This window comes from Nocardia aobensis NBRC 100429 (genome assembly GCF_000308375.1).
GTDB classification, from domain to species: Bacteria; Actinomycetota; Actinomycetes; order Mycobacteriales; family Mycobacteriaceae; genus Nocardia; species Nocardia aobensis.
In genome coordinates, this window is sequence record NZ_BAFQ01000162.1 from 1 (window position 1) to 57,671 (window position 57,671).

The window sequence follows — 57,671 nt, forward strand, 5'->3', positions numbered from 1 at the left end:
GGCGAAGGCGGCAAGGGCCAGGGTGGCTGATCCGGCGGTACGCGCGACCGCCTTGGCTCTACTGCTTGTCGTGGTCTTCGACATTCGATGTTCTTCCCTACTGTGCGTCGGCCTCGGTGGCCTGCGGCAGGCAGCACTGAACCAGGGCGGGCCCTGTGGACTCACCTCGCGTACTGCATGCTTTTTTCGGATGGCGATCCGGCTACTGACTCAGACTCGACGTCTGACAACCAACGAGGTCACAGGATGGTTGCGGTAGGTGAACGTAAACTTAACTCAAAATGAACAAGCGGTGCCGCTTCTCGCATTTCGCATCGATTGCCACTCGCTATATAGCGCTGACCTGGGGATCTCACAGTCTCGAGACAGTGCTGCGCATCACAGAAAAATAACGAGTGTCGTTGCAAGTCAGGGCGATTTGTCCGCTTTTTCGCCTGTTCGGCAACTGTTCGGTAACGATCGATAACGCTCGGTAACCGCTACCGAGACGCGCTCGATAGACAGGGTTTGCGGACTGATCGGATTCGCCCGCGAACACATGTCGCCGCGGCGACACGGTGAACGGCCGCAGATCGGCCACGGAAACGCCCGAAACGCGATCACCCGGCCGCGTGTACGCGGCCGGGTGATCGAGGGCGAGATGTGCTGTTGTGCGCCGAACGGGATCAGTGCGTGGGCAAACCCGATCCGCTGAGGAATCCGAGCAGATCGTGGCGGGTGATGACGCCGATCGGCTTACCGTCCTCGACGACCATCAGCGCGTCGGTGGATTCCAGCTCCTTCGTCGCCGCCGACACCGGCTCGCCGGATCCGATCAGCGGGAACGACGGGCTCATATGTTTCGACACCGGATCGGTCAGATGCGCCCGGCCCTCGAACACCGCCGACAGCAGATCGCGCTCGGTGACGCTGCCGGCCACCTCGCCGGCCATCACCGGCGGCTCGGCGCCGACCACCGGCATCTGGGACACGCCGTACTCGCGCAGGATCTCGATGGCGTCGCGGAGCGTCTCCTGCGGATGGGTGTGCACCAGATCCGGCAGCGCACCGGACTTGCCGCGCAGGACGTCACCGACCGTCGGCTCGGCGGTGCTGCCGTCGAGGCGACTCTGCAGGAAGCCGTAGGAGCTCATCCAGTTGTCGTTGAAGATCTTCGACAGATAACCGCGGCCGCCGTCGGGCAGGAGCACCACCACGACCGCCTCCGGATCGCGCTCGGCCACGCGCAGCGCGGCGACCACCGCCATACCGCAGGAGCCACCCACCAGCAGCCCCTCCTCGCGGGCGAGGCGGCGGGTCATCTCGAAGCTGTCGGCGTCGGAGACGGCGATGATCTCGTCCGGGACCGCGGGGTCGTAGGCCGAGGGCCAGAAGTCCTCGCCGACCCCCTCGACCAGGTACGGCCGGCCGGTGCCACCGGAATAGACCGACCCCTCCGGATCGGCGCCGACGACCTTGACCTTGCCGCCGGACACCTCCTTCAGATACCGGCCCGCACCCGTGATGGTGCCGCCGGTGCCCACACCGGCCACGAAATGGGTGACCTTGCCCTCGGTGTCGCGCCAGATCTCGGGACCGGTGGTCTCGTAGTGGCTGGCCGGACCGCCCGGGTTGGAGTACTGGTCGGGCTTCCACGCGCCCGGGATCTCACGGGTCAGCCGGTCCGAGACGCTGTAGTAGCTGTCCGGATGCTCCGGCGGGACCGCGGTCGGGCAGACGACCACCTCGGCACCGTAGGCACGCAACACGTTGCGCTTGTCCTCGCTGACCTTGTCCGGGCAGACGAAGACGCATTTGTAACCGCGCTGCTGGGCGACCAGGGCCAGACCCACTCCGGTGTTTCCGGAGGTCGGTTCCACGATGGTCCCGCCCGGCTTCAGCAATCCCTGCTCCTCGGCGGCGTCGATCATCCTGACCGCGATGCGGTCCTTCGAGCTGCCGCCGGGGTTGAGATATTCGATCTTCGCGGCCACCACCCCGGAGTTCGGGCCCACCACAGAGTTCAACCGAACGAGCGGGGTATTTCCGATCAGGTCGACGACGTGGTTCGCGATACGCATAGCTACATCGTCGCAGAGCCGCGCGGGCGGCTTGCGTTTGGTACGTCGAGCGCTGCGTTTGATCCGGCGAGGACATGGCCGTGCGGTTACTATGCGGATCGTGAGGATGCCGAAGACCGCTCGCGCCGCCGCAGTGGTGGGCGCGACCGTCGGGGCCGTGACCGCCATCGCGTCCGCCTCGGCCAGCGCACAGACCGTCGAGTTCCCGCAAACGCCGAGTGTGTTCTACGGCGGATTGTGCGGGGGCAATATCCGGACCTGGGTGGATACCAGTCCCGATTGGCCGGGCCGGGCGGTGTTCAACGTCCAAGCCCTGGCGATCCAGGGGGTGGGCCCGGGACAGTATCCGCTGGCCCCGCTGTGCAACGTCGACACCACCGTCGCGTGGCGCAACACCAATACCGGTGCCGCCGGCGAGTACCGCCTGAACGTCGTCTCCGGGATCTACGGCAGCATCCTGTACGCGGAGTTCCAGAACACCGGGCCGGGTCATATCGAGGTCACGGTCACCACGAACAACCTCAGCATTCCCGCGCACGGCGCATTCGACGTTTCCTGACGCGCGCCGCCTCGTCCCTGGTCGGCGCGTCGCACGCACCGCATAATCGGTAGGACCGGACCGGGCGCGCCCCTCGTGGCCGCACCGGATTCGCGCCGCCGCGGGCACCGGGCCCGCCGCGGAAGGTCCGGTCGGTGGCAGCGTCGGAGTGAGACGGGAGGTTGGCGCGTGGCTTCCAGGACGTGGCGGACGGTCGCGGCGAGCGCGGCCGCCGCGGTGGCGGTCGGCTCCGGGGCGGGCACCGCGGGCTGGGCGACCTATCGCCTGCTGATGTCGCAGGCGCGCGCGGCGCGCACCGTGATCGGCCGCGACACCTCCAAGCCGCCGGAGGCCGACGGCGTGTACACCCGTGACTGTGTGGCTCCGGAACCGTGGCGCGCGGGCGTGCCGTTCGACCTGCATCTGATGATCTTCGGCGATTCGACGGCCGCCGGAGTGGGCTGCGCCGATGCCGAGCAGGTGCCCGGCGTCCTGGTGGCCCGGGGTCTGGCCGATGCCACCGGATGGCGAATTCGGCTGAGCACCAAGGCGATTTCGGGCGCCACCTCGAAGGGCCTGGCCGGTCAGGTCGACGCCATGTTCATCGCCGGCCCGCCGCCGGACGCCGCGGTGATCCTGGTCGGCGCCAATGATGTCACCAAGAAACATTCGATCTGGCGTTCGGCGCAGCGGCTGCGGCACGCGGTCGGACGCCTGCGCGAGGCGGGCGCCGTCGTGGTGGTCGGCACCTGCCCGGATCTCGGCACCGTGGCCGCGATCCCGCAACCGTTGAGCACGGTCGTGCACCGCTGGAGCGCGCGGCTGGCCCGGGCCCAGGTCGGCGCGGTCCGTTCGGCCGGCGGCACGCCCGTGGCGATGGGCGATCTGCTCGGCCACGACTTCCGCAGCACCCCGGAGGTGCTCTTCTCCGCCGACGGGTTCCATCCCTCGCCCGCCGGATACGCGCTGGCGGCCCGGCACCTGCTCCCGGCACTGCTGCGTGAGCTCGATGAACGGGATCCATCCCGACCGGGTGTTCCGAGCCACACCGCGGCGACGTAGATTCGGGGTTGAATTGTCGTACCCCTGTACCGAAACGGTCGGCTGACCGATTCGGCGACCCCGATATAAGGAGTCCTCATGCCAGAGGCCGTCATCGTTTCGTTCGCCCGCTCCCCCATCGGCCGCGCAGGCAAGGGTTCGCTGGTGACCATGCGTCCCGACGACCTCGCCACCCAGATGGTCCGCGCCGCCCTGGACAAGGTTCCGGCGCTGAACCCCGCCGACATCGACGATCTGATGCTCGGCTGCGGACAGCCCGGCGGCGAGGCCGGATTCAATATGGCCAAGGTGGTCGCCACCCAGCTCGGCTACGACTTCCTGCCCGGCGTGACCCTGAACCGGTACTGCTCGTCGTCGCTGCAGACCACCCGGATGGCGCTGCACGCCATCAAGGCCGGTGAGGGCGATGTGTTCATCTCCGCCGGTGTCGAGACCGTGTCGCGGTTCCCGAAGGGCACCTCCGACGGCTGGCCGGACACCCACAACGAGAAGTTCGGCGAGGCCGAGGCCCGCACCGCCAAGCGCGCCGAAGGCGGCTCCGACGGCTGGGCCGACCCGCGCGAGGGCGGCGACCTGCCCGACATCTACATCGCGATGGGCCAGACCGCCGAGAACGTGGCGCAGTTCACCGGTATTTCGCGCGAGGACCAGGACCACTGGGGCGTGCGGTCGCAGAACCGCGCCGAGGAGGCCATCAAGGCCGGCTTCTTCGAGCGTGAGATCACCCCGGTGACGCTGCCCGACGGCACCGTCGTCTCCACCGACGACGGCCCACGCCCCGGCACCACCTACGAGAAGATCTCGCAGCTCAAGCCGGTCTTCCGCCCGGACGGCACCATCACCGCCGGTAACGCGTGCCCGCTCAACGACGGCGCCGCCGCGCTGGTCATCATGAGCGACACCAAGGCCAAGGAGCTGGGCCTGACCCCGCTGGCGCGCATCGTGTCCACCGGCGTGTCCGGTCTGTCGCCGGAGATCATGGGCCTGGGCCCGATCGAGGCCGTGCGCAAGGCGTTGAAGATCGCCGGCAAGACCATCGACGACATCGACCTCTACGAGATCAACGAGGCCTTCGCCGTGCAGGTGCTGGGCTCGGCTCGTGAGCTGAAGATGGATCTGGACAAGCTGAACGTCTCCGGCGGCGCCATCGCCCTCGGCCACCCGTTCGGCATGACCGGCGCCCGCATCACCGCCACCCTGATCAACAACCTGCAGACCCACGACAAGCAGTTCGGTCTGGAGACCATGTGTGTCGGCGGTGGCCAGGGCATGGCCATGGTCATCGAGCGCCTGAGTTAGTAGTACCGCAGTCGGCCGGTTCCGCACCGAAAGGTGGGGAGCCGGCCGATTCGCGTTGCGGGTTCGCACGCGTGTGCTCGTTACCCATCAGGTAATCGACTCCGCTACCCGGACGCGGAAATATCAATGGCGTCAACACCACTCGGTTCGAGGAGTTCGAGATGCCTGCCTACGCTGTGGCCCACTTGTACGACGTCGACGTCAATGCGGAAATCGTCGAGTATCTGCGGCGCATCGACGGGACACTCGCGCCGTTCGGGGGGAAGTTCATCGTCCACGGTGGGCGGCAACTGGTGGCCGAGGGGCCCGCGGACGCGATCGCGATCGTCATCGAATTCCCGGATTACGCTGCGGCGCAAGCCTGGTACGCCTCGCCGGAGTATCTGGAGATCCTGCCGCTGCGACTGGACAATGCCGCCGGCGTCGCGATTCTGGCCGACCACTGCGGTGACGACCACGTCGCCACCGACGTGCTCCCGGCCGAACTGCTCGCGTGAATCCCGACCTCTCGTGACCCCGGCAACCCCGATCGGCCGGCCCGAAACACGAACGGGTGGCTGCCCGCGAGCAGCCACCCGTTCATCGTCGGTCCGGGAGCGGATCCCGGCAAGGATCAGTCGTTCTGCAGATAACTCAGCAGGCGCAGGATCTCCAGGTACAGCCAGACCAGGGTGACGGTCAGGCCCAAGGCGACGCCCCACGCGGCCTTCTCCGGCGCGCCGGCGCGGATCAGCTGGTCGGCGGCATCGAAGTCGAGCAGGAAGCTGAAGGCCGCGATCGCGATGCAGATCAGGCTGAAGATGATCGCCACGGTGCCGCCGTCGCGCAGGCCGAAGCCGCCGGGGGTGAAGAAGGCGGCGACCAGGTTGCCCAGCATCAGCACGATCACGCCGATCATGGCGCCGACGAGCATGCGGGTGAAGCGCGGGGTGACCCGGATGGCTCCGGTCTTGTAGACCACGAGCATGCCGAAGAACACACCGAAGGTGCCCAGGACGGCCTGGGCGATCAGACCGCCACCGCCGACGCCACCGAATTCCACATTGGTGAACATGAACGACAGCGCGCCGAGGAAGAAGCCTTCGGCGGCCGCGTAGCTCAGCACGATGGCCTTGTTGTCCTGCTTGCGGCCGAAGGTGGCGACCATGACCAGCACGAAGCCGACCAGACCACCGACGATCACGAACAGCGGGGCCAGCGCGTGGTTGGCCGCGGTGGCACCGTAGGCGACGATCGCGGCGAGGGTGACCACGCCGAGGGTGATGCCGGTCTTGGTGACGACATCGTCGATCGTCATCGGCCGGGTGGCCGGCGCCTGCTGATACGGCTGCTGGACACCGTACGGGCTCTGCTGTCCGTACTGCGCGAACTGCCCGGCGCCCGCTGCCGCCGAACCGAATCCCGCGTATCCACCGCCCTGTTGTTGCGGCAAATTTTTGAAGATCGGGTTACTTGTGGTGCGCAAGGTCCCGTGCCTTTCCGAAGTAGCGGTCCACGTCCGTCGTGTCCGTTCTGAGTATCCAACGATCCGCTCCGGGAGCAAGTTCCCGAACCGGACATCAAATCGGACATATCAGACTGTACTGCCCGTAATCTACTCCCGCCGGGCAGTGTGCAGGCCACACACGGACCGAGTCACGGTGAATTTGCGATTACGGCCGACCACGTCGGTCGTGCCGACCAAGCGGTCCATGACGCCGCGATAGTTGAGATGGCTGTTGTATACGGTCCACAGCTCGCCGCCCGGGCGCAGAACCCGCCCGGTTTCGGCGAACATCTTGATCGCCGAGCCGGTGTGCACGGCGGCGCCGACATGGAAAGGGGGGTTGCACAGCACCAGATCGGTGCTGTGGTCGCCCACCGCAGCCATCGCGTCGTCGCGGACCACGGTGACCCGGTCGCCGACCCCGTTCGCGGCAGCGGTGGCGCGGGCCGAGGCGACCGCGGCCGCGGACTGGTCGGTCCCGACCACGGTGATGTGCGGGCGCGCCTTGGCCAGGGCGGTGGCGAGTATGCCGGTGCCGCAACCGAGATCGATCGCCTCGCGCGCGTCGGGCTTCATCCGATCCAGGTGTTCGAGCAGGAAGCGGGTGCCGATGTCGAGCCGCGCCCCGGAGAACGCCGCTCCGTGCGCGACCACCCGCAGAGCGATGTCGTCGAGTTGCTCCCGCAGCGGAAACTGCGGTGGCCCCGGCATTTTCGGCCCGGTCGCCGTGATCGTCCGCGACTTCTGCCGGCCCCGGCTGGCCTGGACACCGGAAAAGTATTCCGCCAATACGTCGTTCATCGCCGGTGTCAGATACTTGTCGCGGCCGCCGGCGATCACGGTGACCTGTGGATCGGCGTACCGGGCGACGGTCTCGGCGATTTCGGCGAGACCGGACAGCATGCGAGGTAATCGCAACAGGACGACGGTGACCCCGTCGAGCAGATCCGGCCCCAGATCGTGCGCGGTGTAGCGATCGGCCAGATCGATGGCGCGGGCATTGTTGGCCAGCGCCTGCTCACCGGTCAGCAGATCCTGGTGCACCCGGATATCGAGCAGGTCGTGGGCGGCGGCCGCGCCGAGAGTCAGTGCGCCGTAACAGTCGTCGATCACCGCGACCCGGCCCGGGCCGGCCGCCGCGAGCAGTTCCGCGGCGGTATCGAGGATCAGGCGATCGGCGGCATCGACGGCGTAGAGGTTCACTGCTTCCACATCCGGATAGCGCCGCAATCGGCTCAGTATGTCGTCGACCTCCAGCATTCCTACAGTGTGCTAGACCGTTGCCGTGTCGTCACCACGACCCCTGGCGCCCGACGGCATACCATCGGCCCCATGCGTAACAGGCTGGCATTGACGGTGGTTGCCGGACTCCTACTGCTGGCGGGTTGCTCGGACGGCGGCTCGAATCAGACCGGCCGAACGCCGATGCCGCCCGCGACCGGCGCCGTCACGGCGACGCCCGAGCCGAGCCAGGCGCCGCCCTCGGGCACCTCACCGCAGCAGGCCACCCCGGCCACCGACACCCGGCTCACCGTGACCGATGTGCGTATCGGCCACCACGACGGTTTCGACCGGGTGGTGTACGAGTTCGGCGGCACCGGCGGGGCGCCCGGGTGGACTGTGCGCTACACCGACCGCGCGGTGCAGAACGGCAGCGGCCGGGAACTGCAGATCGCCGGCGCCTCCATTCTCGAGGTCCAGATCCTGGGCACCGCGTACCCGTGGGACAGCGGGGTGACGCCCTACAGCGGTCCGGACCCGGTCACCGATCCGAGCGCGCCGAATATCGCCGGCGTCTACGGCGCCCAGGATTACGAGGGCACGACGCAATCGTTCATCGGCGTGAACGCGGACCGGCCGCCGTTCTCGGTGACCGCGCTGGACCGGCCCGTACGGCTGGTGATCGACATCGCCACCGGGTGATCGTCGCCACCCATACCGCCCGGGGGTAAGTGAACGGTGCGTAGACTGGGGCCGTGCTCGCAGTGGGTCGCCTCCGTCGCGTGCCCGGACTCGTCCGGGTGCTCGGTGTGCTGACCCTGCTGATCGGCGTCGCAGTCATGCACGCGGTGGTCTTCTCCACCGGGCACGCGATGGCCGCCGAACCGGCCGTATCGCCTGCCGCCGTCGCACCGGCGATGACGGGCCCAGCACCGATTGCGCTTGCCACACAAAGTATTTCGCCAAACCGTCACGGCAACCATTCCGTACCGGCCACCGTGCCCGCCGGGGCGATCACGGACCGATCGATGGCCGCGCCCATGCGGCCCACCCCCGCGGTAGCCGACGGCTCCGACTGCGACGGCTGCACCACCCACGCCGGTATGCACGCCTGTGTCTTCGTGCTGGTGACCCTGGCGCTGGCCCTCGGTCTGGCGGTGATCGCCTGGCTCGGCGCCGATCGGATTCTCGGCGCCGGGCACCTCGCGCGCGCCGGCCTGCGCCGGCGCACCCGGCCACCTCCGTGGACCGTGCTCTCCCTGGCCGACTTGGCGATTCTGCGGATCTGACCGGCCCGCCCCGACCGGTCATCGCCCATCGCAATTCCCCAGGAGCACATTCATGTTCACTTCTCGTATCCGCATGCTGTCGACCGCCGCCCTCGCCGCTGCCGCCCTGATCGTCGCCGGTTGCGGCAGCGACGACTCCGGCAGTTCGAACACCTCCGCACCGGCCTCGTCGTCACATCCGCCGATGGCCGATATGCCCGGGATGAATCACACCGGCGCACCGTCCACCGCGACCCGCACCGATTACAACGACGCCGACGTCAGCTTCCTGACCATGATGTACCCGCATCACGCGCAGGCGGTGGAGATGGCGAAGCTGGTACCCGGCCGGTCGCAGAATCAGGAATTGATCACCCTCGCCGCGAACGTGGAGAAGGCACAGGCCCCGGAGATGGAGCAGTTCGCCGCGCTGCTGCACAGTTTCGGCAAGCCCGCGCCGCAGGCGACGATGAACCATCCGATGGACGGCGTGATGACGCCGGAGCAGATGACACAGCTGCGCGACGCGTCCGGCGCCGACTTCGACCGGATGTGGCTGCAGATGATGATCGCGCACCATCAGGGCGCGGTCGATATGGCGAATACCGAGATCGCCGACGGCACGAACGCCGACGCGAAGGCGCTGGCGCACAACATTCTCACCGCGCAGCAGGCCGAGATTCAGCAGATGCGCGGGATGCTCGGGCAGAACTGATCGCCCGCGGTCGCACCGTTGCGTTCGCGCTCGCACGGTGTCGACCGCGGCTCGCGGACGAGCCCGGAAACCACACGCAGGCGGGTGTGCCGGATATCCGGCACCCCCGCGCGGGTGGGTCGGTCAGCTCCCGAGGACGGCGTTCATGATGGTGCCCGCACTGGTCGCGACACCACCGCCGATCATCGCGCCGGCCACCATCTTCGGCGACTCCAGCGCGCCGCCGCTCCACTTCTCCCAGGCGAAGCGGCCGCCGCCGTAGGTGATGGCGGTGACGCCGGACAGCAGGACGAACCAGGTGAAGTAGCGGACCAGCTTCAGCAGTTTGTCCGCGGCCGGCGGAGTTTCCGGCGTGGGGTTGCCGACCTGAGCCAGCACGGTGGTGTACATATCGTGTACGGCGAGAACCATGCTCACGTTCGTTGTCCTCTCGGATGCTGAGGTGATGCCGGTACGGCGGTGATGCCGGTTGGAGCGCAGAGCATGCAGTGACAACTCGTCAAACAGAACCAATTGAACCGCACCGGCGCCTCGCCCGCAGCCGGACACACCGCATTCGCGAAAGCCGCCACTACCTGCGGTTCCAGGTCAACTGACCGGTCCGCCGACGATCATGCGCGCGAGCGGCCGCTCTCGGCGATCGAAGCGCGGCGGGAGCGCACCGCCACCGCATCGACACTTTCGCCGATGTCTCTCGGCGGCGCACCCCGGATTCGGCGTCCGGTCAGCAGCCGAACGCTCAGCGCGGCCAGCCGGCGGTGCCCCGCGAGCGCGCGCCGGGTCCCCGCCACCGACCACACCGTGCGTGTCCCGGGAGTCGTCGGCCGTCCGGCGAACCGGTCGGCGAGCCAGTCGACCATCACCGGGATGGCCAGGAATTCCAGCGGCAGATGTGCGCTGAGCCGATCGCGCAGATAGCCGATATCCGCTCCGGCCGCTTCGTAGCGCCGTACGAGAGCGTCCACGTCGTCGACGGCGATCACCTCGTCGTGGACGCCCTGCACGATCAGCATCGGCATGCGTGGCGCCCGGCGACCGGGCAGGATGTCGGCGAGTACCGCACGCAATTCGGCGGTGTCCAGCAGGCCGGGCAGTCCCCCGCGGCGTAGCGCCCGACATCGCGGCGGGCGAGCCGGGCGAGCAGCGGAAAGGTCGCCGACACTTCGGCTTCGGCGAGCATCGCCAGGTAGCGGGGCTGCAGGGTCGCCCGCAGTGCGGTATCCAGATCCGGATAGCCGCGACGCAGCCCCGCGGTGAAGACCATGGCGAATCCGGCGAACACCGTGCCGTTCAGGCGCTCGAACGCCGCACCGGGATCGCCCACCGGCGAGCCCGCCACGGCGCCGACGATATTCAGTTCGGGCGCATGGGTTTCCGCGAGTTCGGCAGCCCAGGCGGTGGCCAGGCCACCGCCGGAGTACCCCCACAGGGCGATCGAGGTGCGCGAATTCAAGCCCAGCGGAACGAAATTCAGCGCCGCCCGGATGCCGTCGAGCGCGCGGTGGCCCGGCTCTCGCGCCACCCCGAATCTGCCTTCACTACCACCATGGTCGGGCACCGACACCACCCAGCCCCGATCCAGCGCCGCCGCGATCAACGGCAGTTCGAGTTGCGGGATCGCGCCGATCGCCCGGGCGCCGCGCCGCAGCGCGTAGGACGGAAAGCACTGCGGTGCAACGGCATCGATCGCGCAGTGAAAGGAGACCAGCGGCCGCCCGGGCGCGCAGTCCCGAGGCAGCAACACCGTGGTGACCGCCGCCTCGGCCCTACCGTTCAGATCGCTGGTGCGATAGAGCAGCTGCCAGGCCGAAATCCGCAGCGGGACAACACCGAAGGCCGCCAGCTCCACGACCCGGCTGCGCAGGATGGCGCCCGCCGGCTTCGCTTCGAAGCCTTCCGGCGCTCGATGGAAGGGATCGACGTCCGGCCGCGGCGGCAGCGGCCGACGGCCGCTCACAGTCCGCCTCCGCCGCCGACGAGCCACGGGTTGAAGCTGCAGCTCAGCGTCGGCTTCCGCTGCGGATCGAGCGCGTGCAGCGCGATCGAGAGCGCCCGCGGGGAATACATCATCGTCAGGTGATCGGACAGGTCCTGCTCGCAGCCGTCCTGCAGGGTGATGTCGTTCACCGTGGCATCCGGCCCGGCCCGCAGATACGCCAGCTCCACCGGATTCATCACCTCGTCGTAGCGGGAGGCCACCACGGTGTACGCCACGCCGGGCACCGTGTCGCCGGCGACGTTGAGCTGGTTCAGAAACGGGGAGCCGACGGCCTGCTGAATATTCGCCGGGCCGATCAGCGGACGGTAGAAACCGAGGATATCGATACCCAGATTCGTGATGATCCGGCCCAGCGTCGCCATGCCCAGCAATGTCGTTCCGTGGTGGGTGCCGCCGAAACTGACCAGCTGTCCGACCTTTTCGGCGCCGCCGCCGAATTTCAGATATTGATCGGCTACCGGCGCTCCCTGGGAATGCGCGACGATGTCGACGCGATCGGAATGTGTGGTAGCCCGTACCCGGTCGACGAAGGCCGCCAGTTGCCGCGCCGAATCCTCGATCGGCCCGACCGCATAACGGCCGGGAAGTACCGCGCCGAGACCACCGCCGTCGAGCAGACCGGACCGTCCGTAATTGAAAGCGAAAACACAAAAGCCCGCCCGCGCGAGTTTCGGCGCCATATAGGCGAAACTGTCGTAGGCGTTGAGCCAGGTTCCGTGCACCAGCACGATCGGCTTCGGATGGTCGGCGCTCGGCAGACAATCCCAGCGGTTCGTGCCCGGCGGGGCGGCATCCGGATGGGTCAGGCCGTAACCGAATGCGCCCAGGTAGGAGGTCATTTCTGGTCCTTCGCCCACCGCGTCGCTGGCGTGGCTGGCGGCCCGGCCGCCGGAACCGGAACTGCTGCCGGTGTCCAGAACCGGCTGCGGCACAGCGCCGTCCGCGGAATGCAGTCCCGCGGCGATCAGTTCGGCCAGCTGTGTTTCCGGGGTGTCGGGCGGCGATGCGGTCGCTGTTCCGGAGCCGATGACGGCCGCGCAGATCAGGACGGCGAGCGCCGGGATTCGATGACGAAGCTTCATTGCAACCTTCCCTACCGGCACGCCGACAAACGTTTTCGGCGGCCGCATTCAGCGTCATCGGCAGGGGCGGGAAAGTCACTGCACTCGCATACACAGATCCGGTGGCGGGATTTGTCGCCGGAAACGAATTCCGGTCGCGGCGCCGCGACCTCTTGCCGATGCTCATGTGGCCCGCGACAATCGGCGCATGCCGGTTGCCGTGAATTCCGCACCCTCGAGTCTCGCCGCGCGCATTCTCGACCGCCTGCCGCAGTTCGCCGAACGTGTCCTGGCCTCCGGTCTGGGTACCTCCGCATCGGCCGTCGATCTGCCCGCGGACCATTTCGTCGAGGTGCTTCCGGCCATCTACGGATGTGCGCACGCCTTCCTGCACGCCATGGCGCAGCGGCGGGAATTCACCCGCGCCGAGATCGCGGCCTTCGTGCAGCCGGTGATCGAGCGGCATGCGGAGGACCGGCTGCCGCTGCCGCTGCTGATGGAGGCGGTCCACCACTCCGCCCAGCAGGTTCTGCAGGAGGCGGTGGCGGTGAGCGGGCCCGCGGATGTCGACCAGCTGATCGAGTTCGGTTCGCGCACACTCGAATTGCTCATGCACATCAATCTGATCACGGTCGAGGGGTACGCGGCGGTCGAGCACTCGATCTACCATCCGGAACGGGAGGCCAGGCGCGCCCTGTGCGCGGCGCTGGTGGGCGGGCAGGCCGCCGAGGAGCAGGCCGCACGCGCCGATACCGCTCTGGCCGAACGGTATTCGGTTCTCGCCGTCCAGGTACGCACCGATCCGCAACCGGCCGCGGCCGCGAATCTGGTGGTCCGTCGCCGCATTCGCATCCTGCAGCGCGTTCTGGACCGGGTAGCGGGGCCGACCGCGCTGCACACCTTCGACGGCGAGACCGCGGTCGTGCTGCTCCCCGGCGTCCTGGGATGGCCGGAGAGCGCCGGCGCGGAGTTGGCCACCGAACTCGCCGAACAGTTCGGCGCCGATGTGGTCGTCGCCGAAACCCCTGGCACCAGGCGCGAAGCCGTGCCGGAGGCAGCGCACCAGGCCGCGGAGGTGGCGCAACTGGCACACCTGTCCGGGCGGCCGACCGGTGTGTACCGGCTCGACGACCTGCTGCTGGAGTATCAGCTCACGCGGCCCGGCGTGGCCCGTGACCGGCTGGCCGAGCGGATCGAACCGCTGCGCCAGGCACCGCATCTCATGGAGACGCTCGACGCCCATCTGCGCCACGGCTCCGATCGCAAGGCGGCCGCCGCCGAAATTCACGTCCACCCCAACACGTTCAGTTATCGACTGCGCCGCATCGGCGAACTGACCGGCGCCGACCCGAGCGATCCGAACGGATCACGATTGCTGTCCGCGGCGCTGGTCGCCCATCGATTGCGTCCGGCGCCCGGCCGGCCGATCACATCCTGAGCAGTGAGAAGGTAGTACGACGATGAACGCCCGCCCCCGCCACGACGTCCGGGTGCTCTCCCGCCAACTGGTCGGGCATTTCGCCGAACACGTGGCGCCGTGCTCGACGTTGCCCGGTGACGCCCTGCACGGCGACATCACCGCGGTGACCAGGGTCTGCCTGGAACTGACCGTGGACATCCTCGAGGGCCGCGAACCGGACGAGAAGGTCGGGCGCCTGCAGCGCGCGGCCGCGAACTGGGCACGCGAGGGTATCCCGATCGACACCGTGCACCACGCGGTGCACGAGGGCTTCCGGCTGGCCTTCGATCTGCTGCTCACCCAGACCGATCCGAAGCAGCGGCCCGAGAATCCGGCGCAGCTGCTGTTGCGGATTCTCGACACCATCACTCCGGCGGTAGCGCTCGCCTATGTGCGCGAACATCAGGCCGCGGTCACCGAACACCACACCGCGGTGCATACGCTGGTCTCGGCACTGCTGGCCGGGCACCCCACCTCGACCATGGCCCGCGCGAGCGGGATCGAGATCGAACCGGCGTATGTCGTGGTGGCGATGAGCATTCCGCCGCATCCCGACGAATCCCATCCGAACGTGGACGGGAAAGTGGTGGCGCGCCGCAAACTGCGCCGGTTGCAGACCGCCCTGGCCAATCGCAGTGGTGGACGGGTGCTGTCGTTGCTGAGCGTGGACGGCGGCACGATCCTCGTCCCGGAGGCGATGTTCGGCGAGCACGAACTCGACGAGCTGATCGCCGAACTGTCCGAGGCGGCCCAGGTCGGGCTCACCGCCACCGCGCTCGCGACGCCCACCGAGCAGATCTCCGCGGCCGCCGACCGCGTGCACGAACTGCTCGACACGGTGCTGCGGCTGGCGGGCCCGCCCGGGCTGTACCGGTTCGCCGACCTGGCGATGGAATACCAATTGACCCGTCCCGGACCGGGTTTGGAACGCCTGGGCACGCTGCTGGATCCGCTCGACGACCATCCGGATCTGCTCGAGACGCTGCGGCGGCATATGGCCACCGGACTCTCCCGCCGCCGCACCGCCCGGCAGCTGCAGGTGCACACCAACACCGTCGACTATCGGCTCAAACGGATCGGACAGCTCACCGGGCTGGACCCTTCGCAACCGAGCGGCCTCTGGTATCTGCGGGCCGCGCTGGTGGCGCGCACCTATCGGGACGCCGAGGGACCGCCGGTGACCGAGGTCGCGGATCATTCGCCGCGACGGTATGGGCAAAACGTTTGCTAGGAGGTAGCCTCTGACGCGATGGCTACCACTGCGCAACTGCGGGCCGCGCTGGCGGTACTGCACGCCGATACCGACGAAGCCGCCGAGCAGGCCCGCATTTCGGAAATGTCCGGAACCGATTCGGCCGCGGTCGAACACGCCCTGCTCGCCGGTTTGCTGTACCGCATGATGGGCGATGATCTGCGGCACTCCCTGACCGGGGCCCCCGACCTCACCGCACTCGAGGAACGGGCCCGCGCCGCCGGGCCGGGTACCGTCACCGACGCCACCGACGATCCCGAACACCGCGAAGAGCACTGTGCGCAAGCGCATTTCGAGGCGTATTGGCTCGCTCATCGGATCGCCGGCCTGCATTTCACCACCGTGCCCTCGGCCCCGGCGCTGCAGGCGGCCGCACACACCGCGGAGGCCACCCGCACGCTGCTGCGCATCCATCGCGATCTGCTGCGCACGCCGGACGCCGGTCACCCGGCCTGGGAGGTGGTGATCGATCAGCTCGATCGAGCCCGCGAGCTGGCCCTGGCGGCGTTCACCGGTGGCCGGCCCTCCGATCCTCAGCCCCCGGGCACTCAGCCTTCCGACGCGTGGCCCCCGGACGCCGGCGCGGGAGTGTCGGAGACCGGTCGCGACCGCAGCACCGAATGCCGCACACCGTAGGTGAAGTAGACGACCAACCCGATCGCCATCCAGATCACGAATCGCAACCAGGTCTCCACCGACAGGTTCAGCATCAGCCACAGGCACGCCAGCACGGCGAGGATCGGAATCAGCGGCACCAGCGGCACCCGGAATCCGCGCGGCAGTTCGGGACGGGTGCGGCGCAGGATGATCACACCGACCGACACCAGTACGAAGGCGAACAGCGTGCCGATGTTCACCATTTCCTCGAGCGTGCCGAACTGCACGAATCCGGCCAGTACGGCACAGACCGTGCCGACGCCGATGGTGAGCGTAGCCGGAGTGCCGAAGCGACCGGTCCGGGCCAGGCGACGCGGGAGCAGGCCATCGCGCGACATCGCGAACAACACGCGGGTCTGGCCCAGGTACAGCACCATCACCACGGTGGTCAGACCGGCCAGCGCGCCGACGGAGATGACGTTCTTGGCCCAGGTGACCCCGTGCAGTTTGAACGCGGTGGCGAGGGTGGCGTCGTTGCCGGCGAGCTCGGTGTAGGGCACCATGCCGGTCAGCACCAGCGTCACGGCCACATACAGGATGGTGCAGATCAACAGCGAGCCCAGGATTCCGCGCGGCACATTGCGCTGTGGATTCTTCGTCTCCTCCGCGGTGGTGGCCACGACATCGAATCCGATGAACGCGAAGAACACCAGGCTGGCCGCGGCCAGGAGTCCGTACCAGCCGAAGTTGCTGTCACCGGCGCCGGTCAGCCATTGGAACAGCGTCTGGTGCAGGCCCTCCCCGGTACTGCTGGGCTGCGACGGCGGAATGTAGGGCTTCAGATTGGACGGCTTGAAATAGGTCAGCCCCACCACGATCACCACGGCGATCACCGACAGTTTGATCGCGACCGCGATCGCCGACACCCGCGAGGACACCTTGGTGCCGATCACGAGCAGCACCATCAGGATGACGATCAACAGGGCCGCGCCCCAATCGAATGCGACCGACCCGAAATGCACGATCGGCGAACGCGATCCCATCACCTCGCCCAGGTATTGCGACCAGCCCTTGGCGACAACCGATGCGGCGAGGGCGAATTCGAGGATCAGGTCCCAGCCGATGATCCACGCCACCAACTCGCCGAAGGTGGCGTAGGAGAAGGTATAGGCGCTGCCGGCGACCGGAACGGTGGAGGCGAATTCGGCGTAGCACAGCGCGGTGAGACCGCAGGCGATGGCGGCGAAGACGAAGGCCAGTGAGACCGACGGCCCCGCCACATTGCCGGCCGTGCGAGCGGTCAGCGTGAAGATGCCCGCACCGACCACGACGGCGACGCCGAAGACGGTGAGATCCCAGGCGGTCAGATCCTTGCGGAGTTTGGAATCGGGTTCATCGGTATCCCGGATCGATTGTTCGACCGATTTGGTTCGTAGCAGTCCACCCCACCGGGGGTTCGGCACCGATCCGGCCGTGTCCTGCGTTGGCGTCGGCTCAGCCACACCCGTCTCCTCCGTTGTCACCGTTCCCCCGTGACCCGCAGACAGCAACCTAACAGCACTCGGCAGTCAGTCGTCGCAACATGGTCGTGAAGGCCTTGCCCTCGGCCGATGCGGCCCAAACCGAGCGACCGAGAAAGTAGTTACGGTAAGCGATCCGGGCATTGCGCACCTGCCGACGAGGCGGAATCGTAAGAAAGTAATCGATTTCGGACAATTCGTAGACGATGTGCACGAGTGGGAAGAGGTCCGGCAAGACATCGCGCTCGACCCGATGCAGCGGCCGGATCTCGCCGTAACCCCGCAGGAACGCGGCGAGCTGCGCGGCCTGCACGCGGGCCGGGCCGCCCGCCGCGACCGAGAGCCAGTCGATCGCGAAGCGTTCGATCGCGGTGGCGATATCGAAGACGGCCACGGTCCGGTTCGCGAGACCGAAATCCAGGACGGTGGCGATCCCGCCGTCCGACCAGAGCAGGTTCGTGCCGTGCCAATCGTTGTGGGTCCACAGCGCGGGCAGGGTCGCGACCGCGGCGGACAGGTCGTCGACTGCCGGGCCGTCGGGGGCCGTATCCGCCGACGTATGGCCATCGGCGTACTGCGCGACGATCGGTTCCCAGTCCGCTCGCCAGTGTCGCGCTGCCAGGAATCGGGCGACGGGCGGGCGGTGCGCGGCGTATCGCTCGATGCCGGCGATGGGATCGGTGCACAGCGCGGCCGACAGCGGATGCGGCGGGCGCTCCGGTGCCTCGAATCCGGTGGCCGCCAGATGCAGGCGGGCCAGCATCGCGCCGGCCGCGGTCGCATCGGCGAGCGAGTGATACGGACTCCACGAGAAGTCGTCGCGATAGCGGTCCGCACCGATCCCGAGTTCCTGGATCTCGTAGGTGAACTCACCGTGCTGCTGTACGGATCGCACCCGCGGAATCGGGATGCCTTGTCCGCGAAGGTGATTCATGAACGCATATTCGGGAGCGAGGGTGCCGGGATCGCGCAGGGCCGAGGGCATCCGCTTCACCACCACGCGCGTGCCGTCGCCGAGGCGCACCCGCGCCGTGGCGGACAGCGGACGGCGGCTGTGCCATTCGATCACGAGAGCGCCGCCGGACTCGGCCCCGGTGGCGATATCGCCGCGGGCGGTGCCCATCCGGCCACGCGGAACCTCGGCCGTTTCCGCCAGCAGCGTTGTCAGCTCCCCGGTCGTCAGCGGCGGGAAATCGGGTGCGGCCGAACCGCTTTCTCCCATCGCGAAGACCGAATCAGCGGCGTTCGCGAAGTCACCGGATGGGGAGTTCATGCCCTGCAACTCACGACGTGCGCGCGCGCTCGCGGACGCCCCGCACACATTCGAGACGGGCCAGCACACCGGTACACGCGGCCGCGGCCAGGAACGAATACAGCGACGCGGAGGACCACCAGCCCGGGTGCACACCGGCGATGTCCTGTACCCGCAGCCAGATCCGCGCCCACCAATCCACCGAGCCCGGATTGAGCACCTGGTACACCACGAAGCCCAGCAACCACGGCAGCAGCAGCAGCGGTCGGGCCGGAGCGGTTTCGGACAGATCCCACCCGCGCCGGCCGCGACCGAAGAAGTAGTCGACCACCAGCACCGCGCACAGCGGAACGAACACCGAGCCGATCAGCAGCAGGAAATTCGAGAATCCGGTGAAGTCGTGCACGCCCATCGCCAGCACGGTCGCGAGCGCACCCACCGCCGCGGCCAGGACGCGCCGATCCACGCGCGGCAACAGATTCTGCAGCGACATCGCGGTGGAGTACACATTGGCGAACGACTGATCCGATTCCCGCAGCACGAGCACCGCGAAGAACAGCCATCCGGCCGCGACGCCGAGGAAGGTGTCGAAGATCCGGTCCGGATCGCCGCCGGCCTGCAGCAGCGCGACGATGCCGAGCAGATAACACCAGGTCTGCGCGATCGAATAGCCGACCATCGCGGCCCCGGTGGCGGCGCGGGCGCCGCGGGCGTGCCGGGTGTAGTCGGCGGCCAGCGGCACGAACGACACCGCCACCGCCAGGGCGGTGTCCACGCCGGGGAAGAATCCGCTCCACGACGTGCCCGTCACCGGCGGCAGCGGTTGACGCAGGAACTGAATCGTGAACCAGCCCATGGCCACGGCCACCGCGATCGTCACGTACTTGCGCAGAATGTGCAGCACGTTCAACGGCCAGATCGCCATCGCGGTACACAGCACGCCGGCGCCGATGATCACCGCGCCGTGCGGCAGCTTCCCGTGCGTGAGAGCCGCGACCCCGCCCGCGATCACGGTCAGCTCGAACACGCCCCATCCGATGCACTGCACGATGTTGGCGACGGTCGGCACATACGAGAGCCGGGTGCCGAACAGTCCGCGGAAGTTCGCCATCGCGGGCGCGCCGGTGCGCGCGCCGACCGCACCGGCGGCCGCCACCATCGCGGTGCCCAGCACGGTGCCCACCGCGGTGGCGAGTACGGCCGCCGCCACCGGCAACTGCGGATGGCCGGCCGGCTGCAGCACGTAGAAGGCCCCGGTGAAGCCGATCAGGCTCACCCCGAGGTTGGCCCAGAACGCGGCCTGGTCCCCGAAGGACAGGGTGCGTGGCGGCGCGGTGGTCAGCAGCAGCGGGGCCTCGGCCGAGCGGTCTCCCGGCTGCTCGGGCAGAGTCGTCATAGCGGCATTCATGCTATCGGGATGTCCGGTGGAAATTCGCCCCCAGCTTCGCTCCGGCGCCCGGAGTCGGTAACCTCGTCCCGGATGGTTAGCGTCTCCACATCCGCCCGGCCGCTGCCGGAGCCTCGCGTGCCGGGAGCCCACCGCATCGGTCGGCTCGTCTGGCTGGTTCCGGTACTGCTGGTCGCCCTGAGCGTTTTCTGGCTGTTGCGGCCCAGCTGGCCGCTGCTGCCGATCAAGCGCGAATTCATCGACCTCCAGGTGTATCGCCTGGGCGTGCAGGCGATGTGGGACGGCGCCGATATGTACGGCAGCCTGCCGAAGACCACGCTCGGGATCAGCCTGCCGTTCATCTATCCGCCCTTCGCCGCGGTGGCGCTGGGACCGTTCGCGCTGCTGCCGTGGAATGCCGCGGCGATCAGTTTCTTCGTGGTTTCCACGCTGGCGCTGGCGATCACTCTCTATCTGGTGGCACGCCGGGTCTGGGGCAGCGGCGGCACCGAGGTGGTGCTGTGGGCGAGCGCCTGCGCGATTCCGCTGGGCATGCTGCTGGAACCGGTGCATTCGACGCTGGATTTCGGACAGGTCAATCTGCTGCTGATGGTGCTGGTCGCCGCGGACTGCCTGCCCAAACGCACTCGCTGGCCGCGCGGCATGCTGGTCGGGATCGCCGCGGCGATCAAACTGACACCGGCCGCGTTCGTCCTCTATTTCCTGGTGCGGCGTGACTATCGCTCGGCGATCACCGCGGCGATCACCGGTGCCGTCGCGAGCGCTATCGCCTTCGCCGTGATGCCGCACGAATCGGTGAAGTACTGGTTCGGCGGGATGGGCAATGTCTCCGGGCTCAGCGGTTCGGCCTTCCGGACCAATCAGTCGATCCAGGGCGTGCTCTCGCGCTTCCAGGTCCCCGAACCGGCCTTCACCGCCCTGTGGGCGCTGCTGAGTCTGGCGCTGCTGGTCCTGGTGGTGGCGGCGATGCGGCGCGCGGTGGCCGATCCGGCGCTCGCCCTGGCCTTCAATGCCGTCTTCACCCTGCTGGTTTCGCCGATTTCGTGGTCGCATCACTGGGTCTGGATCGCGCCGGGCCTGCTGGCCGCCGTCGGTGTGGCGACTCGGCTGCCGCGGCGGCCGGCGATGATCTGGTACGCGATCATCATCGCGACCGCGGTCGTGTTCACCATCGGCCCGCAGAACTGGGAACCCGGCGACAACAACCGCGAACTGGCCTGGACACCGTGGCAGCATCTGGTCGGCGACACCTATGTGTGGCTGAGCGTGCTGCTGGTCGCCCTGTACGTCGTGACCGGACCGCGGCCCACGACGCAGGAACCGCTGTTGCCCGCGTCGCTGCGTTCGCTGCGGACCAAGGTGCCCACCGAGTCCTGAGCCCGACACGCCAGGCGCAATCGATCGGTAAATCTCCCGGCCACCGTCCGCCAACTGCGACCCGGTGACGGCGACACACCACCGGTGATTCCACAACACCCCGGTCACGCTGCATTTCCGTCGTACCGTAGATAAATATGGACGACAACACGCCGACCGCGGAAGGTGACGCCACCCGCCCGGATCGGCAGCTGATCCGGCGGCGAGAGCAAGCTTGGAGCAACTACCAGCGGGCGTGCGCCGAACTCGCCGGGACCCGGATCCGCGCCAATCTCGACGGATGGAAACGCTGGCTGCGCATCCTGCCGGGCGCGGCGGTCGATCAGGCCGAACGCCGCCGCGACGAGATCCGGGCCGAACTGGCCCGCCATTGCGTCGGGGCCGACGACCAGGTGTGGGGCGTGCTGTCGGGCGGCGACACCGGAACCTTCGGCGGCTGTTTCGGACTCGAGCACACCATCGGTCAGCTGGCCGAGCTCTACGGCAAGACCGACTCGCACTGGGTGCGCGCACTACGCGAGACGGCCCGCCGGACCACCGATATCCGGCCGCTCGCCGCCGACGGGGACCGTTCGGCCGTCAGCGATCTCACCGAGCGCGTGGTGCAAGCCGTCCGCATGGCGCCCGACGACGAGGCCCGGCGCCGGCTCACCGTCCACTTACCCGGCGAGGTGCGGCCGGTGCCCGCGGATCCGGCGGCGCTGGCCGAGAAACAGGGACCGGCAACGGTCCAGTTCGAGATCTATGCCAGCACGATCAAACTCGACCACATCGATGTGATTCCGCCGCTGCGCCGGATGGGCCTGGGCACCGCGACGCTGCGCCATCTGTGCCGGACCGCCGACGCGCACGGCATGCATATCGTCGCGCAGCTGGTGCCCACCTTCCGCGACGACGATTCGGCGGTCCCGATTCTGGCGCGCTGGTTCCGCGAACAGGGTTTCGAGGTGACCGAACGGCTGGGCGGGCGGGTCGTGCGGGCCCCCGCCAGCATCCGCTAGCCGGCCGTCGCGAACCTGGTGCCGCGTCCGATCACCTTGTGCGCGTGAGGAATTCACCGATCGCCGGGGCGAGTTCGGCGGCGACCGGATCGTTGCTCACGCCGGGCAGCTCCCGCAATTCGGCATTGGGGAGCACCTCGGCCATCTTCTTGGCTCCCTTGGTCAGCGCCGGAGCGGAGCGATCACCGATCAGCAGCAGCGTCGGCTGGGTGAGCGTGGCCCAATCCTCGGGCTGGATGGTCTGTCCGCGCGAAAACGGTTTCAGCACAGCGAAATCGTGGGCCGTCGAATCGGCGGTGGCGACCAGCTTCTTCCACACCGACGACATCCGCATCACCGCGACGACCAGTTCCGGCACGCCCATCACCTTGGTCATGTAATACCGGACCGCACCGCCGCGTTTGCCCGCCGCGATGCGCTCGCGCAGCTTCTCCTCCGCATCCTTGGGCGGCACGTGATCCTTCGGGTCGACCACGAACGGCGGTTCGAAGGCGACGACGTCGGTGACCCCCGTGATCGCGCCCGAGCGCGCGGCCAGCAGCGCCAGTATCGCGCCCGAACCCCAGCCGAACAGGGCGGCCGATCCGCCCTCGGCCTCGACCAGCGCGCGAATGTCGGCGATTTCGTTGGCGCTGTCGTAGACACCCGGGGAGTCCGCGCTGTCGCCGCGGCCGCGGCGGTCGTAGTTGAGCACGCGCAGGCCGTAGTTCTCCGCCAGCGCCTGCGCCAGCTCGACGGTGTTGGGGACCTCCCGATAACCGAACGCGCCGCTGATCAGCACGACGGTTCCCGCACTACCGGAACCGATCCGGTCGAAGGCGATGGTGGTGCCGTCCTGCGACGTCACGGTCTGCATGTCCTACTCCTTCGCGGGCCGGGGTTCGGTTCGAAAGTACGCGATGGGTTCGCGAGCACCGGCAGGGCCGGTCGGTAGGCTCGCACGGACAGTATTCACGGGCGAGGGGGTGCAGTGGTGACGATCATCGCCGGACCGCACGGACTGCCGCGCATCAGCGGATTTCCGAGTTCGGATTTCGATCCCGGCTCGGACAAGTGGTCGGGTGTCGCCATCGGCGAGGACCGCATCCGGGCACTGGCCATCGGCGCGTACTACGGCCGCAGCTGGAGCTCCTACAACGACACCGTCGCCTTTCAGCCCGAACACCCCGGAAGTTCGGAGACCCGGCGCGAATCCACCATCGAGGGCCTGCACGAATCGTGGGGTGTCGACAACGCCGAGGATGCGCGCGACACCATCGGCCGGCTGCTGAGCGGGATGCACGCACCGTTGTTCGCGATGGTGCATCCGCTGGCGACCGCGGCCGCTCAGGACACCACCCGCGTCGACCGCACCGGCCTCGCCGACAGCCACCGCGAATTCCTGCACACCGTGTCCGAGGTGCGCGGCTATCGCGGTGTCAACGGGATCGACCGCGACTACGACGCCTGGTTGCAGGCCATCAAATTCGGCATCGTCGATCGGCTGCCGCAGCCGCTGAACACCGACGCGACCGCCTGGGACCTCTCGCGCATCGTGTTCATCGCCCGGGCCGCGCACACCGCCGGATATCTGGACGAGGACGAGGCGTGGACGCTGCTGGGCCGCGCGCTCGCCAAAGCCCAGCAGCACTACCGCAATTGGCGGCAATTCGCGGCCGGCTTCCTCACCGGCGCCATCTTCTGGGCGGCCACCCAGGACCTCGCCGCGGCCAAGGAGCAGGTCGACGAGCGCCGCTGGATGATCCGCGGACTGCTGATGCGCCCGTCGAGTCCGTGGCGGCGGGTGGCGCTGCATCCGGGCGCGCCGGTGTTCGGGCTCTCCCCGTTCCACTGAGAGGTTCCACTGAGAGGCGGCTACTGCGGGGCGGTTACTGCGGCATCGCGCGCAGAATGCCGACGCCCTCCCATTTGAACTGCTCGGTGTCGACCATGCCGAGTTTGCGCCGCTCCACCAGCAACTGCCATTCGCCGAACAGGTCCAGCGAGGACGGGCGCGCCATCACGATCGAGCCGTCGACATGTTCGATCTCGCAGGCCAGCCGCACGGCGCCGTCGACGCGCAGCAGATCCTCGGCCTCGGTGGAGACGAATTCCAGATCCGTATTGCCGTCCGAAATGCGCAGCGTCGCCACCGATCCGGGCGGCCCCGCCACATCGGTGCGATCCAGCGCGGCCACCGGGAACTCGTAGGTCGCCCCGGCCGAGACGAACAACAGCCGCAGGGTGGTGATCACGACCAGCCCCGGCGCCCCGCGATGACCGCACGGCGCGCATTCGAGGACGTATTCGTCCGGGCGGGCGTAGGCGTGCAGGGCCGCCAGCTCGCGCGCGCACAGTTCCGGTGTGCGCATCCGCTCGGCCGCACGCGACACATCGGGGCGGATCGGACCGTACTGCCCCGGAACCGGCCGGGGCGGAGCCAGATTCGGCCGCTGCCGCACGATCCGTCGCATCTCGAGCAGATCGTCGCCGATCGCGCGGACGAGTGTGGCCGCCTGCGTGAATACCTCGGATTCGAGGAAGATCGTCGCCGGATTACGCCGGGTGGCAACGTTTTTGATCACATAGTCCGGCGCCCGGAAATACAGCAGGATCAGCAGGTCACCGCTGTCGGCTTCGGCGAGGCAGGCGTCGCGCAGATCGCAGACCCGCACATCCATGGCGACATCGTCGTCGACGCCCAGCGGTGTGGTGGTGATCCGCCCGTCGGCATATCTGACCGCGGTCCGACGCCCCCACACCTCCAGCACTGCCGCATCCTCCCCACTCCGACCCGGTGAGACCTCATCGGGGACGGATTCTACCGAGAGACCCCCCTCGTTCCGGGTATCCGGGGAACGCCGATCAGAGGTTACCGGCGAACATGCTCGCGAGGCCGGTGGCGGTCGCCACGGCGGCGCTGCCCGTACTGAGTGCGGCGATGAGAAGTGCGATGATCACGGTCCCGACCTTTCGATATGGTGCATACGCTCGAAACGTACTGCGGCCCAAGGCTCTTCACCAGCGCCCGGGCGCGATTCACGGCAACCTCCCCGCCCATCGACAGCACATTGCCAGCAAGGCCGGCGCCGCGGTGTGTCGCCCGGGATCGCCGGTCCGGCGCGACACGCGAACCGGATGAGCGTGTCCGGCCCGTGAACTGGAATGGCACACTGGCCGAATGCTCGGTGTACAACCGGAGACCACCGAAATCGCGGAGCCGACCGTCCCACGGCGGGTGATCCGTTATGCCGTGCGGTTCGCCTACCTGGCGGCCCTGGCCGTGGCCCTGATCACCGGAGCACTTCCCGGTGGCCGCGTCCAGGAGGCGGCATGGATGATCGGCGGGGTCCTCGCCTTCACCATCGATCGGCCCTGGCGCCAGCACATCCGGGTACTGACCGACTGGCTGCCGCTGATCGCGGCGCTCATGGTCTACGACTACACCCGCGACCTCGCCGACAAACTCGGCATGCCGCTGCGCATGCACGAACTCGTCGACATCGACCGCTGGATGTTCGGCGGCACCGTGCCGACGATCTGGTTGCAGGACCATCTGGCCGGCGACGGTCAGCCCTGGTGGACACCGATCATCGGCGTCGTCTACACGACCCACTTCATCCTGCCCTGGGCCGTCGCGGCGATCTTCTACGTCTACTCCCGGCCGCTGTGGGTCCGGTACATGCGCCGGATTCTGCTGCTGTCGTATCTGGCGCTGGTCACCTACGTGCTGGTGCCCGCGGCGCCGCCCTGGTACGCCGGGCGCGAAGGAGCCATCCCGGAACACGTCCGCCGCATATCCGGTTTCGGGCTCGGCGTGGTCGATCCCGATGTGAGCGCGCAATGGCTCGAGGATCACGGCAACTACTTCGCGGCCGTGCCGTCACTCCATACGGCGTTCTCGGTGCTGGTGGCCGCCACGCTGTGGCCGCTGACGCGACAGTGGTGGCTGCGCGCGATCCTGGTGGTCTATCCGTGCGCGATGGGCTTCACTCTCGTCTACGGCGGCGAGCACTGGGTCTTCGATGTGCTGCTCGGCGGCGTGTACACCGCGGTCACGATCCTGATCACCCGCATGTGGGAGAACTGGCGGGCCGGCCGGGCCCTGCTCGGTCCGCTCCCCGAGGTCGGCCGCGGTGACGGGCCGCGGACGACCCCGGCGGCGGCATCGCGGGCGAACGGCGCCGAACTCGATCCGGTGTGACGAGCGTCTCTCCGCTTCGCGCTCTGCGGAACAGCCGCAGGTCGTTCCCTGTTTCTCGCGGCTATCGCCGCACTTCGGAGCGGAAAATCGGGTGCTCGCGTGCGCGATGCGCCGGAATACTTGCGCGACACCGATGAGTTGAGTGGGTCACGGTCGTCAGGTCTGGTGTGGCGTTCGAGGCACAGACGGTGACTCGACGTCGGTCAGACATTCCGCGTTCGCGACACCCGGAGGTACAGATGCCCGCCGAACCAGTCCATCGCCCGGCTGGACGAAGAACCCCCGCGGTGATCCGGCTGCTGGTCCTCGCGACGTTCGTGGTGATCCTCAACGAGACCATCATGATCAACGCGATCCCCCGCCTGATGACCGATCTGCACGTCACCGAGCGGTCCGCGCAGTGGGTGTCGACCGCGTTCATGCTCACGATGGCGGCCGTCATCCCCGTCACCGGATGGTTCCTGCAACGCGTCACCACCCGCCGCGCCTATGCGCTCGCGATGGGCGTCTTCCTCGCCGGCACTCTCTTGTCGGCCGCGGCGCCGTCGTTCGCGATCCTGCTGGTCGGGCGCGTCGTACAGGCCGGCGGCACCGCCGTGATGATGCCGCTGCTCATGACGACCCTGATGACCGTGGTGCCCGAACACGACCGCGGCCGCGTCATGGGTAACGTCACCCTCGCCATCTCGGTCGCTCCCGCCATGGGTCCGGTCATCTCCGGTCTGGTGCTCCAGATCGGTTCCTGGCGTTGGCTTTTCCTGCTGGTACTGCCCATCGCCGGCACGGTGACCTTCTTCGGCCTGCGCAAACTGGAGAACGTCGGCGAACCGGAGAGCGGCGCGATCGATTGGGCTAGTGTCGTTTTCGCGGCCCTGGGCTTCGGCAGCCTGGTCTACGGCCTCAGCAGGTTCGAGGTCGGCAACATCGTGATCCCGGCGCTGATCGTCGCGGCCGGTGTGGCCTTCATCGCGGTGTTCGCGGCCCGGCAGATCCGCCTGCAACGCACCGGCTCTCCCCTGATGGATCTGCGAATCCTGTTGTCCGGCACCTACACCAAGGCGCTGGTGCTGATGGCGGTCGCCTTCCTGGCGATGATGGGCTCGATGATCCTGCTGCCGCTGTACCTGCAGAACCTGCGTTCGCTCTCGCCGCTGGAAACCGGTCTGCTGGTGATGCCGGGCGGGCTGGCGATGGGTCTGCTGGGGCCGACGATCGGTCGGCTGTTCGACCGTTTCGGCGGGCGCATGCTGGTGATTCCCGGCGCGATCGGCATCACCGCGGCCCTGGCCGGTTTCACTCGCATCTCGCTGACCATGCCGTACTGGCAGCTGCTGGCGCTGCACATTCTGCTGATGGTGTCGCTGGCCGCGGCCTTCACCCCGGTCTTCACCCTGGGCCTGGGCGCGCTGCCGCAGCATCTGTACTCGCACGGCAGCTCGATGCTCGGCACCCTGCAGCAGGTGGCCGCGGCCTTCGGCACCGCCCTGGTGGTCACGGTGATGACCGCCCGCGCCACCACGCTCACCGACCGCGGGATCGAACCGCTCGTCGCCCATCTGTCGGGTATGCGGCTGGCCTTCGCGATATCCGCCGGCCTGGCGGTGATCGTGATCGTGATGGCGGTGCTGCTGCCCAACCGCTCGGCCTCGTCGGAGGCGGTCGTCCTCGATTCCGAGGACGTCGAGGACCCCGAGATGGTCCGCGGCTGACCACGGACCCAAACGCCCGCGAGACCGGCTGCCGGTCTCGCGGGCGTTGCCGTGTTCAGCCGCGATCAGGACCGGGGCTGACCGGCACCGACAGCGGTCCCACCGTGAAGAACGAAGGGGTGTAAGGGATTTCGACCGGATCGACGGCCAGTGTCAGATCGGGGAACCGGCGATACAGGCTCGACAACCCGAGCCGGCCTTCCAGCCGGGCCAGTGGTGCGCCGATGCAGTAGCGCGGTCCGTGGCCGAATCCGAGATGCGGCCGCGGCGGGCGGGTGATGTCGAATTCGCCGGCGGTGTCACCGTGGTACGCGGTGTCCACTCCGGTCGCCTGGTAGACCACACCGACCGCATTGCCCTTCGGAATCGGCACCCCGTCGATGGTCACGTCCGCCAGCGTGAATCGGAAACTCGTCATCATCACCGAGTGCCGATAGCGCAGCGTCTCCTCCACCACGTCGGCCCACCGATCTTCCGCCTTCACCAAGGCCAGCTGGTCGGGGTGCCGGCCCAGCGCGACCACCGCGTTCCCGAGCAGGTAGACGGTGGTTTCGTGGCCGGCGATCAGCATCAGCCACAGCACGGCGACCAGTTCGTCGGTGGTGAGCCGGTCGCCCTCGTCGCGTGCCCGGACCAGATCGGAGGTCAGATCGTCGCCGGGCTCGCGTTGTTTGCGTTCGACCAGCTCGTAGAGGTAGCCGCGCAGCGCCACCTGCGTCGAGAACGCCTCCTCGGCCGAAATCTCCTGCGACAGTGAGGTCAACGTCCACTGCCGCAGCTGCGCCCGCTCCGATTCGGGTACACCGAACAACTCGCTGATCACCGCCATCGGCAGCGCGTCGCAGAACGCGGGCACCAGATCGACCCGATCACCCGCGGCCGCCACACCGTCGAGCAGGCCGTCGATGATCGCCTGGATCCGCGGTTCCAGAGCCCGGACCCGGGCCGGCGTGAAGCCCTTGCCGACCAAGCCGCGCAACCGCCGATGATCGGCGCCGTCCTTGGTCGAGAGATGGTCGCCCTGCACGATCGCCCGGAACGGCCAGTCCTCGGGGATCGACCCGTCGTAGAGCGCGGGCCAGTGTTTCGGATCCCGGGCGAAGGTCTTGTTGTCGCCCGCGAGGATCTCCTCGACCGCCCGATGGGAGAGCGCGAGATAGGCCGGAACGCCGCCCGGGAAGTCGACTTCGACCACCGGAGCGGTCTTGCGTAGGCGGAGGCAGGTATCGAGGGGACGTTCGTTCGCATCGGGAAAAGCAGGTCGGTTCGTCATCACGGAACCCTTCGACTGTCGACGTGACTGCGCACGCGCGGGATGAGACCTGTTGCCCGCGAAATCATCTCAGAGTGCCGCCGCGGCCGGGCCGAGTCGGGCACCAGCCGTGGGGAGAGTGCGCACCACGGCGCGAAGGCGACGCGGCGGCGGTCTTGAATTAGAACGTGTTCTATATTCGAGGGACCGTTCCGGCCATCCTCGGGAGTTGACGACATGTACAAGTGGTCCGACGAAGATCTGATGCTTCGCGACGCCGTGCGCGGCTTCATCAAGAAGGAAATCGAACCGCATGTCGACCGGCTCGAGAGCGGCGCGCTGCCGCCGTTCGACATCATCCGCAAGCTGTATGCCACCTTCGGCCTCGACGAGATGGCGCGCGAGGGGCTGGCGAAATCCCTGGCTCGCGAGGAAGCCGGAACGCCGGGCAAGTCCGGCGGGTTCAGCGGGTCCGGCAGTATGGGCGTCATCCTCAACAGCGAGCTGGCCGGAGTGAGCCTGGGCCTGGTCGCGTCGATGGGCGTGAGCCTGGGCCTGGCCGTCGGCACCATTCGCAGCCGCGGCACCCTCGCGCAGAAGAAGCGCTGGCTGCCGGAGCTGGTGACGTTCGAGAAGGTCGGGGCCTGGGCGATCACCGAACCCGATTCCGGCTCCGACGCATTCGGCGGTATGAAGTCCTACGTCCGCCGCGACGGGGAGGACTACATCCTCAACGGCCGCAAAACCTTCATCACCAACGGGCCGTACGCCGACGTGACCGTCGTCTACGCCAAACTCGACGAGGAGGACGGCACCGACCGGCGCGACCGCAAGGTGCTGACCTTCGTCCTCGACAAGGGCATGCCCGGGTTCGTGCAGAGCGCGCCGTTCAAGAAGATGGGCATGAATTCGTCTCCCACCGGCGAGCTGGTCTTCGACAACGTCCGCCTGACGCCCGACCGCCTGCTCGGCGAGACCGAGACTCCCGCCAAGGGCGATGGCAAGGACAGCGCGAAGGAATCCTTCGCCGCCGAACGCATCGGCATCGCCTCGCTGGCACTGGGCATCATCAACGAATGTCACCGGCTCTGTGTCGATTACGCGAAATCGCGCACGCTGTGGGGTAAGGAGATCGGCCAGTTCCAGCTCATCCAGCTCAAGCTCGCCGAGATGGAGATCGCCCGGATCAATGTGCAGAACATGGTCTTCAACGCCATCGAACGCACTGCCGCCGGCGAATCCGTCTCCCTCGCCGAAGCATCCGCGATGAAGCTCTACTCCTCCCGCGCCGCCACCGAGGTCGCCATGGAAGCCGTCCAGCTGTTCGGCGGCAACGGATACATGGCCGAGTACAAGGTGGAACAGCTTGCCCGCGACGCGAAGTCGCTGATGATCTACGCGGGCAGCAACGAGATCCAGGTGACGCATATCGCCAAGGGCTTGTTGAACGGCTGAACTTTTCGTGCAAACCTGCGACGGAATGTGAGAAAGCTGCACAATCAGGCGAGGTTTGCACGATCAGTTCACCTCCCGGCTCCGGTTCGAGTCCGGCCCCGGCCGATCTGTCCGGTTCAGATGCGCTGGTCCGCGAGCTGCAACACCAGGCAGGCGACGGCCAGGGGCAGGAACAGTCCCACAGCCAGATAGAAGGTCTGCGCATAGTCGGCGACACGGATGTGGGTATAGGCCGCGCAGACGAAGTAGAGCACCAGGCCGATCGCGGCGGCCGTACCTACGTACGGCACCCCGAGCACACCCAGCAGCAGCCCGGCCGCACCCGCGAGTTTCAGGGTGCCGATCGGGAAGGTGAGCCACGACTGCGGAATTCCGGCGGTCTCCATCGCGGGCGCCAATGTGGCCATGACCGGGGTGAATCGGGTGACGGCGGCGACCCCGGAGAAGGTGTTGGCGGCGATGGTGACGAGCATGACGGTCAGATAGGCGACGTACATCAGGGCCTCGCTCGATCGATAACTAATACGGTTTCCCAATTATATCGTTCTCGTACGATATGAGATAGAGTGGATCCGTACCCGAGCAGATATCGGCCGCGCCCAACCGCTCCCCATCGCCCTGGAACGCGCCGGCCGGATTACCGGCGAGGTGCTCGACATCGGGTGCGGCCCGGGAGACACCGCCGTCCACCCGGCCGAACGCGGCTACCGAGTGACCGGTGTCGACATCGCCCCCACCGCGATCGACCAGGCCCGCACCCGCGCCGCGGGCCACGACCTCCCGGTCACCTTCACCGTCGCCGACGCCGCCACCCTCGCGGGCTACGACAACCGCTTCGACACGGTGGTGAGCAGCGCCCTCTTCCACTGCCTCTCCCCCACCAGCGCCGCTCCCACATCTCCGCCGTCGCCCGAGTAACGAAGCCAGGCGGCCACCTCATCCAATTCAGCTTCGCCGCAACAGAACACGCGCACCTGTACGCGCCCTACCCGCTCTCCGAATCCGAGCTACGCAGCGAATTCACCACACCGGACTGGAACATCACGACCCTGAGGCCGGAGTACATCGAGGCAGTGAATCCACAGAAGAGGATCCGAGAATTGTTTGCTTCCAAGGGTTTTCATCCGGCGACAGACGAGGCGGCCAGGCTGCGACTGCCCGTCCACCTCCTGGAGGCTCAGCGGGTATAGCCGATCCGCTCGCCGCCACCACGGCAGAAGGCGTGGTCGAGGATCCGGCAGCCGCAGGATCAGATCGCCTGCAGGGCAGTACTGGACGGCCGGCCACCGCCCCACGGCACACCGGAAGCCGAGTTGCCGGCCGACCTCCCGAACGCCGGCCACCGCCCCCACCATGGCACGCTCGATCGAGTTGCCGGCGGGCGTCGCCGATGCACGCCCACCACCACGGCGCGCTCGGCCGGCTTCCCGGCGGGCATCGCCGAAGGCCCGAAGTGGTCGAAGGACCATCAGCGAGCTCCCGAGTCGGCGACTTATCTCGTCTCGAGCGACTCTCGCGAGCAGCGGAATCCAGTCGCGGCAGCCGAGACGACTCCCGGCCGCCATGTCGCCCCTCGCTCAGTGGGAGTCCCGGGCCGCCTGTTCGATCACCCCGGCCACCACCTCGGGATGGGAGACCGCGACGGAATGCGATGCGGCTACCTCGGTTACATGGGCGTGCGCGCGTTCGGCCATGAAGCGCTGGGCCGCGACCGGGATGTTCTCGTCCTCGGTCGCGATCACATCCCAGCTCGGCCTCTCGGTCCACGCGGCGACCGTGGCCTGCTCCTCGAGCGCGGACTGCGCGATCGGCCGCTGGGTCGCCGCCATCAGGGCGGTGCGGTCCGAGGCGACGTCGGCGGCGAACTGGTCGCGGAACTTGTCCTGCTGAATGTAGAGGTCGGTGCCGCTGCTGCCGTCGATGTTCGTGACCGGCACCGGATTCAAGGTGCCGGGCAACGTGGAGCCCGGGAACCGATTGGTCAGCCCGAGTGCCGTCTCCCCCGGCGCCGGCAGGAACGCCGCCACATAGACCAGCCCCTTGACCTGATCATTCCCAGCACTCGCCGCGCTGATCACAGAACCACCGTAGGAGTGCCCGACCAGAATCACCGGCCCGTTGATATGGCTGATCAAGCCGCGCAAACCGGTGGCGTCGGCGGCAGGACCGCGCAGCGGATTCGCCGCGGCGACAACCGAATAGTGTTCACCGCGCAGCTTCTCGATGACACCGTCCCAACTGGAGGCGTCCGCGAACGCGCCGTGCTCCAGCACGATCGTCGGCTTCGGCGCATCCTCGCCGGGCCCCGCCTGGGATGTCGTTTCGGCGGCGCAGGCAACGGCCACACTCCCCGCGACGACAACCGCCGCGACCGCCGAAACCGTCCGGACAACGCGCCGCCGCGTGCGGCCACGTCCGACTACGACCATGTGATTACGCCCTTCGAACAAGTGGTGCGGATACGGGTTCCACTGTGCGAGGCGGGCCCGTCGCCAGGCATCCGTCAGATGACGCTGTCGGCGACGTAATCGGAGCCGACGCGAGTGATTACGTCGTCATCAGCGTCATGCGACGGATGTCGCGACCGGATCCCCGGACGACAGTGAAGTTCTGTTCGTTCCCAACCGAGGAGAATCCGATGAGCACCCTTGCCGTCACGAAACCCGAACGCGCCGCCCTGATTCGGCTGTACCTCGGCCGCGGCGTCCTCGCCGTCGCATGGGCGGCCGTCTTCGCCGCAGCGCACGAAACCCTCGACGCCCTCGCCGTCGGCCTGCTGGTCGCCTACCCGTTGATCGACGCCGTCTCCTCGCTGATCGACTACAAGGCGACCGACGCCGGCCCCGAACGTCGCGTCACCGCCTTCAACGCCACCCTGAGCACGCTGGCCGCCGTCGCGGCCGGGACCGCCGCAGTCACCGGCGGCGTAGCCGCAACCCTCGCCACCTTCGGCGCGTGGGCGGTCCTCTCCGGTGCGGCCCAGGTCGCCGTCGGCCTGTACCGTCGTGGTCCCGAACTCGGCAAACAGTGGCCGATGCTCATCGCCGGTGGCCTGTCGTTCCTGGTCGGCATGTTCTACATCGGCCAATCCCTGGGTGACGCACCGAGTTTGGACGTGCTGTCGGTGTACGCGACGGGCGGTGGCGTGTTCTTCATCGTCCAGGCCGGACTGCTGGCCTGGAAGGGACGCTCGACTTCGCTCGCCGGATGATCGTCCACGACAGCGGCCACACCCTCGCCCACGTATCCGCAGCCGACGCCCCGGATACGTGGGCAGTCGTGCGCACGGGTGCGGGCGGAGAGATCTTGCACCGCCCCGCGGATCATGAGCGCGTTCCGGCGGACCAACGAGCCGCAGTCGTGATGGGATGGACGCTCCTATCTGCGGCTTCTGCGCCGACGCCGAATCACCCGCACGGCCTCCTCGACGCACGCGTCGAGGTACGAGTACACATCGGCGGCGGCATATCGCAACACGAACCAGCCGGCGCCCAACAGCGCGTTCTGCCGCCGCCGATCACGACGGAAGGTCAGCGAATCACTGTGGAATTCACGACCGTCGATCTCGATGATCGTTCGCGACCGTTCATCGACGAGGTCGCCGACGTACTGTCCGATCGGCTGATTCGGCAGCAGATGAAGACCGCGCCGCGCCAGCGCGCGAGCGAACAACCGTTCCGGCTCCGAGGCCGCATCGAATGCGGCGCAACGCAATTGCTCACGCAAATGCGGCGAGCCGTACTGTCCGGTGGTCAGGCCCGACAACGCGGATGCCACCGCGCGGGCATGATTGTCGACCATGCGGCCCGCCTCGGCGTCCGGCAGGATCGGCACACAATCGAGCAACGTGCGAGCCCGGGTGGTCACGGGAAGCCCCCAGACCTCATCGATCGAATCGAGTCGTAATTCGCGGCGGCTCAACCGAAGCCACTCCGGTGTGGCTCGATACCGGCCCCGGGGCACAGTCGCTTCGACCGATTCGGGTTCCGGCAACATATCCCACAGCCACGCCGCGGTGCGATGACTCAACACCGCCTCGGGCAACCAGGCGAGCACGGCCTCACACCTGGTGCGCTGGGTAACCGTCCCGACCGCATAGATCCCCGGCAACACACGCGCATATTGCCCGCGGCGACAGCGAGCGGCAATCGCGGCCGCCGAAACTTCGCGCATCAGTTCCGCCCTGGTTCGAATCACGGATACCGATGATTCCGGGCGGTCGACAGTGCACCCCGAAGCTCACCTGGGCGAACGACAAACCTGTGGATCAGTGCGGGCCTGTGGATGGGTGAACAGATCGTGCAAACCTCCGCACGAATGCGAGAAAACCGCAGAATCAAGGCCGGTTTGCACGAAAAATTCACCACTCCACGCGATACCGGTGGGACCGGACAGTGCCGAGGTGCAGCGGCGCGGGGCTTCGAACCACCGCCTCACGATCACCGCGCATACCAGTGGACTCGCTGCACGAACGAGCCGCTGGTCGTAGCGTGGTAGCCATGGGTGTGGGGACGAAATACGACGACAGCGGCATCCCGCCGAACGACCTCGGCCGCCGCCTCCGCGAAATCCGCGCCTGGCGCGGACTGAGCCTCGAAGCCGCCGCCGGACTAGCCGGAATCTCCTACGGATACCTCGGAAAACTCGAGCGAGGCGAGAAGTCGCTGGAGAACCGTCGCACCCTCGAGGCGATCGCGGCCGCACTACGCGTGGCACCGAGCGAATTCTCACCGGTGCCATGGCAAGCCGAGCACCCGAGCGCCAACGATGCGGCCTATGCCGGACTGGTCGCGATCGAGAACGTGCTCGACATCTACGAACTCGGTGAAGACCCGGACCTGCCGGTGCGGGAGTGGCCAGCTATCAGCGCGGACATCCAGCGGTTGATCGAACTGTCCCAAAGCACAGCCGATTACGCCGCACAGGCTGAGTTGATGCCGCAACTGCTCGGTGAGCTACATGCCGTTTACGTCCGTTCTCCCGCACATCGACACGAAACTCTGATCGGGATGGTCTGGTGCTACGCGGCGGCGATGTGGACGAGCAAGCGTCTCGGCGGTCGCGGCCTGCCTCTCTTGGCGGCCAAAGAAGCACAGTATTGTGCCGAGGCTCTGGAATCGCCTGCGTGGCAGGGATTCACGGCATGGTTGCGCGGAGACGCAACAGGCGGACTGTCGCGGCCGGAACAGTATCGGCGCGCGGTGCGCGTAGCCGACGAATTGCGTCCTCATCTGAACGACGATGATGTGGTGCAGGCGTACGGGATGCTTCACCTGTCCGCGGCCCTGGCAGCAGCGGTGCAGGGCGACCGCGACACCTCCGAAACCCACCTCGGCGAGGCCGATGATGTCGCTCGACGCCTCGATACCGAGGTGGGCTCGTTCGGCCACATGTTCTTCGGCCGCGTGAACGTCGGTATCTGGCATGCCACCATCGGGAACGAATTCGGCGACGGCGCGAAGGTGGTCGAGCAAGCGCACCGAGTGAACGTGGCTGCGGTGCCGAGCGCTTCGAGGCAAGCCGAATTCCACATGGAGATAGGCCGAGCACTACTGACCGATCGACGTCGACGCGACGAGGGAATCGCCACCCTCATCCGAGCGGAACACCTCGCACCCCAACGCGTCCACGCAGACGTCTTCGTGCGGGAGGCGGTAGCCGACCAACTCCGCGCCGCCCGCCGCGATGCCGGCGGCCGCGAACTACGCGGCCTGGCATGGCGGATCGGCATCGCCCCGGACTCCGGCGAGCCCCGCCGCTGACCGAACACGCCGAACCCGCGCGCTAACCCCACACGGCGAGCCCGAGCGCCGAGTCCGCATGCCGACCCCACACGCCAAATCCGAGGCCCAGCCCACACATCAAGTTCGAACGCCGAGCCCGCACGCCGAGAATCACTCACCTGCAAGCACAACACTCTGCGCCACAACGCATCCACGCCCACGTGGTCGTGCGGGTTGGTAGCCGACAACTTCGCACCGCCCGCCGCGATGGCAACGGTCCGGCTTAGGGGCCCGACATGACGGATCGGCATCGCCCTGACTCCGGCGGATCCGCCGCCGGCTTCGCGCGACTTACCCGAGCACCGAATCCGAGCACCCGAGGCCGAACGCTGCCCGTGAGCGCGGGCCTGCGCGCATTCCGCTGTCGCACTTGTCCTTTCAGGACAGAAGGCGCGTGACTCGTCTCATACCTTGAGCTACGGCCCCATCGCCGGGTCCGTAGCCGGCCGAACCCCGGCTCCTCGGCGGTGGGCGCTCTTGCCGACCGAGGGGATGAAGGGGTGCGTTATGAAAGGCTGTGACTGGATCCTGTTGCTGCTCATCGCAGCACTGCTCGGACTGACCTTCGCCCTAGCGCGCCTACCCCTGCGAGGTGAACGCCGCCGCAAGGACTCCCAGCGGTGACGCCCGCCCACCCGATCGCGCTCGGCTGGGTCCATCCCGAATCCACCTCCCCGGACTGGGACACCGCCCAAGTCCGCCGCCTGGCCACCCGCCTCGGCTACCGCCTGGTCTGGCCTCCGGAATCCAGCCGCATCCCCCTGCCCGACCAGGTCCGCGCCACCGGCGCCGAAGCCGTAATCGCCCCGTCCACCCGACATTTCGACTTCCTCACCCTGAACGCGCTGATGACGATCGCCGACGTGGAAACCGTCCACCCCAGGCTCTCCTTCGCCCGCTGGGCCACTCGCCGATAGCCGAAAACCGCTGCTGGACAACCAATTCGACAGCACCTTGGGCGCCCTCACGTGCCTGTCTGAAGGGCCCGCGCCGACGCGCGTCCGTCACGATCTCAGTATCTTCCGGCGCCTCCCTCGGATTCCCAGCGCTGCTCGCGGACATCGGTTTCCGCGTCACCGCTTCGTACGGTCATCGCCATGAGGTCGGCGACGGTCGCGGTGCAGGTCGGGTCGGCGGCCGCGCTCATGGCGGCGCGGGCGAGTTCGGCGTTCGTGCGGGGCGGGACGATCAGCAACGCGATGGCCCGGCCCCCGCTTCCCAGCAAGCCGATCGTATGCGCCGGGCGGTGCCGATAGCCGTCGAGCCGTACTCGATGCTCCGCGGTGTTGAACGCCTTCGGGGCATCGGACCATTCGTCGAGGCAGTAGACCATGCGATGGATCGCGCCGTATCCGGGTTCGAACGTCGCCAGCAGAGCCGGAAGTTCGGCTACGAGATCATCCCCGTACGGCCACCATGCCCCGTCGAGGCCGCGGGATTCGTCGGCGTCGATCGTGTATCGCAGGCGCAGCGGTGGGCGCCGCGGCTGGGTCGAGGTGGATTGCAGCATCATTGTCGATTCTCCGATCTCGGTCGCGGCGCGACCGGTGCGATGGCCGCGAGGCCGGTGAGCAGAATGTCGAGGCCCCGTTCGAGCTCGGTGCCACCGTCGTAGGAGGCCAGGTCCGAGGCGACGCCGCGAAGCCGCGGAAACTCGGCCGGCGGTAGGCGTTGCAACCCGATCCGCAGCAGGTCGGTGGCTTCGCCGGGCTGCTCGATGAGCTCCTGGAACTCATCCAGCAGGTGACCGTAGAGAAATCCGAACAGGGCGCGAGAGATACGCAAGGCGTCCGCACCACTGATTCGGCTCGGGCGAGCAGCTCCAGAATATGTTCCAGCGGCCGGAGACTGCCCAGGGGGCGTAGCCCGAAGGGGGTCACCAGCGGCCTGGTGACCAACACCGGTACCACGTTGGGGTGCGCCACGGCCAAGCGCCGGAAATCACGTGCGACAGCGCGGATTTGGCGCCGCCAGTCGGGATCGTCGGTGTCGACGACCAGTTGGTCGAGCACGACCTCGGTGACGCCGTCGAGGAGTGCCGCTTTGGAGGCGGTGTGGCGGTACAGCACCATCGGATCGCGGTCGAGAGCCTGACCGAGGCGGCGCATCGACAGCCGGCCGGCGCTGTCGCGGTCGACGATCTCGAGGGCGGCGGCCAGGATCGTGGCGCGGGTCATCGGGCGCTCGGAGGGGCCTGCTCGCGGGTCGTTCATCGTTTTCGCCGGCTTTCATCGCCCCATACTTACGCTGTAAGTCTACGCCGTAGACATACGTTGTAGAAGGGCCTAGGCTGGAGTCGACCGACCGCCTTCGGCCGTTCGATGGGGACGCCATCGTCGGCGAAGACGGTCGATGACCCCCTGGACGACGACACGGACTGCGCACCGCGCCCCGGACATATCCGCCAGTGGAACGAAGAGTCAGCGATACAACGCATGTGACCGCGCCGAGGACACATCGTCGACTGATTCGCAGCATCGGCCCACTGCGGCCGAGACAGGAGCGTCGAATGACGCGGCACGACAACAGCATCCGCAGCGCGAAGCGATGATCATCATCCTGCCCCTGCTCGCCGGTGTAGCGATCGGAGCGGTCGTGACGGCCGTCGTCGATCGACGACGCTGCAACGCACATCATTCGGATCGCCGACCGAACCCCACCCGGCGCGAGGATACGGCGATCAGCCGGGATCTGAACGAAAACGCCGGTGGCTCGAGACATATCCGTACCCACCCCAGTTGGCGTGACCGGCTCGAACAACCGCACACCATCGGGCAAACCAACCGATTCGAGGAATCGTCATGATCGTCATCTTCGGACTCGTCATCCTGGTCGCCGCCGTAATCATCGGTGTCGTAGGAGTATTCGCCAACAGCGGCAACGACCACCTCCTGACCGACAACTTCGCGGTATTCGGCTATCACGTCACCGGATCCACCGGCGTGCTGTTCCTCTATGGCATGGTCGTCGGCGCCGTCGCGCTCGCCGGGCTGGGCCTGCTACTCGCCGGCGCCCGCCGCACCGCCCGTCGCGGACGCGCCGCCCGCGACGAACTCCGGTCTACTCGGCCGGGAACACCCGTCTACTACAGCCACACCGGCACAACCAGCGCGACAACCGAACCTGCCGAGGTCCCCGAGGAACGCACCCCCGGCCGCCGGACCTTGGCCCCCCGGCGCGGTATGGGAAGGATGTTCGGACGCCGCCCGGCGGTTCACTGACCACGGCCCGATTCGCAGGCCACGAACCCTATCCACCTGCACCTTCTCGGTGCCCCCGGTCGGACTCGAACCGACACTGTGCGGATTTTAAGTCCGCTGCCTCTGCCAATTGGGCTACGGGGGCGGCTGGGATAGCGTACCTAAGTCGTACGTCCGTCTCGGAATTGTCCGGGGATTTGCTCAGTGCACGCCTTCCATCAGGCGGCTGACCTGCGGGGCTAGGAAGTAAACGATGATTCCCACTGCGATCGCGACCAGGCCGGTGATGCCGAAGTAGGCGACTTCGTGGCTGGTGTCGTAGAACTCGGACAGGACGCCGGACATCGAGGTGCCGATGCCGACGGAGAAGAAGTAAAGCGCCATCATCTGGGCTCGGAAGGCCTCGGGGGCGAGCTGAGTGGTAACCGCGAGGCCGATCGGGGACAGCAGGAGTTCGGAGATGGCGAAGCCGGCCAGGATGACGAAGACGAGCAGCGCGGGAACGGTTGCGTCGTCGAAGCCGGCCAGGGGGACGAACAGGAGGAACGATGCGCCCATCCCCATCACGCCGTAGGCGAACTTTCGGGGGGTGGTCGGGGCTCGGGTGCCCAGGCGGGTCCACATGAGCGCGAACAAGGGCGACAGCACGATGACCCAGATCGGTTCCTCCGAGCCGATCCAGCTCGCCGGCGCGGTCCAGCCGAACAGCGTCCAGTTCATCCGTTCGTCGGAGTAGACGGCCAGCACCGTGAAGATCTGCTGGAACAGCGACCAGAACACGGCGTTGGCGATGAACAACGGTATGAAGGCCCGCACTCGGACTCGTTCCACCGCAACCACTTTCGGACTGGTCAACATCAATCCGAAATAGAGTATCGATACCGCCGCGATCACGCCGGTGGTTACCCACGACAGATTCGACAACCGGACCAGCCCGGTCCACATCGCGAGGGCGACCACCACCGCGACGACCAGCAAGAAGGCGATCACCTTCCCGATCTGGCTGCGCGGCAACGGGTTCGGCACTTCCCGCCCGTGGGTACCCAGATTGCGCCGGAAGATCACGTACTGCGTGAGTCCGAGCGCCATGCCGACCGCCGCCGCCCCGAATCCGTAGTGGAATCCGAGGTGGGTCTGCAGCAGCCCGGTGATCAGCGGACCGACGAACGCGCCCAGATTCACACCGAGATAGAACAGCGTGAAACCGCCGTCGGCCCGCGGGTCGCCCTTCTCGTAGAGCGTGCCCAGCAGTGAGGACGCATTGGCCTTCAACGCGCCGGAGCCGAGCGCGACGAGCACCAGACCCACGCCGACACCGGTCAGTCCGGGCAGCACCGCCAGCGCGATATGTCCGGCCATCACCACGACGCCGCCGTAGAAGACGGTCCGCTCCATCCCGAGCACCCGGTCGGCCAGCCAGCCGCCGAGCACGGTCGACAGATACACCAGCCCGCCGTAGGCGCCGACGATGCCCGTCGCGGTGGATTTCTCCAGCCCCAGCCCACCGTGGTTCACCGAGTAGTACAGGTAGTACCCGAGGATGGTGAGCATGCCGTAGAACGAAAACCGTTCCCACAGCTCCACTCCGAACAAGTTGACCAGCCCGATGGGATGGCCGAATATCGTGCGCGTCTCCGGCGACGCCTGCTCTCCCGGGACGGGTTCCACCCTGCTCATGAGACGCAATTGTCCAGCAACGAGGTACGCCGCTCGGGGGAATCGCCGATCACGCGGGGTGTCGGGGCCGCACCGTCAGACGGTTCCGAGCGCGCCTGAGGACCGGACCAGTGTGGTAGCGCTGCGCGGCCGCCCCTCAGGCGATCGACAGCGCGATACCGTCGAGAATGTCGTGCTCGCTCACGATCAACTCCGCGATCCCCGCCCGGCGTGCCAGTTCGTCGGCCAGCACCTCGGTGATCACCGCACCGCCGCCGATCACGTCGACCCGGCCCGGATGCATGGGACCGAGGGCGGCGCGTTCGTCGTGGTTCATCCCGATCAGGCGGTGGCAGACCTCGCGGAGCTGATCGAATGTGAGCCGGGTCAGATGCACCCGATCCGAATCGTATTCGGGCAGGTCCAGCGCGACGGCGGCGATCGTGGTCATGGTGCCGGCCACGCCGACCCAGGTGCGGGCGCGCTCGACCGGAACCACGCCGAAGGCCTGGGCCAGCTGCTGCGAGGCGAAGAACCGCGCGGACGCGACCTCCTCGCCGGTCGGCGGATTGCCGTGCAGGCAGCGTTCGGTGATCCGCACACAGCCGATATCGGCCGAGTAGGCCTCCTGCACACCGGAGCTGTCCCCGAGCACCACCTCGGTGGATCCGCCACCGAGGTCGACGACTACGAACGGCCCTTCGGCACTGGACAATTCGCCGACCGCGCCCGCGAACGAGAGCCGCGCCTCCTCGTCGCCGGTGATCACCTCGGCCTGGGCGCCGGGCACGACGCGGCCCAGTTCCACCCCGGTCATGGTGAAGAAGTCGTCGCGATTGCGTGCGTCGCGGGTGGCGCTGGTGGCGACCATGCGCACCCGGCTCACCCCGGCGTCGATCATGCGGTCGACATAATCGTGCAGGGCGACGCGAGTGCGTTCGATCGCCTCCGGATTCAGTTCCCCCGTGGCGTCCACGCCCTTGCCGAGCCGCACGATCCGCATCTCACGGTGCACGTCGGTGAGGTGGCCGTCCGCGCCGACGTCGGCGATCAGGAGCCGGATGGAATTGGTGCCGCAGTCGACGGCGGCGACCCGATCACTCATCACTGGCTCCCGCGTCGGCATTCGGTTGGTACTGCTCGTATTTCGGCCAGTCCTGCGGAATCGCGGTGCCGCGCAGTCCGGTATCGGCCGCCAGCGCGACGGCTTCGTCACCGAGCGGGTTCAGCCCCGGCCCCTTGGCCAGCGAATGCGCGATCAGCACGTGCAGGCATTTGACCCGCTCCGGCATCCCGCCACCGCTGAAATCCGTTCCCAGCGACTCGATTTCGTCGCGCTCGGACAGGTAGCTCTCGTGCGCGGCGCGGTAGGCGGCGGCCAGTGCCGGGTCGGCGGCCAGGCGCTCGGTCATGCCACGCATCAGTCCGGCGGCTTCCTGCCGGCTCGCCTCGGCGGTCAAGCGCGGATCGGTGAGGTAGTAGAGCGTGGGGAACGGCGTGCCGTCGGGCAGCCGCGGCGCGGTCTTCACGACCGCCGGTTGACCGTCGGGTGTGCGATAGGCGATCGCGAGCACTCCGCGCGGCTCCCGGCCGAGTTGACGGGCCACGATCTCGAGATCCGCCGCGGCGGGCGCACCCCGCTCGGCACGCGCCTCGCCGGACGAGGGCTCGGGCGTAGCGGGGTCGGTCAACGGTGTTCTCCTTCGGGCGGGGGTGGTGGCGGCGGGGGTGGCGGCGGGGGCGGCGCCTCGGTGGTGGACTGCGGCTCGGACATACTGCGCCACAGCTGGGTGTACCAAGGATCGGGACGGCGGGCCTGACTCGTCGGCACCGGCACCGCGGGCTGCTCGATACCGGGCACCTGCACGATATAGGCGGTGTCGCCGGGCATCACCAGCCGCAGCCGGTCGCGCGCCTCGGAGCGGATGTAGGCGGGATCTTCCTGTTGGGCGCGGCGGTCGCGCAACCGCGTCAGATCGTTTTCCAGATCACGGCGCTGTTCGGCCAATTGCACCGATTCCGAACGCTGACTGAAATAGGTGCGCATCGGCACGGCGAGCGTCAACGCGAGCGCGCACAACACCGCGGCCAGGATGACCGCGCGCCCGGTGGACAAGCCCAGAATCCGGTGATCGTGGCGATCCTCGGACTTCTTCGACTTCGCGCGTGTGGTGCGCGGTTCGGATCTCGTGCCGGCCGGACGACGTTGCGCGGCCCGTTTGCCGGCGGACGTGCGCGCGGAGCCGTTCGCGGCCCGCTCGGGTCTGGGCGACCGCGTCGAGCGGCGGTCACCGCGTCCTGCCGGACTGGTGCCGCGCGCCCGTCGCTCCGTCATCCCCACACCTCGAAATCGCCTGCCTCCGCAGCGGTGCTGCGAATCCGTGCCGCAGCGGTGCTGCGAATCTGTGCCGCAGCGGTGCTGCGAATCCGTGCCGCAGCGGCGCTGCGAATCCGTGCCGCAGCGGCGCTGCGATTCGACCGCACCGCGCAACGGCTTCGCGCGGTGACCGGCCGCGGTATCGACCGGCCCCGCACGCCACACCCGTTGTCGAGGCTACTACCCCTCGAAGACGAACCGGGGGAATGCGACGTCACCGGCGTAGCGAGCCGAATCGCCGAGCGCGTCCTCGATGCGCAGCAGCTGGTTGTACTTGGCGACGCGTTCGCTGCGGGCGGGGGCGCCGGTCTTGATCTGACCGCTGCCGACCGCGACCGCCAGATCGGCGATGGTGGTGTCCTCGGTCTCGCCCGAGCGGTGGCTCATCATGGTCTTGTAGCCGTTGCGGTGGGCCAGTTCGACCGCGTCCAGCGTCTCGGTGAGGGTGCCGATCTGGTTGACCTTCACCAGCAGCGCGTTGGCGGCGCCCTTGGCGATGCCGTCCTCGAGCCGCTCCGGGTTGGTGACGAACAGGTCGTCGCCGACCAGCTGGATCTTGTCACCGATCAGATCGGTCAGCGCGACCCAGCCGTCCCAGTCGTCCTCCGACAGCGGGTCCTCGATCGAGACCAGCGGGTACGCGCCCAGCAGGTCGTTGTAGAACTCGGCCATCTGCTCGGCGGTGCGCTCGGCACCCTCGAACTTGTAGCCCGTTCCGGCGGTGTAGAACTCGGTCGCGGCGACGTCGAGAGCCAGCGCGACATCGCTGCCCAGGTTGTAGCCGGCCTTGCCGATCGCCGACGCGATCAGGTCCAGCGCCTCGCGGGTGCCGCCGGCCAGATCCGGGGCGAAACCGCCCTCGTCACCGAGACCGGTGGACAGGCCCTTGGTCTTCAGCTCGGCCTTGAGGGCGTGGTAGACCTCCGCACCCCAGCGCAGCGCCTCGCGGAAGGTCGGCGCGCCGATCGGGGCGATCATGAATTCCTGCACGTCGACACTGGTGTCGGCGTGGGCGCCACCGTTGAGGATGTTCATCATCGGCACCGGCAGCACATGCGCGTTCGGGCCGCCCAGGTAGCGGAACAGCTCCAACCCCGAGGACTCGGCAGCCGAGCGGGCCACCGCCAGCGACACACCCAGCAGCGCGTTGGCGCCGAGGCGGGACTTGTCCGGGGTGCCGTCCAGATCCAGCAGCACCTGGTCGACGGTGCGCTGCTCGACCGCGTCCAGGCCGATCACGGCCGGTGCGATCTCGTCCAGCACGCCCTCGACAGCTTTGCGGACACCCTTGCCGCCGTAGCGGTCGCCGCCGTCGCGCAGCTCCACGGCCTCGTGCTCGCCGGTGGAGGCGCCGGACGGCACCGCCGCGCGGGTCAGTGTGCCGTCGTCGAGAGCGATCTCGACCTCGACGGTGGGGTTACCGCGCGAATCCAGGATCTCGCGAGCTCCGACCTGTTCGATGATGGCCACGAAACGACACTCCTTCGGCTGCTGGCGATCAATTCAGGGCCCTGCCCACCGCCGTCCATGAGCAGGTCGCACGGCGGGCCCGTGCGTCTGCGAGCCTAATGGGTGCGGTCCGGATCGCACGACACAGGTGGGCGCGCGGTCGCGGTCGTTCGCGCGCGCAACGAATTGCGGCGGCGCCGAAGCATGTGCGTGGCAGCGGGGTGGGTCTCAGGCGCGGCGGCCGACGCTGTACGCCGCCGCCTTCGTCCGCACGGTCGCCATATAGGTGGTGGACTGGTTGTAGGTCAGCACCGCCTTCTGCCACCCCTCGGGGGTGCGCAGATCGCCCCCGCTGGCGCACAGGTAGCGCGCGGCGGTCAGCGAGGCGTCGTCGATGCTGTCCGGATCCGCGCGGCCGTCCCCGTTGGCATCCACACCCCAGTGCTGCCAGGTTTCGGGCAGGAATTGGAACGGCCCCTCGGCGCGCACGTAGACCGGAGCGCCGGCGCGGGCGGTGGCCGCGTCGTCGAGAATCCTTGCGACACCGGGTGATCCGTCCAAGGGGATGCCGCGGATGGGCGGGCGGACCTCACCGTCGGCATCCAGGTCGGAACCGCCGTGGCGGCCGTGCTTGCTCTCCACCCGCGCGATGCCCGCGATCGTGGTCCAGCCGATGCCGCAGTCGGGACGCGATCGGTCCATGACCTCGGCCGCGTATCCGTAGGCCTCGAGCGCGACCGTGGGGATGCCGAGCGCGTCCGACTGCCCTTCTGCCCAGCCACGCAACTGTTCGGCACTACGGCCGGGCGCATCGAGGTCGATCAGCGGAACCGGGCTGCCCGCGCCGGGCGGGAAACCGTCCGGAATCGGGGGCAGGTTATCGGTTCCCGCACATCCGGACAGCAGTGCGACCGCCGCGGCAGCGGCGAACGCGAGGGGCCGGAATCCGGGGATGGTCGAACGCACCTCTCCATCATCCAGATTCGCGCGCGGATGGCACGCATCGTGACGGTGCGCTCCATCCGACTCCGCATACGATCAGCTACCTTTCCCGGCAACCGTTCGATACCGAAACGCTATGTCCAATGGCGCACTTTAGGTAAGCCTTGCTTAAGATCAACGGAGCGACTAACTTCGCAGTCCGAGTCTTCACCACCTGCTTCATCCCCATTGCGAGGAAGGGAACTCCTGGTGAAAAACGTTCTCCGCGAACGTAAGACACCCCAGCACGAAGAAACCGAACCGATCGACCGCCGTACGCTTCCACCCGAGGCCGCGGCGGCCGTGTTCTGTTCGGCCGAAGAGATCGCGATCACACTCGACCGCACATCCGGCGGTTCCGTACCGGTCCGGCGCACCCTCTCCGATCCGGCCCTGATCCGGCTCGTCGACGCCTATGCCGCCGACCTTCCGGCGGCGGTGCGGACCGCGTTGCGACCGCCCGACACCGCCGCCGGCGCGACGATCATCGGCCGCCTGCCGGTGCGCGACGACGAACTCGGCCCGACACCGCCCGATTGGACCCATGCCGCCGAACCGGCGTGTCCGGCATCGTTTCGCCTGGATATCGCCCTGTTACTGCTCGCCCGCTGCGCGGGCGAACCGTTCGGCTGGCAAGGCCAGCAGGGCGGGCGGCTGGTCAACAACATCCTGCCCACGCCCGGCCACGAACACGAACAGTCCGGCGCCAGCAGCACCACCCTGCTGAGCCCGCACACCGAGGACGCCTTCCATCCCGAACGCGCGCATCTGCTGCTGCTCGGCTGTCTGCGCAATCCCGATCGGGTGGGCACCACGGTGTCCTCGGTCCGCCGGGTGAACCTGGACGCGGACCGGCGGCGGTTGCTCGCCGAACCGACGGTGCCGATCCTGCCCGACATCTCCTACGGCGAGGATTTCAGCGGGCATCGCCCCGCTCCCGTGGCCACCGTCGCCACCGGTGACGGTGGGCCGACCCTGCGCTACGACCCCGCCTACACCCCGCTCGACGAGGCCGCCCCCGAATACCGTTGCGCCTACGCCCATCTGGGTGCGGAATTGGAACGAGTCTGTCACCGTGCGGTGTTGGAGCCCGGCGAGTTGCTGCTGATGGACAATGATGTCGTCGTGCACGGCCGGGTTCCGTTCACGCCCCGTTACGACGGGACCGACCGCTGGCTCAAACGGGTCAACATCCGGCTGGCACGCCGCCGCGCACCGGCCGAAACCGGCGAAAGCGGATACGGGCAGCGGACGGTGCGGCCGTTTGCGCCCGATTCCGTTGTGGCACCGATGATTTCGCACCGATGAACCTACCAGTGAACCGAGGAACGCAGTGAGCAGCCGCCCCACCCCCTTGCGCGTACTCAGCCGCAGCGATCTCGCCGATGTCCCGATCGCCCCCAACGAGGTGGTGCGCGCCGTCGAGGACGCCTATCTGGCCCTGGCGCAGGGTGATTCGGACAACCCCCGCAAGCTCAGTGTGGCGCATCCGGACGGCTGGTCGGTGGCGTACGCGATGCTGGGGCGCGACGGGCGCCGCCGGGTGGTGGCGATGAAGACCTCGTACAAATTCGATCCGAGCCACGACCGCAGCACCAAGCGCTACTACACCACCATCACCCTCTACGACGACGCCACGGGCACCCCGATCGCCATGATGGACTGCGCGCGGGTGGGTGCACTGCGCACGCCGGCGGTGTCGGCGCTGCTGGTGCGTGAGACGGTGCGGCCGGGCGCGCGCAGCGTGCTGCTGATCGGCACCGGTACCCAGGGCCGAAACGCGTTGCCGCACTTGCTCGCCGCGAACCCGCAGTTGAACCGGCTGATGGTGTACGGCACCCATCCCGAGGGCCTGGAAGCGGTGGGCACTCACTTGCGCGCGCACGCTCCGCACCTGGATCTGGACGTGGTCGACGATCCGCGGGCCGCGGCGGCGACGGCCGATGTGGTGCTCGCGACCGCCGGACCCGGCACACAGGTCGCCCTCGAATCCGATGATCTGGCACCGGGTTCGGTGGCGGTGCTGGTCGGTTACGGACTGGCCCCCTCGACGCTCACCGGCGCCGATCGCGTGGTCGCCACCAGCGCCGAGCAGATGGCGCTGACCGGCACCGATATGGCGGGACCGGACGGGCGGCTGCGCTCGGTCGACGCCGAACTGCCGGCGATTCTGGGCCGCCGCGCGACCGCGCGCACCAGCGCCGAGGAACGGCTGTTCGTCTACAACAGCGGCCTGGTCCTCACCGATATCGCCGTCGCGCACGCGCTGGCCGAACGCGCTATCGCCGAGGGCCGGGGCACGGAGGTGCCGCTGTGGGACTGACCGGGGCGCACTTTCCCGGCGCCGCGCGCTCCCGGCCGACCGCGAACCGGACGACGATCCGGCCGCCCGCGACACCGAGCGCGGGCCGGCGCGTGGCACCGCGTGCGGGCCGGTCGGAGACGACGCTGTGACCGCGAGCCGGACTACGCGAGCGCCCGACGATGCGCCGAATTCCGCCTCGATCACGGCGCCTCCCCTCCCGGCACACCGGGACGAATGGGAGCGCCGCCTGCTCGCCGATACCCATCTGCTCGACGACATCGCCTACGCGGTCGGCGGCCCGTTCCACCTGCTGTACCCGGAGCGAGTGGGCGTGAATATCGACGGCTTCCGTGACCAGTTCCGCCGCCACGGCGTCGACGGCGCGATCTACTACGGCAAGAAGGCCAACAAGTCCGCAGCCGTGGTGCGGGTCTGCGCCGAACACGGCGCCGGCGCCGATGTCGCCAGCGTCGGCGAGCTGAGTTCGGCTCTGGCGCACGGTATCCGGGGCCACGATCTGGTGGTGACCGGTCCGGCCAAATCCGATGAACTGCTGTGGCTGGCCACCCGGCACGGCGCCCTGATCGCCATCGACGAACCGGGCGAACTCGACCGGCTCGCCGGCCTCGGCGCCACCGCCCGCGTGCTGCTGCGGGTACTCCCGCCGGAATCGACCAGCCGATTCGGCATGACCGACATCGAGCTCGACACGGTCCTGCACCGCACCGATCCGGCGCCGATCAAGGTGGAGGGCTTCAGCTTCCACCTGTCCGGCTACGACCCGATCGCCCGCTCGGAACTCGCGGCGGCGCTGGTCGACCGGTGCCTGCACGCCCGCGCCCTCGGACATCCAGTCACCACCCTCTCCATCGGCGGCGGATTCGGCGTGGACTATCTGCCGGATACCGCCTGGCGCGCCTTCACCGAGGGCCACGGTCCGCACTGGTTCCACGCGGACAAGACCTTCGATTCGTACTATCCCTACCACCAGCGTCCCGCCGGACCGGCCGCGCTGGCCGCCGTCCTCGACCACGACGACCTGGCGAAAGTCGTACGCGCCCAAGCCATCCGGCTCGCGATCGAACCCGGGCGCGCGCTGCTGGACCGCGCCGGAAGCACGGTGTTCCGCGTGCAAGGCGTGAAAACTCGCACGGCACAGTCACTTCCCTACCAGCTGCTCACCGTCGACGGCACCAGCCTGAGCCTGTCCGAGCAGTGGTTCGACAGTGAATACCTGCCCGATCCGCTGCTGTGGCCGACGCGACCGGGTGCGATGACCCCGGCCTGTGTCGGCGCGGCGACCTGCCTGGAATCGGACATGCTGAGCTGGCGGCGCATTCCACTGCCGCGTCCGGCGGTCGTCAACGATCTGCTCGTCTATCCGAATACCGCCGGATATCAGATGGATTCGAACGAATCGTCGTTCCACGATCTCCCCCTCCCGCCGAAGGTGCTGCTGTCGAGCAGCCCGGACGCGGATCCGGCGCGGCCACCGCGGCTGCGCTGGACGCTCGAACGCTGACTCCCCTTCCCATCACACTCTCGAGGAGACTCGCATGCCGATCGTCACCCGCGTGACGGACCTGATCGGAAACACTCCCCTGTTCGAGCTGGCCGTCACCGAGGGCGGCACCCGGCTACTACTCAAACTCGAACAGTTCAATCCGACCGGCGCGGCGAAGATCCGGATGGCCCGCGAAATGGTGCTCGATGCCGAACGCCGAGGTTTGCTGAGAGATGGCGGGCATATTATCGAGTCCACATCCGGGAATACCGGACTGGGACTGGCGGTGGTCGCGGCCGAACGCGGCTATCGATTCACCGCGGTCGTGGACCACCACGCCTGTAAGGACAAACTGCGCGCGATGCGAGCCATGGGTGCCGACCTCGTCTACGTCGCCGCCGAGGGCGACGACAGCCTGGCCACGTCCGCCCGGGAGGACCTGGCCGAGGCGATGGCGGCCGCGCGGCCGGACGCCTACTTCACCGAACAGCACAACAACGAGGCCAATCCGGTCGGCTACTACGCGGTCGCGGAGGAGTTGCTGGCCGATCTCGGTCATGTCGACATCCTGCTCTCCGCGGTCGGCACCGGCGGATCGCTGTTCGGCACAGCGCGGCGGCTGCGCGATCTGGGCCATCCCGCGCGGGTGATCGGCGTGGAACCGGTCGGGTCGATCGCGTTCGGCGGCCCCGGCGGACCGTACTGGCAGTCGGGCACCGGCACCCCGCCCGGCGCGACCGTCGGTACGGCCGTGGACTACTCACTGCTGGACGAGGGAGTCACCGTCTCGGATGTGGACGCCTTCGCCACCGCCCGCGCGGTCGCGCAGCGTTCCGGTCTGATGATCGGCGGGTCGGCGGGCGGGTCGGTGTACGTGGCGCTGCAACGGCTCGAGGAATTCGAACCGGGCTCGACGATCGTCACCATCGTCTGCGACGGCGGGGAGAAATATCTCGACACGGTCTTCGACGACGAATGGATGAGCGACCGCGATCTGCTCGACCGCACCGCCGAGCACGCGGTCACCGACCTGCTGGAGCGCCACGCACCCGCAGCCCCGACGGTGTCCGAGACACGAAATCTGGTGGGGGCCCGATGAATCCGGCCGCCACGGAGGCTCGGGCATGACCGCCGCCGCACCCCGCGGCGACGGGCGCCGGCTGACGGCGCTCGCGACGCCCATCGCGCTGACCCAACTGGCACAGGTCGCGATCTCCACCACCAATATCGCGCTGATGGGCAGTCTCGGCGTCGACCAGGTGGCGGCCGGCGGGCTGGCGCTGGTGCTGTTCAACCAGATCCGCACCATGTGCGTCGGATTGATCACCGCCAGCGGCAATCAGGTGGCAACCGTGGTGAGCCGGGCCGAGAAGCAGCGTCGCGACCCCGAACACGAGATCCGCGATGTGGTCCGATCGAGCTTCCTCATCGCCACGGCCGCGGGGGTGCTCGGCGGTCTGATCCTGGTCGGCCTGGGCTGGTCGCTGCAATGGCTCGGCCAGGACGCCACGGTGCTGGCCGAAGCGCGGCCGATGATGGTGGCGCTCGCCCCGGGTCTGCTGCCCTGCCTGTGGTTCCAGGTGCTACGGCAATACACCGTCGGCATGCAACGGCCACAGGCGCTGCTGGTGGTGACGCTCGGCTCGGTGGCCGTGAACGCGGTGGTCGCGCTGGCACTGATCCACGGCTGGGCCGGACTGCCCGCCCTGGGCCTGACCGGGGTCGGCGTGGCGTCCTCGGTCGTCTTCCTCGTCACCTTCGCGGTGTTCTGGGTGATGGTGCGTCGCGACGCGGCGCTGGGACCGACGCTGCCGGTGCGGATGTGGCCGGTACGCCGGCGAACGGTCACCGCGGAGCTACGGCTCGGCGCGCCGATCGCGCTCACCTACGGCTCCGAGGCCGGCATGTTCTCGGTGCTGGCCCTGGCGATGGGCACACTCGGCCCGGCGGCGCTGGCCGCGCACAACGTGGTGTATCAGCTCGTCTACATCGTGTTCCAGGTGGCGGTGGGGCTCTCGCACGGGGTCTCGATCCTGGTGAGCCGGGCCGCGGCCCGCGAGGAGTTCCGCCGCGCCCAGAACCTGGCCTGGCTGGCGTTGCGGCAGGCGGCCGTGGTGGGTGCGGTCGTCGGCGTGCTGTACGTCGCGGCGCCCGATCTGGTGCTGCGTCCGTTCCTCGCCGGTCGCGACGGCGCCACCGTCGAGCTCGCGCACAGCCTGCTGCTGATCGCCGTCGTCCTGCAGTTCTTCGATGCCGCGCAGAACATCGGCAACGGGCTGCTGCGGGGGCTCGAGGACACCCGGGCCGGTTTCCGGTTGTCGCTGGTGGGTTATTGGATCGTCGGTCTGCCGACCGCCTTGCTGCTCGCCTTCCCGCTGGGACTGGAGGCGAGCGGTGTCTGGTGGGGTCTGACCGCGGGCCTGGCCGCGACGGCCGCGCTGATGTTGCGGCGTTATTTCTCGCTGCTGCACCACCGACGGGCCGCCGAACCCCGCCAATTGGCCGACAGCCTCAACTGAACCGTCCGCATCCCTACCACCAGCGGAGTTCACATCGGCGGCTCGCACCCCAGCATGTAAGCGGCACAACGGTTTACACTGGGGTGCCAGTCGCGGCCGACGCCGCCGCGTGAGCCGACCGTGAGGTGACGAGATGGTAGCCGGTGCCGGAGAACGTCAACAGCCCGCGACCGAGCATCCCGAACTGGACGTCCTGCCGACCTGGCCGCTGGACACCATCGCCGTCCTGGTGACCACCGATCCGTCGCCGCACGCGATACCCGTGAGCTGGCCGGTGCGTGCCGACGATCGGCGAATCCTGTTGAGCCTCAAGTTCGATCGCGGTTCGCTGGCGCGGCTGCGCAAACGTCCCGATGTCGCGCTGCTGATCCTCGGTGGCGGCAATGTGGCACTGTGCGCCCGCGGTCGCGCGCGCGTCATCGCCGATCCGATGCCCGGCGCGGAGGACTACGTGGCCGTCGCCATCGATGTCGAGGTGATCGACGACCACCGCCAGGGCGCGTTCGAGGTCGAAGCGGGCATTCAGCGCACGGTCCTCGACGAACCGGAACTCGAATACCTCCGCTCGCGTGTCGCCACCCTGCAGGAGATGGTCGACGCGAAGAATTGACGCCCATGATCGCCGCCTTCTCGGTCACCCCGCTCGGCACCGGCGCCGATGTGGGACGCGCCGTCGCCGAAGCCGTCCGCATCGTCCGCGCCAGCGGGCTGCCGAACGAAACCAACGCCATGTTCACCACACTCGAGGGCGAATGGGACGAGGTGATGGGGGTGATCAAACAGGCCTCCGACGCCGTCCTCGCGGTCGCGCCGCGCTGCAGCCTGGTGATCAAGGCCGATATCCGTCCCGGCGTCACCGGCGCCCTGACGTCGAAGGTCGAGACCGTCGAACGCTATCTCGCGGAAGGGTCCTGACGACCCGGCACGGGCGAGCCGACCGGGCGCGATCTCACGGGCGGCGCTGCCGGTCCCCCGACGAGTCGGCGAAGGTTTCCCAGTGGGCGCGCCACTCGTCGGGACCCAGCGGTCCGCGTACGCCGCGGGTCCGCTCGGCCGCGTCCTCGGCGGCCCGGATTCGCGCCGCGAAGTCGAGCGTGGCCTTGCGGAGCCGTTCCTCGGCACTTTCTGGTCCGCCCAGGTGAACCACCCGAAGCTCGTCCGGAACCAGATCCTCGGGTAACCCGGCCTTCGCGCTGCGGGAGCGAATCTTCTCCGCCAGCGCCAGCGCGGGTTGCGCCATCGCGATCCCGTCCAGGCAGGAGCGGCGCGCCTTCTCGGTGAGTTTGCGTTCCTCCCAGGCTCGTTCCTGCGCGGCGACCTTCGCGGCCACATCCGCTCCGGCGTCCACCGCCGGATCGGACAGATGCGGACTGCGGTGCACCAGTTTCGCGACCAGCGCGGCGGCCACCTCGTCGACGGTGAATTCGCCCGCCGCCTCGGCGATCCGGGAATGGAACAGCACCTGTAACAGCAGGTCGCCGAGTTCCTCCTTGATCGTCTCCGCATCGCCGTGCTGAATGGCGTCGAGGAGTTCGTAGGTCTCCTCCAGCAGATACGGCCGCAGCGAATCGTGGGTCTGGGTGACCTCCCAGCCACCGAAATTCCACAGCCGGTCCATGACCTCGACGGCCTCGGTCAGACCGTGCGCGACCCGTGCGGAATCAGCCGCGGCGTCGTCGGATCCACTCGGCGGGCGCTCGCCCCCGACCTCGCTCACCCGACCGCGACCTCCGCGCGCACCGCGAGATCGACCATGCCCTTCGGCTTCCCGTCGAGCGCCAGCAGCAGATCGGCGACGAACTGCAACAACTGCACATCGCGCACCCGCGCCGCGCCCACGCTGTCCTCCACGCGAGGCAAAGGCAGCTGCACGATGCCGGTGGTGGGCCGATAGCTCGCACTCGGATACAGCCGCTTGAGCCGCATCTGCTTCGAATCGGGCAGTTGCAGCGGCGACACCTTCAGTGTGGTGCCCGTGACGCCGACCTCCTGGATGCCGTACTCGCGGCACAGCAGTCGCAACTTCGCGACCGACACCAATCGGCCGACCTCCACCGGCAGCGGGCCGTACCGGTCGACGAGCTCCTCCACCACGGCGGCGAGCGCCGAATCATCCTGTGCCGCAGCCAGTTTGCGGTACGCCTCCAGCCGCAGCCGGTCGCTGGCGATGTAGTCGGGCGGAATGTGCGCATCCACCGGCAGGTCGATCCGCACCTCCTTGACCTCTTCCTCGGTCGTGATCGGGCGGCCGTCGGCGGCGGCGCGATAGGCCTCCACCGCCTCACCGACCAGTCGCACATACAGATCGAAACCGACGCCGGCGACATGGCCGGACTGTTCGGCGCCGAGAACGTTTCCGGCGCCACGGATTTCGAGGTCCTTCATCGCCACGGCCATACCCGCGCCGAGATCGGAGTTCTGCGAGATGGTGGCCAGGCGGTCGTAGGCCGTTTCGGTGAGCGGCTTCTCGGCCGGATACAGGAAGTAGGCGTATCCGCGTTCCCGGCTGCGCCCGACCCGGCCGCGCAGCTGGTGCAGCTGCGAAAGGCCCAGGGTGTCGGCCCGTTCGACGATCAGCGTATTGGCGTTGGAGATGTCCAGGCCGGTTTCGATGATCGTGGTGCACACCAGCACGTCGAATTCGCGCTCCCAGAAGCCCTGCACGGTCTTCTCCAGCGTGTCCTCGTTCATCTGGCCGTGCGCCACCGCGACCCGCGCCTCGGGCACCAGATCGCGAATTCGCTGGGCGGCTTTGTCGATCGAGGACACGCGGTTGTGCACGTAGAAGACCTGGCCGTCGCGCAGTAATTCGCGGCGCACGGCCGCGGCGACCTGTTTGTCGTTGTAGCCGCCGACATAGGTCAGGACCGGGTGGCGCTCCTCCGGCGGGGTGAGGATGGTCGACATCTCACGGATTCCGGCCAGGCTCATCTCCAGGGTGCGCGGAATCGGGGTGGCCGACATGGTCAGCACGTCGACGTGGGTGCGCAGCGCCTTGATGTGTTCCTTGTGCTCGACGCCGAACCGCTGTTCCTCGTCGATGATCACGAGGCCGAGTTCCTTCCACCGCAGACCGGTCTGCAGCAGCCGGTGCGTACCGACCACGATGTCGACCTCACCGGTGGCCATACCGTCGATCACCTCGCGCGATTCGGCCGGATCGGTGAAGCGCGACAGGCCCTTCACCGTGACCGGGAATCCGGCGACGCGTTCGGTGAAGGTCTGCAGATGTTGCTGTGCCAGCAGCGTAGTCGGCACCAGCACCGCGACCTGCTTACCGTCCTGAACCGCCTTGAACGCCGCCCGCACCGCGATCTCGGTCTTGCCGTAACCGACGTCGCCGCAGATCACCCGGTCCATCGGCACCGGGCGTTCCATATCGGCCTTCACCTCGGCGATGGCGGTGAGCTGATCGTGGGTCTCGGTGAACGCGAACGCGTCCTCCATCTCCTGCTGCCACGGCGTATCGGAGGCGAACGCGTGGCCGGGCGCGGCCTGGCGCGCGGCGTACAACTGCACGAGTTCGGTGGCGATCTCGCGAACGGCCTTGCGCGCCTTGCGTTTCGTATTCGCCCAGTCGGATCCGCCGAGTTTGGACAGACTCGGCATCTCCCCGCCCACGTAGCGGGAGAGCTGGTCGAGCGAGTCCATCGGGACGTACAACCGGTCGCCGGGCTGACCGCGCTTACTGGGCGCGTACTCGATGACCAGGTATTCGCGTCGCGCACCACCGACGGTGCGTTCGATCATCTCGACGAACCGGCCGATGCCGTGCTGATCGTGCACGACCATATCGCCGGAACTCAACGCCAGCGGATCGACCTGATTGCGCCGGCGAGCGGGAAGTTTCTTGCCCTCACCGGGCGCGGTGACGCGGTTGCCGGTCAGATCGGATTCGGCGATGACGACCAGTTTCGCGTCGTCGAACACGATGCCGTCGTGTAGTGAACCGCACAGCACACCGACCAGCCCACGCACCGGTTCGGCGCCCGGCTCGAGCGCCGCGGCCGGAACCTCGGCATCCGCTAGCCGCTCCTGAATACGTTGTGCCGTACCGTGTCCCGCGACCACGATGACCGCGCGTCCACCGGTGGTGACGTGTGCGCGCAACGAGGCGAAGACGGTCGCGACCAACTCCTCCGAGCCGCGGGCCGCCGGCGCCGACAGCACGGGCAGCACGACCTCCGCGGGATCGTCGGCGGCCAGCGGGCTCAGCGTCCACCACGGCAACCCGCGCGCCTCGGCATCGGACCGCACGACATCCAACCCGCGATACGCCGAGGACGCCAGATCCAGCCCGTGCGCGCCCAAGGGGGCCGCCCCGCCGAAGGATGCTGCCGTCCACGACGCCTCGAGGAATTCCTGTCCGGTGCGGACCAGATCGGCCGCGCGGGTGCGGATCTTCTCCGGATCGCACAGCAGCACATGCGATTGCGTCGGCACCACATCGGTGAGCAACTGCAGCTCACCCGGGCGCAGCACCGGCAGCAGCGCCTCCATCCCCTCCACCGGAATGCCCTGCGCCAGCTTCTCCAGCATCTCGACCAGCGCCGCATCGGCCGGATTGTCCGCGGCCACCTTCGCCGCCGATTCGCGCAGGTCCTCGGTCAGCAGCAGCTCCCGGCAGGGCTGCGCCACCACGAGATCCACCTCGACCTCGGTGAGCGAACGCTGATCGGCGACGGAGAACGCGCGCAGTTCACTGATCTCGTCGCCCCAGAAT

The 57,671-nt window shown here is 68.1% G+C and carries 53 protein-coding genes, 1 tRNA gene and 1 pseudogene (1 of these 55 running past the window's edge); 28 read left to right on the plus strand and 27 right to left on the minus strand.

Features of this window, described 5'->3' with window-relative positions:
- Positions 1-665: 665 nt before the first annotated feature.
- Entirely contained in the window at positions 666-2,060 is a 1,395-nt protein-coding gene (locus RJ03_RS21050) for a cystathionine beta-synthase (protein WP_036505091.1), read from the minus strand.
- Between the two features lie 106 nt (positions 2,061-2,166).
- Here RJ03_RS21050 and RJ03_RS21055 point away from each other — a divergent pair, with 106 nt between their 5' ends.
- The 4 genes from RJ03_RS21055 to RJ03_RS21070 all read left to right on the plus strand — a co-directional run bounded on the left by RJ03_RS21055 (position 2,167) and on the right by RJ03_RS21070 (position 5,456).
- Positions 2,167-2,619, plus strand: coding sequence for a hypothetical protein (locus RJ03_RS21055; RefSeq protein WP_245552351.1), 453 nt, complete (start codon positions 2,167-2,169; stop codon positions 2,617-2,619).
- Between the two features lie 168 nt (positions 2,620-2,787).
- A complete protein-coding gene (locus RJ03_RS21060; RefSeq protein WP_036505092.1) occupies positions 2,788-3,660 on the plus strand; it encodes an SGNH/GDSL hydrolase family protein in 873 nt (290 codons plus the stop codon).
- A 78-nt stretch (positions 3,661-3,738) separates the two neighbouring features.
- Positions 3,739-4,959 (plus strand): acetyl-CoA C-acetyltransferase, encoded by a 1,221-nt coding sequence (locus RJ03_RS21065; protein WP_036505095.1) that lies wholly within the window; start codon positions 3,739-3,741, stop codon positions 4,957-4,959.
- 161 nt (positions 4,960-5,120) lie between these two features.
- Entirely contained in the window at positions 5,121-5,456 is a 336-nt protein-coding gene (locus RJ03_RS21070) for a DUF1330 domain-containing protein (RefSeq protein ID WP_036505097.1), read from the plus strand.
- 116 nt (positions 5,457-5,572) lie between these two features.
- Here RJ03_RS21070 and RJ03_RS21075 read toward each other — a convergent pair whose 3' ends face one another.
- Complete coding sequence (locus RJ03_RS21075) at positions 5,573-6,424, minus strand: Bax inhibitor-1/YccA family protein (protein ID WP_036505099.1); 852 nt, start codon at positions 6,422-6,424, stop codon at positions 5,573-5,575.
- Between the two features lie 129 nt (positions 6,425-6,553).
- Positions 6,554-7,705: a class I SAM-dependent methyltransferase gene (locus RJ03_RS21080; protein ID WP_036505101.1), complete on the minus strand. Its 1,152-nt coding sequence runs from the start codon at positions 7,703-7,705 to the stop codon at positions 6,554-6,556.
- Positions 7,706-7,777: 72 nt separating this feature from the next.
- Between RJ03_RS21080 and RJ03_RS21085 the strand changes: the two genes are divergently transcribed.
- From RJ03_RS21085 to RJ03_RS21095, 3 genes are read left to right on the plus strand one after another with little or no spacing between them, the layout of a single operon-like run.
- Complete coding sequence (locus RJ03_RS21085) at positions 7,778-8,368, plus strand: AMIN-like domain-containing (lipo)protein (RefSeq protein WP_036505104.1); 591 nt, start codon at positions 7,778-7,780, stop codon at positions 8,366-8,368.
- Positions 8,369-8,421: 53 nt separating this feature from the next.
- On the plus strand, positions 8,422-8,955 hold the full coding sequence (locus tag RJ03_RS21090) for a DUF6153 family protein (protein ID WP_157163468.1): 534 nt from the start codon (positions 8,422-8,424) through the stop codon (positions 8,953-8,955).
- A 52-nt stretch (positions 8,956-9,007) separates the two neighbouring features.
- Positions 9,008-9,649 carry a DUF305 domain-containing protein gene (locus tag RJ03_RS21095; protein WP_051024983.1) on the plus strand — a complete coding sequence of 214 codons (642 nt, stop codon included), beginning with the start codon at positions 9,008-9,010 and terminating at the stop codon, positions 9,647-9,649.
- A gap of 123 nt (positions 9,650-9,772) precedes the next feature.
- On the opposite strand, the gene RJ03_RS21100 is transcribed toward RJ03_RS21095, so the two are convergent.
- From RJ03_RS21100 to RJ03_RS21110, 4 genes are all read right to left on the minus strand, one after another.
- Positions 9,773-10,060, minus strand: coding sequence for a hypothetical protein (locus tag RJ03_RS21100; RefSeq protein ID WP_036505109.1), 288 nt, complete (start codon positions 10,058-10,060; stop codon positions 9,773-9,775).
- 200 nt (positions 10,061-10,260) lie between these two features.
- Positions 10,261-10,716, minus strand: coding sequence for a lipase family protein (locus tag RJ03_RS38860; protein WP_281032293.1), 456 nt, complete (start codon positions 10,714-10,716; stop codon positions 10,261-10,263).
- Positions 10,656-11,606 (minus strand): lipase family protein, encoded by a 951-nt coding sequence (locus RJ03_RS21105; protein WP_063820421.1) that lies wholly within the window; start codon positions 11,604-11,606, stop codon positions 10,656-10,658. The genes RJ03_RS38860 and RJ03_RS21105 overlap by 61 nt, the downstream gene beginning before the upstream one ends.
- On the minus strand, positions 11,603-12,730 hold the full coding sequence (locus RJ03_RS21110) for an esterase/lipase family protein (RefSeq protein ID WP_036505112.1): 1,128 nt from the start codon (positions 12,728-12,730) through the stop codon (positions 11,603-11,605). Before RJ03_RS21110 ends, RJ03_RS21105 begins: the two co-directional genes overlap by 4 nt.
- 187 nt (positions 12,731-12,917) lie before the next feature.
- On the opposite strand from RJ03_RS21110, the gene RJ03_RS21115 reads away from it, so the two are divergent.
- From RJ03_RS21115 to RJ03_RS21125, 3 genes are read left to right on the plus strand one after another with little or no spacing between them, the layout of a single operon-like run.
- Positions 12,918-14,147: a PucR family transcriptional regulator gene (locus RJ03_RS21115; RefSeq protein ID WP_036505208.1), complete on the plus strand. Its 1,230-nt coding sequence runs from the start codon at positions 12,918-12,920 to the stop codon at positions 14,145-14,147.
- A gap of 22 nt (positions 14,148-14,169) precedes the next feature.
- Positions 14,170-15,399 carry a PucR family transcriptional regulator gene (locus RJ03_RS21120; RefSeq protein ID WP_051024984.1) on the plus strand — a complete coding sequence of 410 codons (1,230 nt, stop codon included), beginning with the start codon at positions 14,170-14,172 and terminating at the stop codon, positions 15,397-15,399.
- A gap of 18 nt (positions 15,400-15,417) precedes the next feature.
- Positions 15,418-16,056: a hypothetical protein gene (locus RJ03_RS21125; RefSeq protein ID WP_036505115.1), complete on the plus strand. Its 639-nt coding sequence runs from the start codon at positions 15,418-15,420 to the stop codon at positions 16,054-16,056.
- On the opposite strand, the gene RJ03_RS21130 is transcribed toward RJ03_RS21125, so the two are convergent.
- The 3 genes from RJ03_RS21130 to RJ03_RS21140 all read right to left on the minus strand — a co-directional run bounded on the left by RJ03_RS21130 (position 15,969) and on the right by RJ03_RS21140 (position 20,185).
- Entirely contained in the window at positions 15,969-17,480 is a 1,512-nt protein-coding gene (locus RJ03_RS21130; protein WP_051024986.1) for an amino acid permease, read from the minus strand. The genes RJ03_RS21125 and RJ03_RS21130 overlap by 88 nt on opposite strands.
- Positions 17,481-17,568: 88 nt before the next feature.
- Complete coding sequence (locus RJ03_RS21135; protein WP_157163469.1) at positions 17,569-18,810, minus strand: phosphotransferase enzyme family protein; 1,242 nt, start codon at positions 18,808-18,810, stop codon at positions 17,569-17,571.
- Between the two features lie 10 nt (positions 18,811-18,820).
- Entirely contained in the window at positions 18,821-20,185 is a 1,365-nt protein-coding gene (locus RJ03_RS21140) for a purine-cytosine permease family protein (RefSeq protein WP_036505117.1), read from the minus strand.
- Positions 20,186-20,269: 84 nt separating this feature from the next.
- On the opposite strand from RJ03_RS21140, the gene RJ03_RS21145 reads away from it, so the two are divergent.
- Together RJ03_RS21145 and RJ03_RS21150 are read left to right on the plus strand one after the other, a co-directional pair.
- Positions 20,270-21,574 carry a glycosyltransferase 87 family protein gene (locus RJ03_RS21145; protein ID WP_083871232.1) on the plus strand — a complete coding sequence of 435 codons (1,305 nt, stop codon included), beginning with the start codon at positions 20,270-20,272 and terminating at the stop codon, positions 21,572-21,574.
- Between the two features lie 137 nt (positions 21,575-21,711).
- Positions 21,712-22,575 (plus strand): N-acetyltransferase, encoded by an 864-nt coding sequence (locus tag RJ03_RS21150; protein WP_036505119.1) that lies wholly within the window; start codon positions 21,712-21,714, stop codon positions 22,573-22,575.
- A 31-nt stretch (positions 22,576-22,606) separates the two neighbouring features.
- Here RJ03_RS21150 and RJ03_RS21155 read toward each other — a convergent pair whose 3' ends face one another.
- Positions 22,607-23,431, minus strand: a complete 825-nt coding sequence (locus RJ03_RS21155) for an alpha/beta fold hydrolase (protein WP_036505122.1) — start codon at positions 23,429-23,431, stop codon at positions 22,607-22,609.
- 117 nt (positions 23,432-23,548) lie between these two features.
- Here RJ03_RS21155 and RJ03_RS21160 point away from each other — a divergent pair, with 117 nt between their 5' ends.
- Complete coding sequence (locus RJ03_RS21160; protein ID WP_063064420.1) at positions 23,549-24,409, plus strand: DUF1266 domain-containing protein; 861 nt, start codon at positions 23,549-23,551, stop codon at positions 24,407-24,409.
- A 34-nt stretch (positions 24,410-24,443) separates the two neighbouring features.
- Here RJ03_RS21160 and RJ03_RS21165 read toward each other — a convergent pair whose 3' ends face one another.
- Complete coding sequence (locus RJ03_RS21165) at positions 24,444-25,325, minus strand: hypothetical protein (protein WP_051024992.1); 882 nt, start codon at positions 25,323-25,325, stop codon at positions 24,444-24,446.
- Positions 25,326-25,735: 410 nt separating this feature from the next.
- Between RJ03_RS21165 and RJ03_RS21170 the strand changes: the two genes are divergently transcribed.
- Complete coding sequence (locus tag RJ03_RS21170; protein WP_063820422.1) at positions 25,736-26,758, plus strand: phosphatase PAP2 family protein; 1,023 nt, start codon at positions 25,736-25,738, stop codon at positions 26,756-26,758.
- 239 nt (positions 26,759-26,997) lie between these two features.
- Positions 26,998-28,467: an MDR family MFS transporter gene (locus RJ03_RS21175; protein ID WP_036505124.1), complete on the plus strand. Its 1,470-nt coding sequence runs from the start codon at positions 26,998-27,000 to the stop codon at positions 28,465-28,467.
- A 55-nt stretch (positions 28,468-28,522) separates the two neighbouring features.
- Here the strand turns inward: RJ03_RS21175 and RJ03_RS21180 are convergent, their stop codons facing one another.
- Positions 28,523-29,740, minus strand: coding sequence for a cytochrome P450 family protein (locus RJ03_RS21180; protein WP_083871234.1), 1,218 nt, complete (start codon positions 29,738-29,740; stop codon positions 28,523-28,525).
- A 216-nt stretch (positions 29,741-29,956) separates the two neighbouring features.
- On the opposite strand from RJ03_RS21180, the gene RJ03_RS21185 reads away from it, so the two are divergent.
- Positions 29,957-31,174, plus strand: a complete 1,218-nt coding sequence (locus tag RJ03_RS21185; protein ID WP_036505128.1) for an acyl-CoA dehydrogenase family protein — start codon at positions 29,957-29,959, stop codon at positions 31,172-31,174.
- Positions 31,175-31,290: 116 nt separating this feature from the next.
- Here the strand turns inward: RJ03_RS21185 and RJ03_RS21190 are convergent, their stop codons facing one another.
- Complete coding sequence (locus RJ03_RS21190; RefSeq protein WP_036505131.1) at positions 31,291-31,671, minus strand: DoxX family protein; 381 nt, start codon at positions 31,669-31,671, stop codon at positions 31,291-31,293.
- Between the two features lie 121 nt (positions 31,672-31,792).
- Here RJ03_RS21190 and RJ03_RS35125 point away from each other — a divergent pair, with 121 nt between their 5' ends.
- Positions 31,793-32,092, plus strand: a complete 300-nt coding sequence (locus RJ03_RS35125; RefSeq protein ID WP_281032294.1) for a class I SAM-dependent methyltransferase — start codon at positions 31,793-31,795, stop codon at positions 32,090-32,092.
- A 659-nt stretch (positions 32,093-32,751) separates the two neighbouring features.
- On the opposite strand, the gene RJ03_RS21200 is transcribed toward RJ03_RS35125, so the two are convergent.
- Entirely contained in the window at positions 32,752-33,519 is a 768-nt protein-coding gene (locus RJ03_RS21200; RefSeq protein ID WP_245552347.1) for an alpha/beta fold hydrolase, read from the minus strand.
- 293 nt (positions 33,520-33,812) lie between these two features.
- On the opposite strand from RJ03_RS21200, the gene RJ03_RS21205 reads away from it, so the two are divergent.
- On the plus strand, positions 33,813-34,385 hold the full coding sequence (locus tag RJ03_RS21205; protein WP_036505135.1) for a hypothetical protein: 573 nt from the start codon (positions 33,813-33,815) through the stop codon (positions 34,383-34,385).
- Between the two features lie 167 nt (positions 34,386-34,552).
- Here RJ03_RS21205 and RJ03_RS21210 read toward each other — a convergent pair whose 3' ends face one another.
- Entirely contained in the window at positions 34,553-35,287 is a 735-nt protein-coding gene (locus tag RJ03_RS21210) for a DUF559 domain-containing protein (RefSeq protein ID WP_036505223.1), read from the minus strand.
- A 386-nt stretch (positions 35,288-35,673) separates the two neighbouring features.
- Between RJ03_RS21210 and RJ03_RS21215 the strand changes: the two genes are divergently transcribed.
- Both RJ03_RS21215 and RJ03_RS21220 read left to right on the plus strand, forming a co-directional pair.
- A complete protein-coding gene (locus tag RJ03_RS21215) occupies positions 35,674-36,936 on the plus strand; it encodes a helix-turn-helix domain-containing protein (RefSeq protein ID WP_051024998.1) in 1,263 nt (420 codons plus the stop codon).
- Positions 36,937-37,577: 641 nt separating this feature from the next.
- On the plus strand, positions 37,578-37,874 hold the full coding sequence (locus tag RJ03_RS21220; RefSeq protein ID WP_036505139.1) for a hypothetical protein: 297 nt from the start codon (positions 37,578-37,580) through the stop codon (positions 37,872-37,874).
- A 95-nt stretch (positions 37,875-37,969) separates the two neighbouring features.
- Here the strand turns inward: RJ03_RS21220 and RJ03_RS21225 are convergent, their stop codons facing one another.
- Both RJ03_RS21225 and RJ03_RS21230 read right to left on the minus strand, forming a co-directional pair.
- On the minus strand, positions 37,970-38,470 hold the full coding sequence (locus RJ03_RS21225; protein WP_051024999.1) for a DUF5994 family protein: 501 nt from the start codon (positions 38,468-38,470) through the stop codon (positions 37,970-37,972).
- Positions 38,467-39,170: pseudogene (locus RJ03_RS21230) on the minus strand (TetR/AcrR family transcriptional regulator). The gene RJ03_RS21225 and the pseudogene RJ03_RS21230 overlap by 4 nt, the downstream one beginning before the upstream one ends.
- 588 nt (positions 39,171-39,758) lie before the next feature.
- Between RJ03_RS21230 and RJ03_RS38480 the strand changes: the two are divergent.
- On the plus strand, positions 39,759-40,178 hold the full coding sequence (locus tag RJ03_RS38480; RefSeq protein ID WP_232329347.1) for a hypothetical protein: 420 nt from the start codon (positions 39,759-39,761) through the stop codon (positions 40,176-40,178).
- A gap of 50 nt (positions 40,179-40,228) precedes the next feature.
- On the opposite strand, the gene RJ03_RS21245 is transcribed toward RJ03_RS38480, so the two are convergent.
- The 7 genes from RJ03_RS21245 to RJ03_RS21275 form a co-directional block, all read right to left on the minus strand.
- A tRNA-Leu gene (locus tag RJ03_RS21245) sits at positions 40,229-40,302 on the minus strand.
- Positions 40,303-40,358: 56 nt separating this feature from the next.
- Positions 40,359-41,834 carry a peptide MFS transporter gene (locus RJ03_RS21250; RefSeq protein ID WP_036505142.1) on the minus strand — a complete coding sequence of 492 codons (1,476 nt, stop codon included), beginning with the start codon at positions 41,832-41,834 and terminating at the stop codon, positions 40,359-40,361.
- A gap of 136 nt (positions 41,835-41,970) precedes the next feature.
- Positions 41,971-42,918 (minus strand): Ppx/GppA phosphatase family protein, encoded by a 948-nt coding sequence (locus RJ03_RS21255; RefSeq protein WP_036505144.1) that lies wholly within the window; start codon positions 42,916-42,918, stop codon positions 41,971-41,973.
- Positions 42,911-43,504 (minus strand): DUF501 domain-containing protein, encoded by a 594-nt coding sequence (locus RJ03_RS21260; RefSeq protein WP_083871236.1) that lies wholly within the window; start codon positions 43,502-43,504, stop codon positions 42,911-42,913. The genes RJ03_RS21255 and RJ03_RS21260 overlap by 8 nt, the downstream gene beginning before the upstream one ends.
- Positions 43,501-44,148 carry an FtsB family cell division protein gene (locus RJ03_RS21265; RefSeq protein WP_036505231.1) on the minus strand — a complete coding sequence of 216 codons (648 nt, stop codon included), beginning with the start codon at positions 44,146-44,148 and terminating at the stop codon, positions 43,501-43,503. The genes RJ03_RS21260 and RJ03_RS21265 overlap by 4 nt, the downstream gene beginning before the upstream one ends.
- Before the next feature lie 222 nt (positions 44,149-44,370).
- Entirely contained in the window at positions 44,371-45,660 is a 1,290-nt protein-coding gene (eno, locus tag RJ03_RS21270; protein WP_036505145.1) for a phosphopyruvate hydratase, read from the minus strand.
- A gap of 207 nt (positions 45,661-45,867) precedes the next feature.
- On the minus strand, positions 45,868-46,605 hold the full coding sequence (locus RJ03_RS21275; RefSeq protein WP_232329349.1) for a lytic transglycosylase domain-containing protein: 738 nt from the start codon (positions 46,603-46,605) through the stop codon (positions 45,868-45,870).
- A gap of 225 nt (positions 46,606-46,830) precedes the next feature.
- On the opposite strand from RJ03_RS21275, the gene RJ03_RS21280 reads away from it, so the two are divergent.
- From RJ03_RS21280 to RJ03_RS21310, 7 genes are all read left to right on the plus strand, one after another.
- Entirely contained in the window at positions 46,831-47,928 is a 1,098-nt protein-coding gene (locus RJ03_RS21280; protein WP_036505146.1) for a TauD/TfdA family dioxygenase, read from the plus strand.
- A 25-nt stretch (positions 47,929-47,953) separates the two neighbouring features.
- Positions 47,954-48,943: an ornithine cyclodeaminase family protein gene (locus RJ03_RS21285; protein WP_174372333.1), complete on the plus strand. Its 990-nt coding sequence runs from the start codon at positions 47,954-47,956 to the stop codon at positions 48,941-48,943.
- A gap of 127 nt (positions 48,944-49,070) precedes the next feature.
- The gene (locus RJ03_RS21290; protein WP_063820423.1) at positions 49,071-50,447 is read left to right on the plus strand and encodes a type III PLP-dependent enzyme domain-containing protein; all 1,377 of its coding nucleotides are present in this window, start codon (positions 49,071-49,073) and stop codon (positions 50,445-50,447) included.
- Positions 50,448-50,481: 34 nt separating this feature from the next.
- Positions 50,482-51,528: a PLP-dependent cysteine synthase family protein gene (locus tag RJ03_RS21295; protein WP_036505148.1), complete on the plus strand. Its 1,047-nt coding sequence runs from the start codon at positions 50,482-50,484 to the stop codon at positions 51,526-51,528.
- A 25-nt stretch (positions 51,529-51,553) separates the two neighbouring features.
- Positions 51,554-52,948 carry an MATE family efflux transporter gene (locus RJ03_RS21300; RefSeq protein ID WP_036505149.1) on the plus strand — a complete coding sequence of 465 codons (1,395 nt, stop codon included), beginning with the start codon at positions 51,554-51,556 and terminating at the stop codon, positions 52,946-52,948.
- Positions 52,949-53,081: 133 nt separating this feature from the next.
- Positions 53,082-53,558 carry a pyridoxamine 5'-phosphate oxidase family protein gene (locus RJ03_RS21305; protein ID WP_036505151.1) on the plus strand — a complete coding sequence of 159 codons (477 nt, stop codon included), beginning with the start codon at positions 53,082-53,084 and terminating at the stop codon, positions 53,556-53,558.
- A 5-nt stretch (positions 53,559-53,563) separates the two neighbouring features.
- Positions 53,564-53,863 (plus strand): MTH1187 family thiamine-binding protein, encoded by a 300-nt coding sequence (locus RJ03_RS21310; RefSeq protein WP_036505153.1) that lies wholly within the window; start codon positions 53,564-53,566, stop codon positions 53,861-53,863.
- 34 nt (positions 53,864-53,897) lie between these two features.
- Here the strand turns inward: RJ03_RS21310 and RJ03_RS21315 are convergent, their stop codons facing one another.
- The gene (locus RJ03_RS21315; RefSeq protein WP_083871239.1) at positions 53,898-54,566 is read right to left on the minus strand and encodes a nucleoside triphosphate pyrophosphohydrolase; all 669 of its coding nucleotides are present in this window, start codon (positions 54,564-54,566) and stop codon (positions 53,898-53,900) included.
- A 95-nt stretch (positions 54,567-54,661) separates the two neighbouring features.
- Positions 54,662-57,671, minus strand: the 3' portion of a protein-coding gene (gene mfd, locus RJ03_RS21320; RefSeq protein ID WP_051025003.1) for a transcription-repair coupling factor. 605 nt of this gene lie beyond the right edge of the window; the window shows 3,010 of its 3,615 coding nt (coding positions 606-3,615); its start codon lies off the right edge, out of view; it ends in the stop codon at positions 54,662-54,664.

Coding starts and splice junctions, on each gene's coding strand:
- RJ03_RS21050 (WP_036505091.1), bottom strand. CDS start 2,060: ATGCGTATCGCGAACCACGTCGTCGACCTGATCGGAAATACCCCGCTC.
- RJ03_RS21055 (WP_245552351.1), top strand. CDS start 2,167: ATGCCGAAGACCGCTCGCGCCGCCGCAGTGGTGGGCGCGACCGTCGGG.
- RJ03_RS21065 (WP_036505095.1), top strand. CDS start 3,739: ATGCCAGAGGCCGTCATCGTTTCGTTCGCCCGCTCCCCCATCGGCCGC.
- RJ03_RS21070 (WP_036505097.1), top strand. CDS start 5,121: ATGCCTGCCTACGCTGTGGCCCACTTGTACGACGTCGACGTCAATGCG.
- RJ03_RS21080 (WP_036505101.1), bottom strand. CDS start 7,705: ATGCTGGAGGTCGACGACATACTGAGCCGATTGCGGCGCTATCCGGAT.
- RJ03_RS21085 (WP_036505104.1), top strand. CDS start 7,778: ATGCGTAACAGGCTGGCATTGACGGTGGTTGCCGGACTCCTACTGCTG.
- RJ03_RS21095 (WP_051024983.1), top strand. CDS start 9,008: ATGTTCACTTCTCGTATCCGCATGCTGTCGACCGCCGCCCTCGCCGCT.
- RJ03_RS21100 (WP_036505109.1), bottom strand. CDS start 10,060: ATGGTTCTCGCCGTACACGATATGTACACCACCGTGCTGGCTCAGGTC.
- RJ03_RS21110 (WP_036505112.1), bottom strand. CDS start 12,730: ATGAAGCTTCGTCATCGAATCCCGGCGCTCGCCGTCCTGATCTGCGCG.
- RJ03_RS21115 (WP_036505208.1), top strand. CDS start 12,918: ATGCCGGTTGCCGTGAATTCCGCACCCTCGAGTCTCGCCGCGCGCATT.
- RJ03_RS21120 (WP_051024984.1), top strand. CDS start 14,170: ATGAACGCCCGCCCCCGCCACGACGTCCGGGTGCTCTCCCGCCAACTG.
- RJ03_RS21125 (WP_036505115.1), top strand. CDS start 15,418: ATGGCTACCACTGCGCAACTGCGGGCCGCGCTGGCGGTACTGCACGCC.
- RJ03_RS21135 (WP_157163469.1), bottom strand. CDS start 18,810: ATGAACTCCCCATCCGGTGACTTCGCGAACGCCGCTGATTCGGTCTTC.
- RJ03_RS21140 (WP_036505117.1), bottom strand. CDS start 20,185: ATGACGACTCTGCCCGAGCAGCCGGGAGACCGCTCGGCCGAGGCCCCG.
- RJ03_RS21145 (WP_083871232.1), top strand. CDS start 20,270: ATGGTTAGCGTCTCCACATCCGCCCGGCCGCTGCCGGAGCCTCGCGTG.
- RJ03_RS21150 (WP_036505119.1), top strand. CDS start 21,712: ATGGACGACAACACGCCGACCGCGGAAGGTGACGCCACCCGCCCGGAT.
- RJ03_RS21155 (WP_036505122.1), bottom strand. CDS start 23,431: ATGCAGACCGTGACGTCGCAGGACGGCACCACCATCGCCTTCGACCGG.
- RJ03_RS21170 (WP_063820422.1), top strand. CDS start 25,736: ATGCTCGGTGTACAACCGGAGACCACCGAAATCGCGGAGCCGACCGTC.
- RJ03_RS21175 (WP_036505124.1), top strand. CDS start 26,998: ATGCCCGCCGAACCAGTCCATCGCCCGGCTGGACGAAGAACCCCCGCG.
- RJ03_RS21180 (WP_083871234.1), bottom strand. CDS start 29,740: ATGACGAACCGACCTGCTTTTCCCGATGCGAACGAACGTCCCCTCGAT.
- RJ03_RS21185 (WP_036505128.1), top strand. CDS start 29,957: ATGTACAAGTGGTCCGACGAAGATCTGATGCTTCGCGACGCCGTGCGC.
- RJ03_RS21190 (WP_036505131.1), bottom strand. CDS start 31,671: ATGTACGTCGCCTATCTGACCGTCATGCTCGTCACCATCGCCGCCAAC.
- RJ03_RS21205 (WP_036505135.1), top strand. CDS start 33,813: ATGAGCACCCTTGCCGTCACGAAACCCGAACGCGCCGCCCTGATTCGG.
- RJ03_RS21215 (WP_051024998.1), top strand. CDS start 35,674: ATGGGTGTGGGGACGAAATACGACGACAGCGGCATCCCGCCGAACGAC.
- RJ03_RS21225 (WP_051024999.1), bottom strand. CDS start 38,470: ATGATGCTGCAATCCACCTCGACCCAGCCGCGGCGCCCACCGCTGCGC.
- RJ03_RS38480 (WP_232329347.1), top strand. CDS start 39,759: ATGATCGTCATCTTCGGACTCGTCATCCTGGTCGCCGCCGTAATCATC.
- RJ03_RS21250 (WP_036505142.1), bottom strand. CDS start 41,834: ATGAGCAGGGTGGAACCCGTCCCGGGAGAGCAGGCGTCGCCGGAGACG.
- RJ03_RS21255 (WP_036505144.1), bottom strand. CDS start 42,918: ATGAGTGATCGGGTCGCCGCCGTCGACTGCGGCACCAATTCCATCCGG.
- RJ03_RS21265 (WP_036505231.1), bottom strand. CDS start 44,148: ATGACGGAGCGACGGGCGCGCGGCACCAGTCCGGCAGGACGCGGTGAC.
- RJ03_RS21295 (WP_036505148.1), top strand. CDS start 50,482: ATGCCGATCGTCACCCGCGTGACGGACCTGATCGGAAACACTCCCCTG.
- RJ03_RS21300 (WP_036505149.1), top strand. CDS start 51,554: ATGACCGCCGCCGCACCCCGCGGCGACGGGCGCCGGCTGACGGCGCTC.
- RJ03_RS21305 (WP_036505151.1), top strand. CDS start 53,082: ATGGTAGCCGGTGCCGGAGAACGTCAACAGCCCGCGACCGAGCATCCC.
- RJ03_RS21310 (WP_036505153.1), top strand. CDS start 53,564: ATGATCGCCGCCTTCTCGGTCACCCCGCTCGGCACCGGCGCCGATGTG.
- RJ03_RS21315 (WP_083871239.1), bottom strand. CDS start 54,566: ATGGACCGGCTGTGGAATTTCGGTGGCTGGGAGGTCACCCAGACCCAC.